At 57.2% G+C, this 57,671-nt stretch carries 33 protein-coding genes (2 of these 33 running past the window's edge); 14 read left to right on the top strand and 19 right to left on the bottom strand.

The window, feature by feature from the left end:
* On the top strand, nucleotides 1–14,726 hold the 3' portion of the coding sequence (locus UH5x_RS26965) for a LamG-like jellyroll fold domain-containing protein (protein ID WP_482634270.1). The gene continues 13,270 nt to the left of window position 1, outside the view; the window shows 14,726 of its 27,996 coding nt (coding positions 13,271–27,996); its start codon lies beyond the left edge, outside the window; its stop codon occupies nucleotides 14,724–14,726.
* A gap of 378 nt (nucleotides 14,727–15,104) precedes the next feature.
* The gene (locus tag UH5x_RS26960; RefSeq protein ID WP_482634269.1) at nucleotides 15,105–17,726 is read left to right on the top strand and encodes a diguanylate cyclase; all 2,622 of its coding nucleotides are present in this window, start codon (nucleotides 15,105–15,107) and stop codon (nucleotides 17,724–17,726) included.
* Here UH5x_RS26960 and UH5x_RS26955 read toward each other — a convergent pair.
* Nucleotides 17,723–19,270, bottom strand: a complete 1,548-nt coding sequence (locus UH5x_RS26955; RefSeq protein ID WP_482634268.1) for an NAD(P)/FAD-dependent oxidoreductase — start codon at nucleotides 19,268–19,270, stop codon at nucleotides 17,723–17,725. The genes UH5x_RS26960 and UH5x_RS26955 overlap by 4 nt on opposite strands.
* On the bottom strand, nucleotides 19,263–20,228 hold the full coding sequence (locus UH5x_RS26950; protein ID WP_482634267.1) for a Fe-S oxidoreductase: 966 nt from the start codon (nucleotides 20,226–20,228) through the stop codon (nucleotides 19,263–19,265). The genes UH5x_RS26955 and UH5x_RS26950 overlap by 8 nt, the downstream gene beginning before the upstream one ends.
* A gap of 90 nt (nucleotides 20,229–20,318) precedes the next feature.
* On the opposite strand from UH5x_RS26950, the gene UH5x_RS26945 reads away from it, so the two are divergent.
* From UH5x_RS26945 to UH5x_RS26925, 5 genes are all read left to right on the top strand, one after another.
* A complete protein-coding gene (locus UH5x_RS26945; RefSeq protein ID WP_047817248.1) occupies nucleotides 20,319–21,296 on the top strand; it encodes a hypothetical protein in 978 nt (325 codons plus the stop codon).
* A gap of 318 nt (nucleotides 21,297–21,614) precedes the next feature.
* Nucleotides 21,615–21,851, top strand: a complete 237-nt coding sequence (locus UH5x_RS26940; RefSeq protein ID WP_047817272.1) for a hypothetical protein — start codon at nucleotides 21,615–21,617, stop codon at nucleotides 21,849–21,851.
* A 278-nt stretch (nucleotides 21,852–22,129) separates the two neighbouring features.
* Nucleotides 22,130–22,510, top strand: a complete 381-nt coding sequence (locus tag UH5x_RS26935; protein WP_482634266.1) for a hypothetical protein — start codon at nucleotides 22,130–22,132, stop codon at nucleotides 22,508–22,510.
* Between the two features lie 118 nt (nucleotides 22,511–22,628).
* Complete coding sequence (locus tag UH5x_RS26930) at nucleotides 22,629–23,630, top strand: calcium/sodium antiporter (protein WP_482634265.1); 1,002 nt, start codon at nucleotides 22,629–22,631, stop codon at nucleotides 23,628–23,630.
* Entirely contained in the window at nucleotides 23,627–25,300 is a 1,674-nt protein-coding gene (locus UH5x_RS26925; protein ID WP_482634264.1) for an FAD-dependent oxidoreductase, read from the top strand. Before UH5x_RS26930 ends, UH5x_RS26925 begins: the two co-directional genes overlap by 4 nt.
* Nucleotides 25,301–25,443: 143 nt before the next feature.
* On the opposite strand, the gene UH5x_RS26920 is transcribed toward UH5x_RS26925, so the two are convergent.
* The 6 genes from UH5x_RS26920 to UH5x_RS26895 form a co-directional block, all read right to left on the bottom strand.
* Nucleotides 25,444–26,151 (bottom strand): polyprenol monophosphomannose synthase, encoded by a 708-nt coding sequence (locus tag UH5x_RS26920; protein WP_150122707.1) that lies wholly within the window; start codon nucleotides 26,149–26,151, stop codon nucleotides 25,444–25,446.
* Nucleotides 26,152–26,228: 77 nt separating this feature from the next.
* Nucleotides 26,229–27,350: a hypothetical protein gene (locus UH5x_RS26915; RefSeq protein ID WP_047817252.1), complete on the bottom strand. Its 1,122-nt coding sequence runs from the start codon at nucleotides 27,348–27,350 to the stop codon at nucleotides 26,229–26,231.
* Nucleotides 27,351–27,614: 264 nt separating this feature from the next.
* Nucleotides 27,615–28,274, bottom strand: coding sequence for a hypothetical protein (locus UH5x_RS26910; protein ID WP_047817253.1), 660 nt, complete (start codon nucleotides 28,272–28,274; stop codon nucleotides 27,615–27,617).
* Between the two features lie 182 nt (nucleotides 28,275–28,456).
* Nucleotides 28,457–30,271 (bottom strand): translation elongation factor 4, encoded by a 1,815-nt coding sequence (lepA, locus tag UH5x_RS26905; protein WP_482634263.1) that lies wholly within the window; start codon nucleotides 30,269–30,271, stop codon nucleotides 28,457–28,459.
* Nucleotides 30,272–30,463: 192 nt separating this feature from the next.
* The gene (locus tag UH5x_RS26900) at nucleotides 30,464–31,462 is read right to left on the bottom strand and encodes an ROK family protein (RefSeq protein ID WP_482634262.1); all 999 of its coding nucleotides are present in this window, start codon (nucleotides 31,460–31,462) and stop codon (nucleotides 30,464–30,466) included.
* 250 nt (nucleotides 31,463–31,712) lie between these two features.
* Nucleotides 31,713–32,375: a DUF502 domain-containing protein gene (locus tag UH5x_RS26895; RefSeq protein WP_047817256.1), complete on the bottom strand. Its 663-nt coding sequence runs from the start codon at nucleotides 32,373–32,375 to the stop codon at nucleotides 31,713–31,715.
* A 363-nt stretch (nucleotides 32,376–32,738) separates the two neighbouring features.
* Here UH5x_RS26895 and UH5x_RS26890 point away from each other — a divergent pair, with 363 nt between their 5' ends.
* A complete protein-coding gene (locus UH5x_RS26890) occupies nucleotides 32,739–33,797 on the top strand; it encodes a phosphatase PAP2 family protein (protein ID WP_482634261.1) in 1,059 nt (352 codons plus the stop codon).
* Between the two features lie 300 nt (nucleotides 33,798–34,097).
* Here the strand turns inward: UH5x_RS26890 and UH5x_RS26885 are convergent, their stop codons facing one another.
* Nucleotides 34,098–34,391 (bottom strand): transcription regulator, encoded by a 294-nt coding sequence (locus tag UH5x_RS26885; RefSeq protein WP_008653083.1) that lies wholly within the window; start codon nucleotides 34,389–34,391, stop codon nucleotides 34,098–34,100.
* 493 nt (nucleotides 34,392–34,884) lie between these two features.
* Here UH5x_RS26885 and UH5x_RS26880 point away from each other — a divergent pair, with 493 nt between their 5' ends.
* From UH5x_RS26880 to UH5x_RS26870, 3 genes are all read left to right on the top strand, one after another.
* Entirely contained in the window at nucleotides 34,885–37,713 is a 2,829-nt protein-coding gene (locus tag UH5x_RS26880; protein WP_482634260.1) for a hypothetical protein, read from the top strand.
* Nucleotides 37,714–37,902: 189 nt separating this feature from the next.
* Nucleotides 37,903–39,063 carry a transposase gene (locus UH5x_RS26875; RefSeq protein ID WP_482634259.1) on the top strand — a complete coding sequence of 387 codons (1,161 nt, stop codon included), beginning with the start codon at nucleotides 37,903–37,905 and terminating at the stop codon, nucleotides 39,061–39,063.
* 404 nt (nucleotides 39,064–39,467) lie between these two features.
* Nucleotides 39,468–41,966, top strand: coding sequence for a peroxidase family protein (locus UH5x_RS26870; protein ID WP_482634258.1), 2,499 nt, complete (start codon nucleotides 39,468–39,470; stop codon nucleotides 41,964–41,966).
* Between the two features lie 144 nt (nucleotides 41,967–42,110).
* On the opposite strand, the gene UH5x_RS26865 is transcribed toward UH5x_RS26870, so the two are convergent.
* Complete coding sequence (locus tag UH5x_RS26865) at nucleotides 42,111–43,736, bottom strand: arylsulfatase (protein ID WP_482634257.1); 1,626 nt, start codon at nucleotides 43,734–43,736, stop codon at nucleotides 42,111–42,113.
* A 290-nt stretch (nucleotides 43,737–44,026) separates the two neighbouring features.
* Between UH5x_RS26865 and UH5x_RS26860 the strand changes: the two genes are divergently transcribed.
* Genes UH5x_RS26860 through UH5x_RS26850 form a run of 3 tightly spaced genes read left to right on the top strand, consistent with a single transcriptional unit; the run spans nucleotide 44,027 to nucleotide 47,057 of the window.
* A complete protein-coding gene (locus UH5x_RS26860; protein WP_482634256.1) occupies nucleotides 44,027–45,262 on the top strand; it encodes a serine hydrolase domain-containing protein in 1,236 nt (411 codons plus the stop codon).
* Entirely contained in the window at nucleotides 45,259–45,912 is a 654-nt protein-coding gene (locus UH5x_RS26855; RefSeq protein ID WP_482634255.1) for a methylated-DNA--[protein]-cysteine S-methyltransferase, read from the top strand. The genes UH5x_RS26860 and UH5x_RS26855 overlap by 4 nt, the downstream gene beginning before the upstream one ends.
* Nucleotides 45,909–47,057, top strand: coding sequence for a hypothetical protein (locus tag UH5x_RS26850; RefSeq protein WP_482634254.1), 1,149 nt, complete (start codon nucleotides 45,909–45,911; stop codon nucleotides 47,055–47,057). The genes UH5x_RS26855 and UH5x_RS26850 overlap by 4 nt, the downstream gene beginning before the upstream one ends.
* Nucleotides 47,058–47,361: 304 nt before the next feature.
* On the opposite strand, the gene UH5x_RS26845 is transcribed toward UH5x_RS26850, so the two are convergent.
* From UH5x_RS26845 to UH5x_RS26805, 9 genes are all read right to left on the bottom strand, one after another.
* Nucleotides 47,362–47,592 carry a hypothetical protein gene (locus UH5x_RS26845; RefSeq protein WP_047816009.1) on the bottom strand — a complete coding sequence of 77 codons (231 nt, stop codon included), beginning with the start codon at nucleotides 47,590–47,592 and terminating at the stop codon, nucleotides 47,362–47,364.
* Between the two features lie 128 nt (nucleotides 47,593–47,720).
* Nucleotides 47,721–48,938, bottom strand: a complete 1,218-nt coding sequence (locus tag UH5x_RS26840) for a DUF1559 domain-containing protein (protein WP_047816008.1) — start codon at nucleotides 48,936–48,938, stop codon at nucleotides 47,721–47,723.
* An 873-nt stretch (nucleotides 48,939–49,811) separates the two neighbouring features.
* On the bottom strand, nucleotides 49,812–50,708 hold the full coding sequence (locus tag UH5x_RS26835; protein ID WP_482634253.1) for a cysteine hydrolase family protein: 897 nt from the start codon (nucleotides 50,706–50,708) through the stop codon (nucleotides 49,812–49,814).
* A 97-nt stretch (nucleotides 50,709–50,805) separates the two neighbouring features.
* Entirely contained in the window at nucleotides 50,806–51,180 is a 375-nt protein-coding gene (locus UH5x_RS26830; RefSeq protein ID WP_482634252.1) for a cupin domain-containing protein, read from the bottom strand.
* A gap of 114 nt (nucleotides 51,181–51,294) precedes the next feature.
* Nucleotides 51,295–52,782 carry a pectate lyase family protein gene (locus UH5x_RS26825; protein WP_482634251.1) on the bottom strand — a complete coding sequence of 496 codons (1,488 nt, stop codon included), beginning with the start codon at nucleotides 52,780–52,782 and terminating at the stop codon, nucleotides 51,295–51,297.
* 358 nt (nucleotides 52,783–53,140) lie between these two features.
* Nucleotides 53,141–53,635, bottom strand: a complete 495-nt coding sequence (locus UH5x_RS26820) for a hypothetical protein (protein ID WP_482634250.1) — start codon at nucleotides 53,633–53,635, stop codon at nucleotides 53,141–53,143.
* 143 nt (nucleotides 53,636–53,778) lie between these two features.
* Nucleotides 53,779–54,261 carry a hypothetical protein gene (locus tag UH5x_RS26815; RefSeq protein ID WP_482634249.1) on the bottom strand — a complete coding sequence of 161 codons (483 nt, stop codon included), beginning with the start codon at nucleotides 54,259–54,261 and terminating at the stop codon, nucleotides 53,779–53,781.
* Between the two features lie 310 nt (nucleotides 54,262–54,571).
* On the bottom strand, nucleotides 54,572–55,579 hold the full coding sequence (locus tag UH5x_RS26810) for a class I SAM-dependent methyltransferase (protein WP_482634248.1): 1,008 nt from the start codon (nucleotides 55,577–55,579) through the stop codon (nucleotides 54,572–54,574).
* Between the two features lie 147 nt (nucleotides 55,580–55,726).
* Nucleotides 55,727–57,671 carry the 3' portion of an NADP-dependent isocitrate dehydrogenase gene (locus tag UH5x_RS26805; protein WP_047816002.1) on the bottom strand. It continues 287 nt past the right edge of the window, so the window shows 1,945 of its 2,232 coding nt (coding positions 288–2,232); its start codon lies off the right edge, out of view; the stop codon is at nucleotides 55,727–55,729.

Here is a 57,671-nt window from a genome sequence, read left to right as displayed (position 1 = left end):
GCGACTTCACGACCGACCTAAGCGATTGGACCGTCACCGGAAATACGGACTGGGACAACAACCAAGTTCGATTTGGTCAGGTCGGAGGAGCGAACGGGACGATTTCGCAAACGATCACAACCGTGATCGGTGAAACTTACTACTTGGCCTTCGAGTATGGCGATGCCAGCGTCAGCCAATCCCAATCTTTGGATATCGAAGTTACCGGTGGCGGCAGTTTGCTATCCAAATCAATCGTTTCCGACATCGCCGACAGTTCGACACAGCGATACACCTACCGCTTCGTTGCAGATTCTACATCGACGACACTGACATTCACGGACACTTCCGTCGATCATTCCGGCGTGCGTGGCTACCTTGATGACATTGAAGTGCGGTCAAGCACACTTGTTGCCCAGCCTGCGGTCGACTACGCGGAAAATGATTCCCCTGTCCAAATCGATACCAGTCTCAACCTAGGTGATATCGACGACGACGAATTGGAATCGGCTGTGATTGCCATCACGGGTGCGCATGCCGACGGCGAAGACATATTAAGTTTTGTCGACACAGTGAACATCACTGGGGTTTGGGATTCCGGCTCTGGCACACTCACGCTTACCGGCACCGACACCCTTGACAACTACGAGGCAGCACTTCGCAGCGTCACGTACTTCAACACGAGCGACGCCCCATCGACGGCCACGCGGACCGTTAGCTTCACCGTGAACGACGGTGACGCAGACTCGATGGTCAGTACGCAAGAAATCGAGATCACGGCGGTCAACGATGCGCCCATCGCCGTCGATGACCCGAGTGGGTTTGAGGCAGGAGTGCAAGCGAACGATCCGGTCGGCTACTGGCGGTTGGGCGAATCCAGCGGGACCACAGCGATCGACGCTAGCGGAAACGGGAACGACGGAACCTACGACGGCGTCACGCTCGGTTCGACGGGTGCACCGACTAGCGGAACGGACACCGCTGTCGATTTCGATGGTTCCAATGACAGTGTTGACCTTGGCGCTTTCGATGTCGATGGAACCGGGATCACCTTGTCGGCATGGATCAATGTCGACGACTTCGACAACGACCAACAACGAATCATCTCGAAAGCAGAATCAACGGGCGGTTCCGGCGAAGACCAGCACTGGTGGATGCTCAGCACGGAAGCGAGCGGTGGCGATAACGTCCTGCGTTTCCGCGTGAAGGCAGGAGGCACGACCGACACGCTCGTCGCATCGTCCGGTGACATTGCCGTCGATCAATGGCACTTCGTTGCCGCGACGTACGACGAAGTAACCGGCTTGATGAAGCTGTACCTCAATGGCACCGAAGTCGGATCGCAAACACATTCGGTCGGCGGTGCGGTGTCCCAGGACGCGACGAAGACCGTGACGATCGGTGCGAACCCGAACAACACCAACTACTTCGATGGCAGCATCGACGAAGTTGCCGTGTTCGACAAAGCACTCACACAGTCGCAGCTCCTAGACATGCAAGCGAGCACAGGCGGCAACTATCAAGTCGACGAAGACAACACGCTCAGCGTCGACGCTGCCAATGGTGTCCTCGCCAACGACAGCGACCCTGAAAACGATGCAATCACAGCGGTACTCGTCACCGGTCCAACCAACGCCAGCAGCTTCACGCTGAACGCGGACGGTTCGTTCAGCTACATCGGCAACGCTGACTTCAACGGCACCGACACATTCACGTACCGAGCCGACGATGGCAGCGGGCAATCGGAAATCGCGACCGCAACGATCAATGTGACCGGCATCAACGACGCTCCAGAGATTGATTACGACTACGCCACCAGTTTTGACCCCATCACCGAAGACGATGTCGACAACAACGGACAAACCGTTGCGGATATTCTGGCCTCGTCCGGGCAGGACATCCTGACCGACGCCGACGACGACTCCGAGGGCATCGCGATCGTCATGTCCACCCCCGGCAATGGGACTTGGGAATACTCTACCAACGGCGGCACCGACTGGACCGACATTGGCAACGTCAGCAACTCAAACGCACTGCTGCTGCAATCCACGGACCTGGTTCGATTCAACCCCAATGGCGAGCAGGGAACAACGGCCAGTATCGGATTCCGCGGCTGGGACCAAACCGTGGGAACCGCAGGCACGCACCACAACATCGCCGCCACGGGTGGCGAAACCGCGTTCAGCAGCAACACCGAATCGGCGTCCATCGTCGTCAGCGATCTCAACGATGCGCCGGTGCTCGACAACAGCGGCAATGTGACATTGACCGCCCAAACTGAAGAGTCCGGCACACCCGTTGGCGAGGTCGGCACGGTCATCACCGACATCGTCTCGCTGGGTGGGAACGTCGCTGATGTGGATGCCAGTTCACAAATCGGCATCGCCGTCACCGATGCCGACACAACCAATGGAACGTGGTGGTACACCGTCAACAGCGGCTCGACTTGGAACTCGCTGGGCAGTGTCAGCGACGTTTCCGCTCGCGTATTGAACGCCAATAGTGCCACACGGATCTACTTCGAAGCGGACACTGACTTTGCTGGAACGGTCACTGACGCGATCACGTTCCGCGCTTGGGATCGGACGCTCGGCAGCAACGGTTCGATGCAAAACACCAGCACGAACGGCGGAACCACCGCGTTCTCAACCGCCACAGAGACCGCCGACATCACCGTCAACAACGTCAACGACGCCCCCGTGCTGGACGACACCTACCTGTACACGCTGACGTCCATCAACGAAGACGACACCACCAACGGCGGCCAAACCGTCGCCTCGATTCTGGCCAGCAACGCCGGTACCGGAATCACTGACGACGACATGGGTGCCGCCGAAGGCATCGCCATCCGAGCAATCAGTGCTAGCAACGGTCACTGGGAATTTTCGACCAACGCCGGTTCTTCCTGGAACAATGTGGGCACGGTCAGTGCATCCAATTCGCTGGTCCTCGGATCCGACGACCTGCTCCGCTTCATCCCCGACGAAGTCGCCGGTGAACAGAGCAACTTGACCTTTGTCGCCTGGGACCAAACCGACGGATCGACCGCCGGGACCAAGGTCAGCAGCACCACCACTGGCGACTCCACCGCATTCAGTGACGAAGTCGCCGTCGCTCGGATCACGGTCACCGATGTGAACGACGCTCCCAGCGGCAGCGACAACACCGTCACCACGCTTCGCGATCAAAATCTTGTTTTCGACGCGAGTGATTTCGGCTACAGCGATGTCGATGGCGATGGCTTCGAATCCGTCGTTGTTGACTCATTGGCAGCGGTTGGCACGTTGTACCTGGACGCTGACAGCGACGGCGTGATCGATGCAGGCGAAGCGATTTCGGTCAATCAAGTGATCACCAAGACGCAAATCGAAGCGGGTCAATTCAAGTTCCAGCCAGTCGCAGGTGAATCCCAAGACGCTTATGACGAATTCACCTTCAGCGTCCGTGACGATGGTGGAACCAGCGACGGCGGTGTGAACACGGACACCACGCCCAACACCATGACGATCGACGTCGATGACGCGTACCGCGTGGAAGGCAACATCCTGGAAGACGTCAACGGCGATTCCGTGCTGAGCGATGCCGTCGGTGTGTTCGGCGCCACGGTCTACCTGTACCAAGACGCGGACGACGACGGAGTGATTTCGGCGGGAGATACGTTTTACGCATCCACCACGACCGACGCAGGCGGGTTCTACTCGTTCACCAGCTTGATCGACGACACCTACTTCGTCATCGTCGACTCCAGCACCATCAATGCAGACGCCGGATACAACACTGGATATGACAGCAACGATGTGCACGCGGAGCAAACCTATGGCGTCGCGGGTGCCGCCCTCGGGACCGGGTTCCTAAGTTCGGACGGTTCGTTATTCGGTGGTCGAGACGCGGGAACCGATGACAACTCGGCTTCACTGCTGACCGCTCAACATGTGACTCGCGTGAACGTCAGCGGTGCGGACGTCGCGGACATTGATTCTGGTTTCAGTTTCAACACGGTTACGAATGTCAACGATTCTGGCCAAGGCAGCCTGCGCCAATTCATCGACAACGCCAACGCAATCAGCGGCGGCAATGAGATGCGATTCGTGCCAGGAGTGGCCACGAACACGACCGACGGCAGCGGAAACGACTGGTGGACCATCCAATTGACATCGGTCCTTTCCACGATCGAAGACATGCAAACGATCCTCGACGGAACCGCCTATTCGTCCGCGGACGGAACGACCGTGCTCGATTCCAACGCCGGACAAATCGGTACCGGCGGAACCGTGGGCTTGGGAGCAGACGGGATCTTGGGGACCGGCGATGACGTCACCCTCGCACAATTCGACCGAACCGAACTCGAAATCGTCGGAATTTCCACCGCCTCCCGCGTCCTAGTCTTCGAAGGCGATGATGCGGAACTGCGTGACGTTGCGATCCGCAAAACCTCCAACGGAACCACCACCAGTGCTCTGGTGTACTTCAGTGGCGACGACGGCGTCTTGGCGGACTCGTTGATCGGTACGTCGGCCGACGGAACCGCCTACGGAGTCACCGGCACCGCCGGCAACTTGGTCTCCTTCAGCGGTTCAGCGAATGCCATCGTCACGGACAATTACTTCGGCTATGCCGGCACTGGCATGATCACCGCTTTGGGAGTTTCCGATTCCACCAACGCCCTCGTCTCTGGCAATGAACTCGACGGTGAGTTTCAATTCGGGATCAGCGCGTATAGCGACAACATGCTGGTCACCGGAAACCTGATCGACGGCGTGACAGGCGGTTTCGGAATCGGCACGTTTTATGGCCCGCGAACCGGCATGATTGTGGAAAACAACACGATTCGAAACACAACCGGATACGGTGCCATCGTGGCTGGTTATGGATCCGTTGACGAAACCATTCGCTACAACATCGTTCACGACAACACCAACGCGATCGTCGTTCGAGGCGATGGATCCACCTTCGATGAAGCTGAGAATGCTGTCATCTCGATGAACTCGGTCTACAACAACACCGGCCCAGGAATCGCCAATGCTGACACGGATGTCAATGACGGCATCCTGGACACCGACCAAGCCAACGATGGCATCGATCATCCGATCATCACCGATGCCAACCTGGACGGAACGGATTTGTCGCTGTCCGGATACGTGGGTGCTGCTGCGAATGACACGGACTTTGCCGGCGCACGAGTCGAGTTCTTCTTGTCCGATGGTGACGGAGAAGGAGAAACCTACCTTGGTTTCCTGACCACCGATGCCAATGGGAACTACAACGGAACCCTCACCGTCAGCGGCGTCGTCGACACCAACTCGATTGTTGCGACCGCCACGCTCTCCGGCAGCGGCACGTCCGAGTTCGGCAACGAATTCGGTGTCAATGTGGCTCCGCTGCTGAGCCTCCCCGGACCACAATCCGGGACCGAAGACGTTTCCTTTTCTATCAGCGGGGTGTCAGTTGGCGATGCGGACACCAATGTGACTTCCGTCGTACTTTCGGTCAGCAACGGGACACTCAACATCACCTTGGACGGTTCCGCCACGATCTCTTCGGGAGCCAATGATTCAGCAACGCTGACCATTTCCGGCACACAGGATGAAATCAACAACACCCTGGCATCGCTCGCCTACCAAGGCAACGCGAACTACAACGGCAGCGATACCCTGACGGTTCTCGCAACCGACGACGGCGGATTGACCGACACCGACAACGTCGCCATCACCATCACCCCGGTGAACGACGCCCCAACCTTCAATACCGGCGGTTCCACCACGCTGACGACGATCACCGAAGACGATTTCAACAACGCGGGTGACACAGTCGCATCCATCATCGCCAGTGCGGGAGGGAACCGAATCACCGATCCCGACTCCGGTGCGGTCGAAGGCATCGCCATTCGAGCTCACAGCACTTCTTCGGGAACCTGGCAATACCAGCTCGATGGCACTGGCTCGTGGGTCGACTTTGGCACCATCAGTCCCAGCAGTGCATTGTTGTTGCGAGCCGAAGACCTCGTCCGATACGTCCCCAACGGAGAAACCGGAGAAGAAGTCTGGATCAGCGTCCGAGCGTGGGACCAAACGTCCGGTTCGGCCGGCGACAGAGTCAACTCCAATTCCACCGGCGGATCCACGTCCATCAGCGATGGAACCAAGTACGCGTACCTTACCGTCACAGATGTCAATGACGCCCCCGCGGTGACGAGCCCCACCACCGCAACCGTCGCCGAAGGCGGTTCGCTGACATTCGACATCGCTGGCGCCGGCATCCTCGACACCTCCGATGTGGACGGTGACAACTTAACTGTCACCGTGACCGCCGACCACGCCGCAATCGCTCTGTCGCAAACCACCGGGCTGACCGTGATTGACGGCGATGGCAGCGACGGAACGTTGCAATTCAGCGGCAGCACGGCCGATATCGACTCGGCGTTGTACGGTTTGGATTACGACTCCCAAGCCGGCTACAACGGCAGTGCGTCACTGGTCGTCTTGGTCGACGACGGGTCGCTGACCGATTCGACCACCGTTGCAATCACGGTCAATCCCGGCCAAACCGTCTTCGTCTGGGACGGCGGTGGGACGACCGACGACTGGACCGACGCAGCCAACTGGGACCATGACCTGGTTCCCGAAGCCGACGACATCGTGGTCTTCAACGCCACCAGCACAAAAGCATCGACCGTTGACGCGTCGTTTGCAGGTGCGATCTCTCAAATCAACGTGACCGCGGATTACACCAACACCATCACGCAGGCGGTTGACCTCAATGTGACCGGCGACATGAGCTTCCTGGGCACAACCTGGAACGCCAACGGAGCGACACTCGACGTCGACGGTGACTTTACCGTGACCGACCTTCGCAGTGGTGGCGGCGACCTGTTCTTTGGCGGCGACTACACCCAAACCGGTGGCGCGAACAACTTCAGCGGCACCTGGACGTTCGACTCGACGGACGCGCAAACGATCGAAACCTCGCGAACGATCGGGTCCGTCGATCTGGTCTCCGGTTCCACCATCACTTTTGCAAGCGACCTGAGCGTATCGGGTGACCTCGCTCACTCGTCAGGCGATGTCGACTTGAACGGATACGAAGTCAGCTTGGACGGAACGGGCAACCAACTCATTGACGCGGTTGGATTGACGTTCGACGACTTCGAATTCAACAACGCGACCGGAACCATCACGATCAGCGGCGGATTGGACATCGACGGCGACCTGACCTACACCAACGCCGCGACGATCAACGGAGCCGGCATCCTCGCATCGGGCAACGTCATCACAACGGATGATGCAATCTCCGGCACCAGCTTGCTGACTCTTGATGGAACGGGTGATCAGCAGATCTCGACCGGCGGCGGAACCGGTGAACTTGGTAACTTGGAAATCAACAAGGCATCCGGCACCGTTCAGTTGCTCGACGACATCGAACTGGGCGGCGACTTCACCCACACATCTGGTGGCTTCAACGCGAACGGCAACACGGTCGAGTTCCAAGGGCACAACACGACCATCACCGCGGGATCCGCTACGTTCGACAACGTGATTCTGAACAGCACCGTTTCGGGCACGCGAGGGATCGTCGGCACGCTGGATGTCGATGGTGACTTCACGTTCCTCAATGCAGGCACGCTCAACGGTGGCCAAATCACCGTCGCCGGCGACATGGTCTTCAGCGATGCGTCCTACAGCGGCACCACGATGATCATCGCGGACGGAACTGCTGATCAAATGATATCGGCTGAAGTGGCCGGCTCCAAAGTAGAACAACTGACGATCAACAAAGCGTCTGGCACGTTCACCTTCGGCACCGACCTGACCATTTCCGCCAGCCTCACTCACACTGCGGGAACGGTTGCTGACGTCGCCCACACAATCACGTTTGGCAACAACTCCGGCACGATCAGTGCCAGCTCGATCAACTTCGATGACGTGATCATTGATTCCAGTAACAACAAGAATATCTCTGGCGTCCTGAACGTCGGCGGTGACCTGACGATCGAACGAGTTGCCAACCTCAACGTGGGCGACATCCGGGTCTCGGGGAACGTCACCTCCAACGACACGGTTGTCGGTGGCGACGCGACGTTGACTCTTGTCGGCACCGGCGATCAAACGATCTCTGGCGACGACCTGGCCGGCGGCGATATCACGATCAACAAAGCATCCGGGTCGGTGATCCTGGCCGATGCCTTGGTGCTTGATGGAACCAACCAAGACATCCTCGTGAGCAGCGGCACGTTGGACCTGAACGGTCAATCGATCACGACGACCGGCAACGTGACCGTCGATGCTGCCACCCTGATCGGAAGTGGTTCGATCAACAACAATCTGACGGTCCAAAATGGAGCCATCGTTCGTCTCGCCGCTAGCTCCACCAGCGTCCACGATACGATCGCGGTCGGCGGCGACCTCACCATCAGCGACGACAGCGAACTGCAATTGGATCTCACCGGTTTGACCACCGGCGGCTACCTGAATGACTTGTTCACGTCCAGCACATTGGCTGGAACCTGGACCGACATCACGCTGCTCAACGATTCCGTCGGCTTCACCGCCTACGACGAATACAACTCGCCAACCGGCGCGGTTGATATTTTCTTGAACTCCAACCCCACCGGAGCAATCGCGGACGTCAACGTCAACGAAGACGCCCCCGACACGGTCATCGATCTGGACGCCGCCTTCAGCGATCTCGAACATGCCGACAACGAATTGACCTACAGCCTTGTTGGCTACACCAGCCCCACATTGCTCGACTCAGCCACCATCGACAACGGCACCGGCACGCTGACACTGGATTACGCTGCCGACCAAAACGGCACCTACCAAATCACCGTCCGAGCCACCGACGCGCGCGGTGAATACACCGATGTCGCGTTCGACGTGAATGTGTCCAACGTCAACGATGCTCCGGAAGTCACTGCTCCCGCCACAGCCACCGTTGCCGAAGGTGGATCGCTTACCTTCGACAACGCCGGAGCGGGACTGATCGACACCGACGACATCGACGGAGACAACCTGACCGTCACGTTGACGGCGGACCACGCGTCGATCGCTCTGGTTCAAACCACTGGCCTGACCGTGACCGACGGTGACGGCAGCGACGGCACGCTGCAGTTCAGCGGCAGCATCGCCGATATCGACGCGGCACTCGACGGCCTGACCTATGACTCGCAGGTGGGTTACAGCGGTTCGGCGACTTTGGCCGTGCTGGTCGACGATGGCAGTCTGACCGACTCGACCACTGTCGCGATCACCGTCACACCTGGCCAGACCACCTTTGTCTGGGACGGCGGTGGATCCACCAACGACTGGACGGATGCGGCCAACTGGGACCATGACTTGGTCCCCGGCCCCGAAGACATCGTGGTTTTCAACGCCACCAGCATCAAAGACGCGACGGTCGATGCGGCGTTTGCGGGATCCATCTCACAAATCATCGTGACAGCGGACTATTCCGGCGACCTGTTGCTTGCTCGCGCATTGAACGTGACAGAGGATGCGACCTTGAGCGGAACCGGCACTCTCAACACCGATGGCTTCACGCTGGACATCGATGGAGACTTTGTGTCAACGATCGGCTTGGATGTCTACGGTTCCACCTTGAACTTTGGCGGCAACGTCGATGTCTCAGCATCCACCAGCAACGTGGGCCTATCGGACTGGGTGCTCGATGGCACGGGCGACCAAAACGTTGACATCTCCTCGTTGGTCGGCTCGATCGAATTCGCTTCCGCCGGCACCGTCACAATCGCCGACTCGCTCGATGTGTATCAAAAGATCACCTACACCAGTGGCACAGTGGATTTCAATGGTCAAACACTCTACTTGACCGGCAATTCGTCACGGACGATCGACGCGGAGGGAATCACGTTTGCTTCGGTTGTGGTTGATACCGGCGGGTCGATCTCGATCGTTGGCGACTTCGATATCGACGGTGATCTAACCCTGACCCGTTTGTCATCCTTCACGAATGGTTTTTGGGACGATGGGCGTCTGTTGGTCAGCGGCGACATCCATGCCTCTGATTCCGGTTGGACCGGCGATGCAGTGTTCCTGATCGATGGCAGCGGAGATCAAACCGTGACCACCGACAGCGGTGCGAGCATGCTCCGCAATGTCGATATCAACAAGTCCGGCGGAACCCTGACGTTTGACGATGACATCACCTTCCAGGGTTCGCTGACGCACACGACAGGCTCGGTTGACTTGGCTTCGGTCAAGACGAGCTTCAGTGGATCGGGTCTTCATCTGGATACAGCCGGCATCACGCTGGGTGATGTGGAGTTCGTCTCCAATGCCGAGTTCACTCTGTCCAGCGACCTGGACATCGACGGTGACTTGCTGATTTCCAGCATGACGGGCATCAGTTCGGGCGGTGACCTGCACGTTGCCGGCAACGTCAACAGCACCGAAACCTCCGTCACGGGCGACTTCGGCATCATTCTCGATGGAACTGGCAATCAAACGATCGGCGGAGAGGACTTGACCGACGGGACCGTGACAATTGACAAGGCGTCCGGCATCGCTTCCCTCTTGGATGACTTCGGCAACGCTCAAACCATCCAATTGTTGCAGGTCAACTCGGGAACACTGGATCTTGCCGGGTTCAACGTCGACACGGTGGACGGATTGCTTGTCAACGGCGGAACCATCGTCGGTGGCGGCAGTGTGACTGATGATCTTGTCGTGCAGAATGGCGCAGTCGTTCATTTGACAGCTCCCTCAACAGGATCCTACCAACAACTCGACGTCGGCGGTGACATGCAACTGATCTCAGGCACCCTCGTCATCGATGTCACTGGCAACACAACCGGTGGCGACTTCACCGACTTGGTGACTTACGGCACTCGCACCGGATGGGGTGCCGCCGTCTCACTCGTTGGCGATTCCGTTGGCTTCACGGTTTACACTGAGTTCGACGACCTAGCCGGCGAAGCGGGCGTTTTCCTGAACACAGCTCCGACCGGAACACTGGCCGACGTCAATGTCGACGAAGATGCGGCCGATGAAGTCATCGACTTGGCCGCCGCTTTCTCTGATTTACAACACAGTGACGGCGAACTGACATACACGGTTCAAAGCGTCAGCAATGCAGGGTTGTTCTCTGACATTCATCTGGACAACAGTCTCGATTCATTGACGTTGGATTATGTCGAAAACCAATCGGGTGACGCTGAGATTGTGGTTCGCGCAACCGATCCTCGAGGCGAATTTGTCGACGTCACCCTCAGTGTCTCGGTCGCATCAGTCAATGATGCCCCGGTGGCCAACAACGCCACCAACAACGCAGTCGAAGACGGCATCGCAGTGGGCGGCACCCTGACGGTCACGGACAGCGACCCCGGCGATTCACACCAATTCTCGCTGATCACCGGCCCCAGCGAAGGCACCGCGGTTGTGAACATCGACGGGACCTACACGTTCAGCCCTGGAAGCGACTTCCAGGATCTGGCGGAAGGCGAAACCCGCGACATCACCTTCGTCTACGAAGCCACAGACAGCGATGGAGCCACCTCGCAGGCCACGGTCACAATCACTGTCACCGGAACCAACGATGATCCGATTCTCTCCGTGGAAATGGGGGACAGCGACTCCGATGAACAAACAGAAAACGGCAACACCTTGACCGCTTCGGGGACACTCTCTGTTTCCGACGTCGACTTGACCAATATCGTTTCGTCGTCGGTCACCGACGTCGTTGCAACCGGGGCCACGTCCGGCATGGTGTCAAACAATGCCGACCTTCTGACCATGCTCAATTCCACAGCGAACGTTTTGGACGGCACGTCCGACAGCGGCCCATTGACCTGGGACTTCGACTCAGGAATCGAAACCTTCAGCCATCTTGGCCAAGGCGAATCCGTCGTGTTGACCTACACCATCACGGTCGAAGACAACGACGGAGGAACGACCCAGCAAAACGTTGTGATCACCATCAACGGTGCCAACAATGCGCCCGTGATTTCAATCGAGGCGGGTGACAGTGCTTCTGACACGCTCTCGGAAACTGACACCACGCTCGTCTCTTCTGGCACACTCACCGTTTCCGATGTCAACCTGACCGACACGGTGGACGCTGCTGTCACCGGAGTTGTCCTGAGTGGCACCACGACCGGGCTGCAATCCGACAATACGGAGTTGCTGGCGATGCTGACATCAACCAGTTCCGTCGTCGAGAACACCGAGACCTCGAATCAACTGACATGGGACTTCGATTCCGCTGGAGAAGTGTTCGACTACCTCGCCGTTGGTGAATCGGTCACGCTGACCTACACGATCGAAGTCACCGACAGCGAAGGTGCGACGGACACACAAGAAGTCTCCATCACCATCAACGGCACCAACGACGCCCCGGTCATCACCGACGGTCCCGCGACAGCCAACCTGATAGAAACCGATTCGGCGCTCACAGCCAACGGGACGTTGACCGTCACCGATCTCGACATGTCCGACGTTGTGATGGCGACGGTGGATTCGGTGATCCCGTCAGGCAGCGGTGCCGCCAGCCTTCCGGCCACGCTTGACAACGCGACGTTGCAGAACTTCCTGACCGCAACCCCAACCACGGTCATCGACGGCGTCCACTCTTCTGCCACGATGAACTGGGATTTCGACAGCAGTGGTGAAGCGTTTGACTTCCTGAACACAGGCGATGTGCTGATTTTGACTTACACCGTCAGTGTCACTGACGACGATGGCATTCCGCTCAGCGATTCAGAAGCCATCACGATCACGATCACCGGCACCAACGACGGCCCCAACGCGGCGGCTGATTTCGCCACCGCGACCGAGGCCGGAGGAGACGCCAATGCGATCCTCGGATCGAATCCGACCGGCAACGTGCTCAACAACGACACCGACCCCGATGACAGCGATACCAAGAGCGTCACCGGCGTGATCGCCGGCGATGCAATCCCGGTCAACGGCACCACGAACACGGATCTCGCGGGCCAATTTGGCACCATCCGCATCCTCAGCGACGGCAGCTACACCTACACCGTCGACAATGGCAACTCCGACGTGGAAGCACTCCGCACCGCCGCCGACACGCTGCAAGACATTTTCAGTTACACGATGATCGATGCGGAGGGTTCTGAGTCGACGCAACAGATCACGATCACGATCGAAGGATCCAATGACAACCCCCTCGACCTGATCGAATCCGGGATGTCGGTCGATGAAAATGCCGCCAATGGCACGATCGTCGGCACCGTCACCCCCGTCGACAAAGACGCCGGTGACTCATTCACCTACACGCTGACCGATGACGCATCCACTCGTTTCGAAGTCGACGCCAGCGGAAACATTCGCGTCCGAGATGGCTCCAACTTGGATTACGAAAACGCCACGAGTCACTCCATCGAGGTGCAAGTCACCGACGTTTTCGGAGCCACCTACACCGAATCGTTTGCGATCGCGATCAACGACGTGAACGAATTCGACGTCATTGGGATGGGTGACCTCGATGGCAGTGTGAACCTAGTCGACGAAAACAGCGGAGCAGGCATCGCGGTCGGCATCACAGTGGGAGCCACTGACCCCGATTCCACTCTCAGTGACATTCATCACGTCATGTTCCAAGACGCCAACGGACGATTTGAGGTTGATTTCGATGCTGGTGTGGTCACGGTTGCGGCGGGAGCTTCGCTGGATTTTGAGAGCCAAGCTTCACACACCATTGTCGTTCGCAGCATCTCCGACGATGGATCGTTTGTCGACCAAGCGTTCACCATCCAAATCGTTGACGTCAACGAGGCACCGGTCGCACTCAATGACGGAACGTACAGCACCACACTGGGGCAGGCCAAACTGTTGAACAGCCCTTCGTTGCTCGCAAATGATGTCGATGTTGACTCGGATCCACTGCGAATCGTGATCGTCGTTCATCCGAACAACGGCTCACTGAGCGTCGACCTGAACGGAAACGTCACCTACACACCCCATTCTGGATTCTTCGGCACCGATTCGTTCCAGTACCAAGCCGACGACGGCTCCCTGACCAGCAACACAGCCACCGTCACGATTGATGTCATGGGTGGAAACACCGGCACCGGATCCAGTGGAAACAGCGGTGGCGATGGAGATTCCGGTGGATCCACCGGGACAGGAGATGGCAGCGGAGACAGCGGCGACAATGGAGACAGCAGTGCCGATGAATCCAACCCATCAGACGGTGACGGAAACTCAGATGGTTCTGCCAACACAGTCGGATCGATCGGCAACACCGGTTCGAATTCCAACGACGCGACGCAATCAGGACGCCAGACCCCGGACAACCAAGCCGGAGATGGAAACGGGTCCGATTCTGGCGACGAATCCACTGGCAATTCCAACGACAATCGCAGCCAAGGGGTTCTTGCTTCCGCCAATCAATCGAGTCGCTTGGCTCAACGATTCGGATTCGGCAATTCATCGTTTCATTACGACATCATGGCAGGCGGCGACGCACTGCTCGACGACCTGGTTGGCGAGACCAATCTCGACACGTTGCTGACGTGGCACCTGTCCGACAATGGTTCCGTTCGCATCAACGAAACCTACGACAACGAAGACATTCACGTCGGTGCCGTTGGAACCACTTTGGGGCTGGCCTCGATTGGCTATGTCCTGTGGGCTCTTCGCGGCGGGATGTTCATTGCGACCATGTACGCAGGCATCCCCAGTTGGCGAATGCTCGACCCAGCATCCTTGTTGTCCGCCTACCGCGGCGCCGACGGAGCCGCCCAGGACGAAGTGGAAGAAATGCTCGACTAAGCTGATACGCAGGTGTCATCGGGGATGTGAGCCGTTGGCGTGAGCCACGGTTTTCACGCGCAACCGGGGCGAACGCCCAAACGGCTCACATGGTTGTGCCCGATCATTCCATCCGACCTGCTTAGCACCTTCCGAGCAGTTGTTACCAAGCGATCAATCCGGTTACCCGGCCAAATCGTTAGCAACGTCAAAACTTTTTCACGCCAGTACAGTTGATCACCACTCATCACCGGTGTGACACGTTTCATGGCGAAGACTTATCCAAAGGGAATTCCCTCACTGTTTTTCCACGGTCGACGGACCGTGCTTCGTCGCCTGCATGCGGCGGTGCAGTTGGGAATTTGACGTCAACCATCCCTCCTTCGATCGATCTCCTTTTTGTTCCAGGCCGTTTTCGCATCGCTTCGACTCGCCTTCGCACTTGTGTGCGTCGGATTGGGTCTCATCCTCGGAGCTCAGTGGCTCGGGTTCATCCCCGATTCACGGCTGGCCGAGGAAACTGCGCGCCGAAAATTCTGCGAAACCGTTGCAATCGCCTCCATCGACGACATTCGGCAACACCGCTGGTCCAAACTGAACACGACCCTGGAAGCTCTGGTCCGTCAAAATGACGCCTTGCTTTCCGGAGGCCTGCGAACCGAGAGCGGAACCCTTCAAGCCGCCACCAGACATCACCGTCTTTGTTGGAAAAGAACAGCGACCGCCGCTGCCCCAAAAGACGTGAACGTGGCCAAGTCGCCGCCTGTCGACGCTACCGCACATGACTCTGTCCTGTTCCTATCAGATGCCCCCGAAACCACCGAAGTAGTTCCTTCGTGGGTCGAACCCAGTGAACCGGTTTCGCGCGATGCCACGGCCGAACTGGATGGCGAAATCATCCGGTTGGATATCCCAATCACGGTCCAAGACCGGACATGGGGCACCCTGGAATTCACTTTCAAAACCAATGCCACAGGTCTGTTCGGAAACCTGCTGGACCAAGGCATCCTGCGTCTGCTGATCTTCTTCGCTGTGATCGGCATGGGATCGTACTCGTTCCTGATGATGCGAATCCTGGGCGTGTTTTCAAAAACGCAAGTGGTTCCAGAACGCGTCCGTCAAGCACTCGACACCCTTGCCGAAGGTCTCCTGGTTCTCGACAAAGATGGCAAGATCATCTTGGCCAATGACAACTTCCTGAGTACCAACGGCTTTGAACCCGAAGAACTACAAAAACGTTTGGCCGCTGATTTGCCCTGGGTCTTCAACACCGACGACAAAGACGCCGACATTGAATTGCCCTGGACGGAAGCCATCAGCCAACGCAAATCCGTGGTCGGGGAAATTCTTCGCCTGACCGGTCGGGATGGGGTGCACCGTGTCTTCAGCGTCAACGCCGGACCGATCGGTGAAGACGAAACGCGAAAGGGAGCCCTGGTCACCTTCCAGGATGTCACCCACGTGGAGAAGCATCGTCTCGAACTCGAGAACATGCTTTCGATGTTGCGTTTGAGCAAAGACGAAATTCAAAAGAAGAATCAAGAACTCGAAATTCTCGCAACGCGAGACGCACTGACAGGCTGTCTCAATCGCCGTGCATTCTTTGAACGCATGGAAACCATGCTCGTTGACTATCGCAGCGCAGGACGTCCCCTGTCCTGCTTCATGGTCGACATTGACCACTTCAAAAGCGTCAATGACACCTACGGTCACCACACCGGCGACGATGTGCTGCGGAAAGTCTCCAAGGTTCTGCGCGACCTTCACGAAGAAAACCAAGTCGTCTGCCGTTACGGGGGCGAAGAGTTCTGCGTGATGTTGCCGGGGCACGATCTCGACGAAGCAATGGAACAATCCGAGCGGACTCGATTGGCGATCATGAACATTCGCCTGGACGATCCGGAATCACTCCGATTGACCGCTTCTCTGGGTGTCAGTGAGCTCCAATTTGGTGCCACCGATGTGCAATCGCTGATCAACCAAGCCGACAACTGCCTCTACGTCGCCAAACGCGGCGGCCGGAATCAATCCGTCCCGTTTGATCCTGATCGCGTGGACGTTCTCGGTGAAGAAGCGTCTCAGCCAGATGATGTTGCTGACCCCGATTTGGTCAGTCTCCCGTTCCATGCCGTGACGGCATTGGTTTCGGCGTTGGCCTATCGCGATCCATCGACGGCAGAACACAGTCGACGAGTGGCCAACCTCTGTGTTCAAGCCGCCGATGGTCTCGTTTGCCAACGGGACATTTACGTCCTGGAAATTGCCGCGTTGCTACACGACATTGGAAAAATCGGTGTTCCGGATGATGTCCTGCACAAACCCGGACCGCTGACGGACGACGAATGGAAGATCATGCGGCGTCACAACACCATCGGGCTCGACATGGTTGCTGGCACGTTCCATTGCCCGGAACTCGAACGTATCATCCGCGCTCATCATGCGATCAGCGACCGGGGGGTGGAAGTGGCGCATCACCTGAAACTGGACGAACTTCCAATCGAAGCTCGAATCCTCACCATTGCCGACACCTACGACTCCATCGTTTCCGATCATGCCTATCGCCGAGGCCGCCCACACTCGTTCGCCGCGATCGAACTTCGACGGTGCGCAGGCAAGCAATTCGATGCCCAATTGGTGAAGCATTTCCTCACCAAAATCGAAGCTGACGTCAAAGAGAGCTCGCTCGGTGTGCCAACCTCCACCGGAATTGCGTTTGCCGTTCCCAAGCAGACGGCACTCAAAATCGGTCAGCAAATCGAACGCATCGCGGAAGCCATGGACGCGCAAAACCTGACCGACCTGCGAGACCTAGCCAGGGATCTGTCCGTCATCGCGGATGCCAGCTACCTGACCCCCATCGTCGACTCCGCAAAACAAATCGAAGAAGCGGCCTCGAGAGGCGAAACCGTCGAGTGGATCACACTGCTTCGACAAACTCAAAAGCTTCTCGACCTTTGCCGGGCCACCCAAAACGCCCACCTCATCGAAATCGAACAAGAGGAAACACTGTTCTTCAACTAACGTTTCGCTTCGCCGGTGTACCGATACCGACCACGAACTCGAGGATCCAGCAACCCAGCGTTCTGGAACGGTTGCAGACGAGGTTGCAACCATCGCCACAATTCCGCGTCCAAGACATCGTTCGCTAGCTGACACTGTGTCGCCGCGATCAACCGACAAAACGGTTCGTCGTCGCACAGCCACAAAGTGGAATGAACGTTGCCACCGGATGCTAAAAACTCCTCCGAGGCAATCGCGGAGGCAAAGTACAGCATCGAAACGGCTTCAAAACGCGACATCGTTGACAGACTTTGATAGCACATCGAAACCAAAGCATCGATCTGCAGCACCTCGCGTTCGACCGTGGTCGCATAGCGATCGAGCAACTCACGTCGTCGCGATGACTCGCTCAGCAAGGCGTCCGCCAACCTGGCCACGCCGATCAATCCATGCGCAATCCCTGTGCTGTGCAGCGGATCAATCGTCGCCACCGCCGTGGGCATCGTGACGTAATTCCGATTCCTGACTGGCAACTGCATCCGCTGGACTCGGTCCACTGATATCCAATGGGGCGTCGCTTCGCAAAACGTCGCCCCTCGCATCAGTGTTTGCAGACTGGGATACCGTCGCCAACTCGTTGAGTCACGCGTCCCCGACACAACCTCGCCGGAACTCGCCCCCGTTGGCTGAGTCCAACCGACGCTGGTGACGCCGTGATCCATCCGCAACATCCACATCCACCCTTCCGCGGTCAAATGGTGCTGCGCCGCATCATCGGGATCAAACGGCTCGTCCTCACGCAACTGCCCGGTTTTGCGCAGTTCCTCCGTCCAAGATCCAACCTCGCGAAAGTGTGCAAAGACACTCCGCGTGCTCGTCTGCAATCGCTCATCAACGCGTCGCACCCCGATCGACTGGGACAATGAGTCTGGCAACACACCAAACCGCCCCGAAGCGTTGACCAACCATTGCGCCGAGAGGCTCTGCGTCTTCCCGCTGGTTCGGTCCCCCGATCGATCACACAGCGTCAGCTGAATGGGTTCGCCCAGCGTCGCGTCGACCACCTCGGTTCGCTCACGGCAATCAGCCCCCGCACGAACGGCTCGCTCGATGAAGAAGGAGTCCAAGTCACTTCTCAGCCACTGCGTGTCAGACCAAGTGTCGCTCGGACTTGCCGTGACCAACAAACTATTTCCGCAATCGTTTTCCAACGTTTCATTGCGATCATGAAACTCACGCCCCGCATCACTGGGCGACGACGCGTCACCGTGGTGGTAGTAGCTGAAACCTCGCTTCTTTCCACAACGCAAATTCGGAAACGCGTCCTTCCAAGTCGGATACGTCGACAACGCTCGCAGCTCGGGCATGCCGTATTGATCGGCAAGCTGGCGCAAGACCAAGTCGGCCATCGGGGTGCTGGATTCACCGATCGCAAAACGCCCGAAACGCTCCCGCTCGATCAGCAACACACGGACGCCACGCGAGGCCAAAACCCAAGCCAGCAGCCCACCAGAAAAGCCACCACCCAAAATCGCGACATCATAATTCGCGGGAGAGTCAGACATCTTGCGTTCCAGCAGTTGGCGATTCACCCGAATCTTGATTGGCAGACTCAGGCAACTCCGGAGCCATCCCCCAAGTGTCCAAAGTCAACACCGGACCATGATCGAAACGAGAATCGTTTTCGAGAGCATTCATGACCGTCTGCATCTCCTTTCGAGTCGGCGGATGAAAACGGCCCTCGCGAGCCAAGCGGTCCATGAAACCGTTGCCGGTTCGACAGGGCAACACACTGATGTGACGTGCTCCCGCTGCGGCCGCGAATCGCGCCGACAAGATGGTCCATGCGTACGCTTCCGCGGGAGCCAACCACGGCAGTCCATGGATCAGGAACACACGCAAATCAATGGAGGCGTCTTTCAAGTGTTGTGCAAATTGAAAAAATTGCCCCGGGCGAAGTCGTTTGTTCAATCGATCCAACATCCGCGGCGCGATGCATTCCAGCCCCACCGCGATTTCCAGTTTCCCGCGCAAACGTTTCGCGAATTCATACAGGCGTCGTGTGCCAATCAATGGATGGTTCTCCACCACCACTCGATCAAAGGGCTCGCAAAGCTTCGCAATCGTGTCATCGTCTGTCGACGGCGTGGTGCGAGGATCGAAGAAATTCCCGCTGTTGTACAGCTTGATTGTGCCTCCGGGTTCATGTCCGGTCTGCTCTCGCCACTCTCGCAAACCAAACCGAATTTGATTGGGCAGGGCTGTTGGCGGAGTCGGCTGATCCAGCGTGTTCCGCCATAAATCACACATGCTGCAGTGCAGCGAGCACTCCGACGACGCCAGCAACAAAGTCAGCACCCGCGTCATTTGGGGCAACCGGCCTGGGTGGCGTTCGACAGGTTCCAGTTCCACGAACACCGAATTGGGCCGATTGGCATCCCGGTTGCGACGCTCCAAGGACGTGGCGCTAACCTCGCCTCGCGACGCCAGCACTTCTTGTGGTGACGGTTTGACAAACAACATCGGTCCCCTGCGTGTCATGGAATTGATCTTGATCCAGTCCACCACAGATTGATACCCCCAACAAGATCACGCTTTTACAGACGGGATACCATGATCCGACTTCTCAACAACGTTTTTCAACCTCAGCACGCTCCTCCACTCTTTGGGACCTTGTTTGTGTTGGTCGGTGTATGGACGCTGGTTTCGTCCGAATCCGCTCGCGCCCAACAAGCGTTGCCTTTCCGGCCGATCGGGTCCCCCAGTGCCGTCGACCAAACCGAGACGGCTCGCCGGCAACGCGCCTCACAGAACACGGTGGTGAGACCAACCTCCTTCCGTTCGCCTCAGACGCCGGTCTACGATCCCAATGTGCGCCAAGTCGCCATGCAGTCGGGCGGTTTTGATCTTCCCGGCGACATCGGCGGCCCACAAACCTTCACGCCACCAGCCGGTTCCCAGCCCGTTCAATCGCAACCATCGTTTGGCGTGCCGCCCAGTGTTGGCAATTCACAACCAGGCTTTGGCAGTTCGGCACCCGTCCCTTCGCCTCCCTCGGGAATGTCTGCGCCAACTGGCGGTGTCCCAACGCAAGGTCGGTCTCTGCCAGCCCCCACTGCGGTTCCCAACGATGTCCTGGGTGGGAATCCCACCTTCGCTCCCAATCGAATCGGTCCACCACCCTCGGACTACGCTCCCGTGCCACCACCTCAACTGAGCAACGGTGGCTACGCAACGATGAGCAACTGCGCCTTGATCTCGGCTCCAAGTGAATACTCGGCGATGAGTCCCTATTCCGGCTACGGATACGGGCAAGGGTGTGCTGCTCCCGGTGGTGTTGCTCCGGTCGGCTACATCGCTCCCCCCGCTCAAATCGCTGCTCCCGCGGCCATCCCGGCCACCGCTTATCCTGTCGGATCCACCGTCCCTCCCGTCGCATCCACCACGCTGAATGCTGGCCCCGCGGGTGCATTGATTGACTTTGGACAAGGCGCCAATGCCGTTCAGGTGGGTCCTGGACTTTGGGGCCAACCAGTCGCCTACGTCCCCGGTCAAGGTTTCCGAAACTGGTTGCGTTACTTTTCTTTCTAAGACATCCACGCAGCAACATCCCATCCGCATCGAGCCGCCCGCATCGAGCCATTCGCATCAACGGTTCAACCCGAATCGACCGGAGCAACCCGACCCGCCACCCCGGCTTTTCGGTCGGGCCCACAGGAAGCCATCCAGGCGGGATCGCGATCGTTCGATGAATTGCTGTAGGGTCGCCTCATTCAATGATCCGACTCGCCGGCAGCTTGCTCTTCCACCCCCTCCCCAGCAACGCCGCCCTCCCAATCCGTGTCTCTCGTATTTGTCAGGACCGATCCGATGCGCACCTCCTCCCTGCGCGTATGCTCGTTCGCCGGCGTGTCCACGCTGATTCTGCTCACCAGCCTGTCCGCTGGCTGTCGCGGCCGTGGTTTCTTGCCCGCGCCAGGAACGATGAACGAACAGCAAGCCAACGCGATTGTGCATGACCCGTACCCCCTGACCGACATCGGCCCGAACGATCAGGGCAGCCGGCCGCCGAGCTACCAGCAACCCTTGCCAGGACCGGTTCGAAATCGCATGAGCGCTGACGCAATGCCTTGGCTCGGCCGCTAGCCCCCCACCAGGGAGAGACAGCGTCTCAAATTGCACGCTGACTGCAGTCATTTCGACGACACTCCAGTCGGGTCGTCTGCTGGCGACTGAGATCCCTCTCCTGATTTTCTTCGCGGAAAACACGCGTTTTCCGCCAAAAAACGCTTTCTGTGACGTTTTGGCATCGTTTGGCCCCAGGGTTGCTTTTGTTATCCGTTGAAATGAGTTTCACGCGACTTGTGAACCGATGTCGAGGAGGCATCACGCGGCGGAACAAGTTATCTACGGAGAAAAAAACAATGTCTCAATTGACCAAATGGATCGCCGTCCCTGTTCTCGCTGTCGCAGCCACCTTCATGGCAGACGCCCCAGAAGCGAGCGCCCAAGGCTTCTCGCTCAGCATTGGTACGGGCGGGTTCAGTTACGGCAACTACGGCGTGAACCGCTACGGAAGTCGTTATGGAAGCCATTACGGCAGCCACTACAATCGAGGACACCAAGCGTTCGGCCCCGTCGTTTATCCAAGCCGCTATTCGGCCGGATACCGTGGGTACACTCGTCCTCACTATGACTATCACGCCCCCGCGCTGGTTCCTCACCGCAACCACTACCACTACCAACCTGGCCACTATGATCTGCACCACGGTGGACACGGTCGTGGTCACCGCGGCCACCACTGATCTGCCCTCGGAACCGACCGCTCAATCGTCGTCTGATTGAGCCGCCTGGATCACCGAACCAACATTCAAGCGTGTCGTCTCCTTTTGCGAGACGGCACGCTTGTCTATTTTCAGCCGCATGAATGGCATCATCGCACTACAAATTCTCGGCGGCGTCCTCCTACTCTTGGTCGGAGGGGAATGGGTCGTCCGCGGCGCCTCCCGATTGGCCATCGCTGCCAAACTCAGCCCGCTGTTTGTGGGTCTGACCGTGGTTTCGCTCGGCACCAGCGCCCCTGAGATGGCCGTTTCCTTCGCCACGGCACTTCGAGGCCAAGCCGATATCACCATTGGCAACGTCGTCGGCAGCAATCTGTTCAACATGCTGATGATCGTCGGCTTCAGCGCGCTCTTTGCTCCCTTGCCGGTCGACAAACAAATCACACGCTTTGATGTGCCGGTGATGATCGCGGCAACCATCGCCATGATGCTTGCTTCGTGGAACGGAATCATCAGCCGTTGGGATGGAATCGGATTGATCCTGATCATGATCGCCTACTTCGCGATTTCATACCGGCTCGGCAAGCTGGCGGGGGAAGATGCAATCCCTGATGATCTCGAGTTGCCAGACCCATTGAAAGAAGCAACCGAATCACTGGGCCGACGTGTTGCAGTGATTCTCTGGCAATTGGTTTTGCTCAGTGCCGGCGTCGCTGCCTTGGTCTTTGGATGCGAGTTGTTTGTTGACGGGGCCGTTTCCATGGCACGTATTCTGGGTGTGTCTGAACTGGTGATCGGATTGACGATCGTTTCCGCTGGCACCTCGCTCCCCGAACTGGTCACATCCGTTGCTGCCACCATCAAAGGCGAACGCGGGATCGCCATCGGCAACGCCGTTGGCAGCACCACGCTCAACATCGTCGCGGTGCTTGGCATCACCTCCGTGATTGCTCCGAGCGGCCTGAATGTCGCTCCTGAAATCATGGGTCTCGATATGCCGCTGATGGTGATCGCAGCCATGCTCAGCTGGGTCCTGTATCGGACCGGACGAGCCATCGTTCGCTGGGAAGGCATGCTGATGATTGTGTTGTACTGCGGCTACGTCGGTTACCTCCTCCAGACCAGCGGAGCGTTCGGATGAATGCGCAGCCCCGAAGACTTCGCTACACCCGGCGGGATTTGCTGTCTTCGGTGCTCGGTGTCGGGTCCCTCGCCTGTGTGGGCTGCGATTCGCTTTCCTCCCGTTGGTCGGGTGCACTTCCATTTGCCGGTGCCTTCCTGTCGCCCAACCGAGAGATCGGGCATCGGTTGCGAGTCCCAACCTCGGAGCGATTCACGGACTCCGCGGATGCAACGCAGCGCCGCGTATCCTGTGTCATCGTCGGTGGCGGAGTCGCCGGTCTGGCTGCCGGCTACGAGCTTCTCAAGTCAGGTGTGGATGACTTCCTCGTTTTGGAATTGGAACCATCGCCCGGCGGCACTTCGCGAAGCACCCAGTACACATCCGAATCGTTCGGTTCGTTGCGTGCCCCTTGGGGAGCCCATTACTTACCACTGCCGGGCCCGGGCAACGAACCACTGCAGGCATTCTTGCGTGACTGTGGCGTGCTCGATGAACACGGTGCCGCCGCCGAACACATGCTCTGCCGCGATCCCGAAGAACGCGTCTGGGCAGACGGCCGCTGGCAATCTGGATTGCTTCCCATGCGAGACGCGACCCCCGAGGATGTCGCGCAGATCGAACGCTTTCAAACTGAGATCTCCGAGTTTGCATTGCGAACTGGCAATGACGGCAAACCTTGGTTCACTTTGCCGACCTCGCGTGGGACGGAAGATCCTGAACCGCTTTCACTCGATCAAATCTCGATGCAACAATGGATGCGAGATCGCGAATTTGATTCCCCCCGTTTACTCTGGCTGGTCGATCACTCTTGCCGCGACGACTACGGGCTCCGAGCCGATCAGACGAGTGCTTGGGCCGGGATTTTCTACTTCGCCGCGCGGTTGATCGATGCATCGCAATCGACTGATTCCGCGCCGGTGCTGACGTGGCCGGAAGGCAATGGGTTCTTGGTCGACCAGCTGGCACAACGTATCGGGGATCGCATCGAAACGAACCACGCAGTTCTTTCGATGAACGAAGACGAACCAGGCACCCAAACGCTACATGTCCTCGACACGCAAACGCAACAGTCGACCAGGATCACCGCCGAGTCCGTGATTCTTGCCGTCCCACAGTTCATTGCCTGTCGTTTGCTAGAGGACTCTTTAGGCGACACCAAGCAAGAACGAATCCATCAGGCTCGATCGTTTCAGTATGGCAGCTGGTTGGTCGCCAACATCGTGCTGAAGGATCGCCCCAAAGAAACCCATTCTTGGATGTGCTGGGACAACGTTCGCTATCAATCAACGTCTTTGGGTTATGTCAACGCCGGCCATCAAACTGGAAGCGATCATGGTGGCACCGTGATCACGTGGTACCAAGCCCTGACCGGTGACAACGCAGCGTTGACTCGAACCGAACTTCTGAACCTGACGTGGGACGAGGCCGCCGAGGTCGTGTGCAGCGATCTCGAAATCATGCACCCCGACATTCGCCAACGCATCGAGACGTTGGACATCATGGTTTGGGGGCACGCGATGATCCAGCCCACCGTTGGCAGCCGTTCCAACCCGCAACTCAAATCGGCCAGCCAACCGATTGGCAACATCCACTTCGCCGCCTCGGATCTCAGCGGCGTCGCCTTGTTCGAAGAAGCCTTTGACCACGGTCGCCGGGCGGCGCAAGCGGTCGTTGCAAGCGGGAGCTGAGCCGATGCATTCCGCTTCCGACCAAGTCGTCGCCGGATTCGCCAGAATTCGGACTGGGTTGGCTGCCGTTTGTTTCCGAATCGAATGCTTGGCGAATCCAGCGACGGCACTTGGAGACTCCGGCCCCAGCGTCCCAACCCGTCTTAGCGGACCGCCAACAACCGAAACACGGTCCAACTGCTTCGAACCGCTTCTCGCAAATTCAGTTTGCTGGTCCCGTGAACGCGTTCGGTGAACGTGATCGGAACTTCCACGCACTTGGCCCCGTCGCGATGCAGCCGCAACAAAACCTCTTGAATGAACGCGTACCCGTCGCTGGGATTGCGAGGCGGATCCAATCCGGCCAAACAACTCACCCGATAACAGCGGTACGAACCACTTGCATCGCGAACCGGCAATCGCAACAGCATTCGCGTGAACGCGTTGATCAGCCCGCTCATCACCTTGCGACGCCACGGCCAGCCGACGATCGCCCCGCCTTGGGCATAACGCGAGCCGACCACCACGTCCGCGTTCTCCTTCACGCAGGTCGCCACCAACCGAGGCAAATCCGCGGGATCGTGACTGAGATCCGCGTCCATGTTGCAGAACAAATCGAAATTGCCATCGATCGCGGCTTGCATCGCCGCGCGAATCGCACCGCCCAATCCGCGTTCGTCCTGGCGGACCTTCACCTGGATCCTGTCGCCGGCAGCGGTTTCCTCCGCGTACCGTCGTGCGATCTCTGCGGTGCCGTCGGGTGAATCATCGTCGACCACCAAACACACGGCGTGGGGCAGCGCCTCACGGATCTTGGCCAACATTGGTTTGACGTTGGCGGCTTCGTTGTAGGTGCAGATTCCAACTAAAATCCGCTGCCCCGACGCGAAGTCAGGGGCAACGGAATGAGCAGCTGTTTCGATGGCGGTTTGGGAAGTCGTTTCGATGGCTACGATTCAATCAAGAGTGCAACCGCTTCGAGATAGCGGCGAATCACGTCTGGCGACACGTCATTGAACCCAGCGGACTTGTGCCGCAGGATCGACAATTTCAGTTGTTCCACGACGTCGCTGAGGTCGTCCGGCAATTCTGGCAAACCTGCGAACGGTTGCAAAGGTGACGGAGGCGTTTCGGTCGCCAAACCAGCCTCCCCTTCTTCACGCCCCGAATCACCGAGTTTGTTCAGCTCTTCTTCCTCGCCGAAATCAGGCCCTTCGTAAGTCGGTCCCTGAACGCCGTCGGTGTCGCCGTCGTAATCTCGCGTCGTGTCGTCGCCTTGGGCGGGAGCGGTTCCCAAATCCGCATCGCTCATTTCCGGTTGGTCCTCGTCCAGATCGACGTCCATCACCTGGCTGGCGGTCGGGCGCTGCGATTCCAATTCTCCGTTGGCCTTCCAACGTTTGTCTCGCATGTTGGAAACCGACCACTTCTCCTCGACGGCTCCTTGCAACCAAAGGGCGGCGTCGTCCCAGTCCAGTGCGGCCAAGAAATGCGACCAGTACAGCCCTTCGTACTTGGGTTGATCCTCGGCAAAGCGATCGAAAACACGACGCAAACGGCCCACGTGGGGTGCAGTGACACCTCCCACCCGTGAGGCCCAAGCTTCGTCGGAATATTCCGTCGAGGGAGCTCCGGCTTCGATCAGGGCCGCTCGCCATTGGCTGATGATGCGTCCCTTTTCCCAGTTGGTCGTGCTGACCAAGCCGTTCCATCGTCCGACGAAGGGCTGTTGCAGCGCCAACAACTCCGGCGACAGATCCTGGTCGTCGGATTCCACGGGTGCGTCGGTTGCCGCAACCGCTGAAACCGCGAATTGGTTGACTTCGTCGGAGAGTTCTTCCACATCGTCGGCCAAGTCCGAAACGTCTTCGTTCAGCATCTCAGCTGTCATTGTCTCGGTGGTCGACTCCGCTGCGGCGGCAGCTTCGCCCGCAGTTTCGTCGTCCGGAACGTCTTCATAGACGTCTGACTGGGCGGTGAGATTCGATTCCACTGAATCGGGCGTGCCCAAATCATCGGCGTCGAATCGTGGCGAGTCGCTGGTCAAAGATGGGTTTTCGTCAGAATTCATGTGCAGGGATTCGCGAGGAGCGGGACGTGATTTCAGTCCGCATACGCTAACCCGCCGACCCCGTCTCGGGGAAGATTCCTGACGTCCTTTTCTGGTTTCTCAATGCCATCGCGAGTCAGACGCATCGCGTGGGGAAACCATGCGGTGTGGGAAAGATGTCGGGCTTGAACGAAGAAACGGCCCGACGAGCTCAAATGCCCGCCGTGCCGTTGTCGTTGTTCAGTGCGATTGCCAACCGGAATGTTACCTCCGGATTCCCGATCCCTACAAGTTCGGAGTCGTGTAAGGCTCGACGTCGCCCACCATGTGGAAGTGGTTGTGGTCAATGTAGACGACCTCAATCGCTTCCCGGTCACGCAGGGTGTGCGGCACGGGGTAACCGACAATGGTCGACTCGTCGAAGTAAATCGTGCACTTGTAGTGTGCATGGTGCAACTGAGCCGGTCCGATCAGCGGGTAGAACCGCGGTGGATCGATGTAGTCCGAGATCTTCTCTTTGATGATCCGCACATCGTTGCGTTGCTTTTCCCAGATCAATGGGATGCCGCCTTGAACAGGACGAGCCTGTTCGAGGGCCTGCATCACTTCATCATCGCTGGGTGGATCCAACGCGATCGGCGGACCACCTGACGTGGTCGGGCCGAGAATCGGCACGCGATCGTAGCGTTCCTTGTTGTGGAACTTCTCTTCTTGCTTGTGCTGGTAATACGGGCTCACAGGGATGGGGAACCCGAGGATCCCCAAATTGTAGTTGCTGCCGCCCAGGCCATAGCAACCTGTGCTCGTGATCACCACCATGGTGAGCAGGCACAACGTCCCGAATCGTGTGAATGTTGTGGTCATCTTGCTGGTCATCCGAGCAACCTTCCTTGGTTTCCGACTTGGCAAATCCGCACTTGAACCAATCCGCAGAGGATCATTCATTTGCGTAGTACCTGTATCGTGTCAAACTGTTCCGATCTTGCGGGTCATTCCGGAAATTCGATCGGAAAGTTTGCAAACAACAGTTTCACGCGTGGAACCCAAACCAGTTGATGGATGGCCTTTCCCTCACGATTCACCTTCCAATCGTGTGAGTCAAAGCAGCATTCAGCGGCCCTGGTTTCCTACTCGCCGTCGGTCAGAACCGCCATGAAGGCCTTCTGGCTGATCTCCACGTTGCCAACCGCCTTCATTCGCTTCTTGCCTTCCTTCTGCTTCTGCAGCAACTTGCGTTTTCGAGTGATGTCACCCCCATAACACTTGGCTGTCACGTTCTTTCGCATCGCAGGCACGGTCTCTCGAGCGATCACGCGGCTGCCGATCGCGGCTTGCACGGCCACCTCGAACATGTGCCGCTCTATCTCCGACTTCAGCTTCTTTGCCACCGCACGGCCGCGACGGTCAGCGTCGGCTCGGTGACAGACCACCGACAACGCATCGACGCGGTTGCCGTTGACCAGAATGTCCAAGCGGCACAGGTCGGCTTCTTCGTAGCCCACCATCTCGTAGTCCAGCGTTCCATAACCGCGTGTGCAGCTCTTGATGCGGTCGTGCAAATCGTAAATGACTTCCGCCAACGGGATGTCGTAAGTCAACATTGCTCGCGACGCTCCCAGAACCTCGTGAGCTTTTTGAATCCCACGTCGTTCCTGACACAGTTTCATGACTGGGCCAATGTACTCCTCCGGCACGATCACGTTGCAACGCACGATCGGTTGGCAGAACTTCTCAATGTCGCCCGGATCGGGCACATCCTGTGGCTTGTGGATGTTCTTCGTCACGCCGCGTTTATCGGTGATCTCATAGGTCACATTGGGAGCGGTCTGAACCAAATCGATGTCGGATTCCTGCTCCAATCGCTGCTGGACGATCTCCATGTGCAGCAACCCCAGAAATCCACACCGGAAACCAAACCCAAGTGCATCACTGGTTTCCGGTTCAAACTCGAAGCTCGGGTCGTTGACGGCCAATCGCTCGAGCGCATCCCGCAGTTCGCTGAAGTCCTGCCCGTCGCTGGGGAACAAACCGCAGTAAACCATGCGTTTGGGACGGTCATAGCCGGGCAGCGCTGGTGCTGGGTCGTTGCCGGCGATGCTGATCGTGTCCCCAATGTGCACATCCCCCAGACTCTTGATGTTGCAGATCAAGTAGCCCACTTGTCCGGCAACCAATTCATCACAGGGAACGCGTGCCGGCGCAAATTGGCCCAGTTCCACGACGTCATGCGTCGATCCAGCCCGCAAGAATTTGATCTTCTGACCTTTGCGGACCGTTCCTTCCATGACTCGGATGTAGGTGATGGCACCGCGGAAATCGTCGTAGTTCGAATCGAAGACCATCGCCTGCAGCACAGCGTTCGGATCGCCAGTTGGTGGCGGAACGGCTTCCACAATCGAATCGAGCAATGCCGCGACCCCTTCGCCCGTCTTGGCACTCACCCGCTTGCACTCATCCGGGTCGGTGCCCAGGGAATTCATCATTTCCTCGGCGACTTCATCTGGCCGAGCGTGAATCAAATCGATCTTGTTGATCACGGGGACGATCGTCAGGTCGTGCTCCATCGCCGCAAACGCATTTGCAACCGTTTGGGCTTCCACCCCTTGGAATGCATCGACCAACAACAGCGCTCCTTCGCAACAAGCCAACGAGCGTGAAACTTCGTACTGAAAGTCCACGTGGCCGGGAGTGTCGATCAAATTGAGTTCGTACTCCACGCCGTCTCGCTTGTACCGCATGGCGACGGCGCGAGCCTTGATGGTGATGCCGCGTTGTTGCTCCAACGCCAAGTCATCCAGCATTTGCGTTTTCTTGCCCCGGTTATCAACCGTGCCAGTGCTCTCCAACAAACGATCGGCCAACGTGCTTTTGCCGTGGTCGATGTGAGCGATGATGCAGAAGTTGCGAATGTGTTCTTGCGAACGAGAGGGTTTCGATGCCATCCGGTTTCAATTTCAATGATGGTGAATGTTCAAAACGGCAACCGGCTTTCATCCTTTGAAAACCGCGATGCAGTGTCTTGGGGCCTGACGCGACGCTGGCGTTTTGGCTCGAATCGCTGATCGGTGCGGGGTCGCAAAGGATTTCACGTCCACACAAAGACCGCTCGATCCCAGCACAACAGCATCTGCTGTTCAGGAGTCTTTCTTGCGAGCATACCCGGCGGCGCCCAAATAACCGGCTTCGTGCCCGAGCGTCGCGAATGAAATGGTCGTTCCCGCGAAGACATAGGGGAAGGTCCGTTGTCGAAATTCTTCGGTTACCCCCCCCAAAAAGCGACGCCCGATCTCACACTCGGACCCGCCAAAATTCATCGCGCCGCCCAGTGCTACATGCCCTGGGTCCAAGGTGTGAACCAAATTGGTGACTCCGATTCCCAGCCAACGAGCGGTTTCGTCAATCATCAAATTCGCGTAATCGTCACCGTTTGCCGCTGCTTCCCAGATCCGTTTGGCGGTCAACTGCGAGCTGTCCTCTCCGGTGAATTGCTGCAACGACGATTGCGGGTACTCCGGCAAACGATGCCGCGTTCGCAAAACCACCCCGCTGGCCGACGCATACGCTTCCAACTGCCCGCGGCCACCGCCCCACGCACAAAGCTGCGCATCCGGCGACGAGTCCACCACAATGTGACCGCATTCGCTGCCAAAGCTGTTGACGCCATTGACCAATTGATCCTCCACAATGATTCCACCGCCAACGCCCGTCCCCAGCGTCAACAGAACCATCGACGAGCCCTGGGAACCGCTTCCCAGCCAAAATTCACCGTACGCTGCCGCGTTGGCATCATTCAAAAACGAGATCGGCCGGCCTGTGGCTTCGGACAGTTTCTCGCACAACGGGAATTCCCACCAAGAAGGCAACTGCGGTGGTGCAACCAAAATCCCGCGGTGCAGGTCCATCGGTCCAGGGGCTCCCATGCCAATCCGCGGCACATTCCCAATCGTTTTGGTCCTCGTCTCCACTTCCCGGATCATCGTTGCCAAGCGATTCACCGCCGCTTGAGGGCCTTCGGATTCCAGCGTCGCCACCTGCTCAAAGGCGACGGTCTCACCAGCGGAATTGACCAGACCGCACTTGATGCTCGTGCCGCCAATGTCGATGCCCCAGTAGTGACGTGAATCAGTTGTCATGCAAACGTTTTGATAATGATGGGAAAGGGTCTTATTTGCTGGCCGGAAGTATAGCGAATCGCACCATTTTGGCATCAACGCTCACCATCCTTTCGCAATGGGAAGGACGCCCCCGCTAAACCTTTCCGGATGTGCCCCCAAAGAACGCTCGCAAAAATGTCGGAAGTTCCCGCTCCGGATGGGATAGGTTTTCAGCCCGGTTGGCTTCGATCTCGTCCCCCACAGGCATGCGTTGCATGCGACGGCAGGCTCAGCTTTCTTCCTCCTGCACCGCGACGGCCCCCGCTCGAGCCCACTTCTGCGTGTCGGTGCCCAACTGTTCAAATGTGCCCACCACGTCACCAAAGGGTGCATCAATCCGCTGAATTCGCGATGGTTCCACCATCACCACCTTGCCATTCCAGGGATCCGGCGATCCCGGCAAGTACAAAGTCACTCCCAAGGGATCGTTGGCAACATCCGTTCCCCGGTACCGCTCCACCTCAAACGCCAACTGCGAGTACCCCTCCAATTGCACCACGACCGGACGCAATCGGTTTTTCGCAACGTCGCCGCCAATGTTCCCACTGAGCTGCTCCTTGAAAATCGCGTAGCGAGGAAACAGCATCAACAAATATTTCTCGATGAACCGCGTGAACTGCCTCGCGATCGATCGTCTCGCCATGATTCCCGAGACGAAACAGGCCATGATCAACAACAAAGTCGCGATTCCGAAGATCAACAGGTACCCCGTCGTGTCATGAAATGGCGTGTAATCCTGCAAGATCGGCAGAAGCGCCACCGCCACGGCGTAGATGACCTGGACCAACTGCCCGATCAGCACCAAGACGACCAACAACGGCAGCAGAAAAAAAATGCCACCAATCGCGGTCGTGCGTAAAAAGGAAAAGTGTCGCTGGACGTGCTGTTTCATGACGGCAATGTTTCACGGAACGAATCGAAAGATCGCATGTTATCACGTGGGCTGCGAACTCCATACGCAGCAAACACAACGGGTTTCGCAGCCTGCCTCCCTGGGCCAAATGCGTCGTCTGGAGAGGCGCGGACAACTGGGAAATCAAACGGTTTCGCTTTCCATTCCTTCTCCGCTCTCGAATCTTCACCCCGACTGGGGTTCCGTCGGTGAGCCAGCGTTTCGTACCGTCTAGATCGTCCAGGATTCACATCAAACGACGCGGGCCGCACGACCGATCGATTCGACCTTGCCCCGTTTCTCCGATCGAGAATCCGTCCTCCAGGCCGCCGATCTGAACCAGTCGCGATACAGGACGCCATCGTGAATCGACTCGAATCGCCTCGCGAAGGTCAACTTCGCGAAAACCAAACCCGTGAACGTCAGTTTCGCGAACATCAATCGTTCACGAAGACCAGCACCACGAACGATGCGGTGACCCTGTATCGTCCCGTCACGCTGCTCTACATGGCAGCGATGACAATGATGCTGGTGCCGATGATGACGCTGGTCGATGTGAACATCGCGTCGTACTTCCGCACCGCACCGCTGCCGGCGGAACTGGATTCCGCCTTGGAATTGTCCTTGGTGCTCTCGCACGGTTACGGGGTCTTTGTGATCTTGCTTGCCATTTTGTTGATGGCCCCCAAACGGCGTTGGCATTTGCCTCGTCTAGTCACGTTGGCACTGGGCGGTGGAGCCATTGCGACGATTGCAAAGATGTTTGTGATCCGGCCTCGTCCCAGCAACCTCAATCTCAACCATGCCGGTCACGATTCCGCTTGGCTTTGGGCATTCGATTGGGATCTCAGCGAAGTCGCTTCGTTTGACTCGGCCATGCGAGCCTTTCCCAGCGGTCACGTTGTCACCGCGACCGCCATGCTGATCGGATTGTGGGTGGTTGTCCCGAGAGGTCGCTTGCTATTCGTCATGGTTTGGATGGGTGTGCTGGCCAACCGGGTCAACACCAGCGCTCACTTCACCAGCGATGTGTGTGGCGGTGTGGCGTTTGGACTGTTTTGGTCCTATGTCTGCTTTCATCCGCGTTTGCTAGGCAACCTCTTTGACAAGATGGTTCCCGAACATGGGCGACGCACTCGCGCTGAAACCAGCGATTCGTCGGAAGCCAGTCAGCAATTGGCCCCCCAAATCAACGTGGGTTCGCCGACGGGAACACCATCGTTCCCCATGCATGCCTCACCAATTCATGCTTCGCAAATGAGTGCGACGGAACAATACGAAGCGATGGCATCCAAGATGTCGCCCAATGCGACACCACCTCGTTCGAACACGTCCGGTGAGATCGAAAAGAACGATCAGCAGGGTGATGACCACCACAACAGGCAGCAAGATTTCGGCGATGCGGGCGAGCGAGCGGCTTAGCAACCCAGCTCGGAGAACCTCCGAGCGCGCGGCCGGTTGATTGAATCCTACCACGAAGCGTGAGCGAGGGATCGCGTGCCAACGCGCCGCGAGGTCTAGCAGGCTGTTGATTCAATACGTTTCGCAGCTTGAACGATCAGTCGATGGACGATTGCCACGGCTACCGGAGACAAACCGGACACGAGCGTGTTCCGGCTGACTCAATCGACAGGCTGCTGGCTGACGACACACCCAGTGTCAGGAACCCAATTCAGCAGGGTTCCATTTGAATTCAGGATCGTCGCCCTGAATCACAGCGGCTTAGAGTGAGCCGTCTTGTTCCAACATTTCTTTGTATTGATCGCGTTCGCGACGAGTCGCTTCCAAATCGAAGATCAGATACTTCATGTCCAAACGAAGTTGCGACAGGGCTTCTTGAACCAAGTTCAAGATCCGACGACGGCGAGTGCTGCATTCCACCACGCGAGCCAAAGCGGGTGCAACCGCGTCCCGATACCGAGCGGGCAAGGCATCAATCGCGGCAGCCATTTCTTGCAGTTCAACTGGGGTTTCGTCGTTGATTTTGGCGGTGTTGTTGGCAGCAATTTTGGTCATAGAAGTGACTTTCCTTCGAGGGCGTCAGGGTGTGGGACCAAACCAGCGAGTCGTTGCTTGTTTGGTGAGAGCCATCCATTGCACTTGCGGTGCCGGCTGCCTGCCGACACGACGTTGTGGTCCCGAAGTCATTACGGGAAAAGCACTTACGGTTTTCATTGATGTGTGTTGCGTTTTCGCAACGTGGCGTTCTAGCAACACACTTTCGATCTGGCTTTCCTGCCCAAGACTTGGTATCCCAAGCACTTAGGTGCGTTTCGGGGGATCAACCCGTAGTTGGGGAAGTTTCGCAACGTGATGTTGCGTTTTCGCCTCCCGGTCACTTGCAAGGGATTGTTCCCTTGGCTCCCAAGGTGGTCAACGTTCAATCTGGCTTGCCGACACGTTTGCAGAACTTCCCGCGATGGCTGAAACGGCTAGGAAAAGTATTCCGATGCAGTCCCGATCGAATCGGGCGTTGGTCAACGTTGCGCGTTCCACTCGAACCGAGATCGTGACAAAATTGAGTTCCATCGGAACGGCCACTTGCGCGAACCTTCCATCCACCTTCGTTGCGTTCGTGTGTTTGCTAGCCACGATCAACGTGGCATCCGCGCAGCTGATTGATTCGCTCGATGCGTATCCGCCGCGTTGGTCACTTCACGAAAGTGATTGCGATGCCAAGGTGGCTGACCAAGGCCATGAGCATGACCCGTCGGCCGAAGGCGGAGTCTGCGAAGCGATCTCGTTGGTGACCGGACATGGCACGCAGGCCATCTTGGTTTATCCGATCGAACCCGTCCGCCCCATCGATGAATTGTCTGCGATGGTCTCGGTCAAAGGTCTCAACACCGGCATTCAAATTGGCTTTCGAGTCCGGTTCCCCTATCTCATCGATCCTGAAACACGGCGTCCCGCTTCCGTTTTGATTTTGGGTTCGCAGTATCGCCGGGTGGGAGAATTTCAACGGCTGGGAATCAGTCACATCACCGCTCCGCTGCGTCTGAAAATCATCGCCCTTCGAAACGAGTACGGAATCCAAGCCGACGTGTCCTCGCCTTATGTCGATGCAGTCGTCGTCAATGCGTATGGCAAACCCGGCAACGCAACGTTGCGATTGGACGACCTTCGGGTCAACGCCATGGTTCCCGTGACCGAACTGGACAGTTCCCCACATTCGTCCAGCAACAACAGTCGAACACCGCTGCAATCCTCCTCACGGATGGACATCGACCTTTCCATCTTGCAAGGAGGGCGACGACCGAATCTGACCGAGTCCGTCGCCAACGCTCGTTCATTGATCTCACCGGCTGATCAACCCGCGTTTCCCATTGGGCGCGTCACACGAATCATTCAGTACAACAACGAACCACTCAGTTGGATTCGTTCCTTGGGCTTCGATGCGATTTGGTTGGCGGAGACGCCGACCGCTGCGATCTTGTCCGACGCGATTGCTCATCGCATGCGCATTTACGCGCCGTGCCCAACCGTTCCGGATCCCAAACTCGAGCCCTTGCTTGAACCGGTCGCGGGCTGGATTGCGGCACCGAACCTGGTGATGGACAGCCACCACCGTGAGCAAGTCACTCAACAGGTTGCTCGCCTGCGCGCGTTGCCACGACGTTGGCAGCGACCGATTGTTGGTTCGCCCGTCGAGGACTTTCGGCATTATGGCGCCATGTTGGATGCCGCCGTGTTGACTGCCCCGCCGCGCATTCGCGCTCTTTCCAGTGAAGCGGTTCGCACTGAACGTTCCCAGCAACGTTTTCGGTTGGGCGGCAAACCCATCGCAATCAGTGTCTTGGGAATGCCCAACGCCTCCTCCATTGCTCAGTCCAATGCAATTGCGAATCGGATCGGCACGCCTGCCACTGAGACCTTTGCTTGGCAACCGATGTGGCGAGAGGTCGCCGATGCGATGGCCGATGCTCCGTCGGCAATCCTCGTTCGGTCCACCCGTTCATTGGCTTCCGGTGAAACGCTGGACCAAAACCGTGGGATGGCGATCAGTTTCCTCAACCGCTTTGTCGCCTCGCTCGAAAAATGGATTTCCACCGGCACGCCGGATGTCACGCCCGTTCCGGTCGGGCCTTACTACACCGCCCATCGTCTGACCAGCGGTTCCACCACATTTCTGATTTGCACGTCTGCGATGGTCCGTGGGACACGCATCATGAGCGGCGATGGCAAGACCCTTCGCATTGACTTGCCCGCGTTTGAGCAAGGCAAGCTGATGTGGCGTTTGACTCACTTCGCCGCCGAACGCATCGAGCCTGAGACAACCCCACAAGGCACCTCAATCGAAATCGTTTCGCCTGATGTGGTCGAAGTCATCGCGATCAGCGACCAAATTTCCGAGGGCGGTCAGCTGGCCTCATCCCTGGACAAGTTTTCACAACAAGCCTCTTTGGACCGTTGGCAGTTGGCTCGCGATTCCATTGAACAGTCGGGCACCGCTTGGGCCCGAGCCATTGCCGCCCGAGCCGTTTCTCGCGACGCACCGAACGACTTGCTCGAGGTCGCACGCAGCACCATCAACAATTCGGAACGCATGGTCCGCAGCAACGATGCCCAATCCGCATTGCGGTTGGCCGCGCGGGCGGACGCCTGGAGCATGAAAGCCAACTGGATGCTTTGCGATGCCTTCCGGGAAGACCCGTACGGCATTGTCAGCAGTCCACCGCTCGACGCAGGCAACTTCGAAACCCAAATTGCCTGGTCGCCGTTGTTGAATTCCGGCTTGGCCACGTCTTCCGTGCTGAAGTTACCACCGATTGGCGACATCCACGGTCGCTCCCGTTGGGGAGTGAACCTACTTAGCGGCGGCGGCATGGACCGTCCCGACAGTCTGCAAACCGAGGGTTGGACCTTTGGCCGTCGCCATTCTGAATGGGCAGAAACCACGGCGGAGTGCGTGGACCGCGGCGTCTTTCACGGCACTGGGGCCCTGGCTGTACGCGTGATCCCGAAACGGGACGATGCGTTGCCAGGCGGATACGAGGGCACCGCGTTGCTGGTCCGCAGCCCACCGATCTTTGTCGAACCCAATCAAGCCGTCCGGATCGACGCGGTCGTCCGCACGCTGGGATTTGGCGGCCCTCATCAAGGGCTGTTGATGTATGACTCCCTTGGCACGCAAGAACTCGGCGTCCTCATTCGCGATCGCCCCGATTGGACCCCCGTCACGCTGTACCGACAAACCGTCAACGACGAACCGATCCACGTGATGTTTGAGGTCCTCGGCGGCGGGGAGGCGATCATCGACGAGATTCAAGTCCGAGCCTGGGAAACAGACGCCAACCCACTGCCCGCGATGCGTCCCATCTCTCACAAACAAGATTGAGCCCCAAGCCCCCACCTCCCACAAGCTGCCCTCCCATATGGTGCCAGCCACCTAATCTCATATGGTGCCAGCCACCTTCATTTGACTTTGCTGCGGTAATCTCATATGGTGCCAGCCACCTTCATTTGACTTTGCTGCGGCGATGCATACGATGCTTTTGTCTTGCCAATCCCTTTGGAGAGCAGAGCGATGCCGCGGCCTCAGCGATGTGAACAGTTTGATCCAAACGAAGTGGGAATCGTGCACGTGGTCCAGCGATGTGTGCGGCGGGCCTTCCTCGCAGGGGTCGACCAAGCGACTGGCAAGGACTACTCGTTCCGCAAAGAATGGATCCGCAGGCGGATGGAAGCCCTGGCTTCGGTGTTCGCGGTCGACGTTCTTTCGTACGCGGTGCTGAGCAATCACATGCATCAGATTCTCCGCAATCGCCCCGATGTCTGTGCTCAGTGGAGCGACGAGGAAGTCGCGATTCGCTGGCTGCGGGTCTTCCCCGGCAGACGCCTCGAAGAACACCTGGCCGAGCCGACTGAAAACGATGTTCAGATGCTGGTTCGCAACAAGGAACGTCTGGCCGACGTCCGCCACCGCCTGTCAGACATCTCCTGGTTCATGCGAGCCCTGGCTGAACCGATTGCTCGAATGGCGAACAAACAAGACGAATGCACCGGTAGGTTTTGGGAGGGACGCTTCAAAGCACAAAAAATCGTCGATGAGGCAGGGTTGCTCGCGTGCAGCATGTACGTCGATCTGAACCCGGTCCGGGCAGCGATAACGGCGACTCCCGAGACCAGCCCGCACACCAGTGCCTACGACCGAATCGAAGCTCGCAAGGGCGAACGAATCGCGTCGGCGGCCTTTGATCTGAAACCGATCTCGACAGAAGAAGCCGGACGAGAAATTCGAGAGACGCCGGTCGAGGCTCTTCAGCAAAAACGAAAAGCCAAACGACGCAATCCAACCGGGAAACGCATCCGACGAGACGAATGGTTGAGTCCACTGACGCTGAACGAAACCAAACTGTCCAACGAACCGCAAGTCCACACGAAGGGGCTCCGTAGCAGCGATCGCGGATTCTTGAACATCCGCTGGAGCGACTACAGACGATTGCTGGACTGGACAGCGGCGCAGTCCGTCGCCGTTCGAGTCGCTGAGCTGCCAGCGCGTCTCGCTCAAACGCTCTCGGAGGTTGGAATCGACGCTTCGATGTGGCGAGACTTGGTGTGGGACTGGCAGAAGTACTTTGGCAGAACCAGCTGCATCGGTCGTCCTGAATCGATGAAAGCGGATGCCGAACGAACCGGCCGCCACCACCACCGAGGCCAGGTCCAAGCCGCAGCCTGCTTCGATTGAGCAGGCCCGAAGCGATCGCCGGCCTTCACCGTGGTGAATGAGACGACGGAACGGTTGGGGACAACGGTTCTACTCTGATGCGCTCATCCGGTCGCAAACGCGAGTGTGGAGCCTCGAGGAAGGCGGACCAGCGAAGATCGCCCCACTGACGTAACCAACTTCCACTCTCGCACGGATCGTCAAGGTGGCTGGCACCATTCGATAATTCGATAAGGTTGCTCACTCGATCTGGTGGCTGGCACCATACGGGAAGAGTGTTTGCTGGGTGCTGAACTGGTCGTTCCTCCGCCCCAGAGCGTGACACTCGTGAGAGCGATTCACCCTCTTAAAGTGAGCCCCTACGCGATTGGCCGGATTTGTAGCTGGGGCCCTTCTCCACACACTTCTCTGACGCAGGTGCACACATGGAAAATCTCTTCGGACGATGGGCCGAGGGCCGTCAAGCCTCTAGTCGCAAAGCATCCACCTCCAAGAAGAAGACACACAAACGCAAGCCAACTCGTCGTCGCTTAAAACCTGAGTCGCTAGAGGCTCGGCAATTGCTGGCCGCCAACATCTTTCAAAACGACGTGCTGCCTCAACACCTGAATGATGACGGACTTGTCTCCCAAGTCGACGCATCGAGCATCATCCATCGTATGAACCGCCAATCCCAAAGTGGCACGACAGACAGCGTTCGACGGCGAGATCATGCTCACGATGAGATGATGGAGACCAGTGATGAAGTCGATTTGCCCGGCGACGACACCTCCGACTTGCCCAGCGATGTTCCAAGCGAAACCCTCGAAGGCTTGCCGACCGAATATCGGTCCATCGACGGTTCGGACAACAATCTCGAGAACACTGAACTCGGTACCGCGGGGACTCAACTGACCCGCGTTGCCGACAGCGACTATGCCGATGGAATTTCAGAACCCGCCGGCGAAGATCGTCCGAGCGCACGTGAGATCAGCAATCTTCTTGCGACTGACGAAGAACTCATCAGCGATCGCGACCTGTCGGCTTTTGTTTATGTTTGGGGTCAGTTCATCGACCACGACATCTCTCGCACTCCTTCGGGCGAAGAGTCATTTGACATCGAGGTTCCCATCGGCGACGAATACTTCGATCCGTTCGGAACGGGAACCGAAACCATCTCCTTGACTCGCTCGACCTACGATTCGGAAACCGGAGTCGACTCCGCTCGCGAACAAATCAACGTCATCACGACTTGGATTGATGGATCGGTGATCTACGGATCAGACGACGCCACCGCGACCGCACTGCGAACGCTTTCGGGCGGTCTCTTGAAAACCAGCGAAGGTGACTTGCTGCCATTCAACAATGCAGAAACCTTCCCGGACGGAACGCTGACGATGGACAATGACGCCGGGATCGTTCCCGACGATGAACTGTTTGCCGCAGGAGACGTTCGAGCCAACGAAAACATTGAACTGACGGCAATCCAAACGCTGTTTGTTCGGGAGCACAATCGACTCGCGGAAGAAATCGCCGCCGCCGATGCGACCCTTTCCGACGAAGAAATCTACCAGCAGGCTCGGGCGATCGTGGTCGCTGAACTGCAAGCGATCACCTACAACGAATGGCTGCCAGCAGTCCTCGGCGAAGATGTACTCAGTGACTATCAAGGGTATGACTCGTCCGTGGATCCAACGATCGCCAACGAGTTCTCCACCGCTGCGTTCCGATTTGGACATAGCTTGCTGGGCGATGATGTCGAATTCCTCGACAACGAAGGGAACGAGATCGCCGAAGAGCTTCCACTCAGCCAAGCGTTCTCCAATCCAGAGGCTGTGTCCGAGAACGGGATCGATTCCATCATCAAGTACCTGGCGGCAGATCCTTCGTCGGAACTGGACATTCAAGTCGTCGACAGCGTCCGCAATTTCTTGTTTGGCCCTCCCGGTTCCGGTGGATTCGACCTGGTCAGCCTAAACATTCAGCGGGGCAGAGATCACGGGCTGTCTGACTACAACACAACCCGAGTCGCGTACGGTCTGGATCCGGTTGAAAGCTTCGCTGACATCACCTCCGATCCAGATGTCCAGGAAAAACTGGAGCAACTTTATGGCTCCGTTGACGATATCGATCTCTGGGTAGGTGGCTTGGTCGAAGACCACGTCGAAGGTGGCAGTGTGGGGGAAACATTTCAAACGATCATCACGGACCAATTCGAACGACTTCGCGACGCAGATCGATTTTGGTACGAGAATACGTTTTCGGGATCCGCCTTGGCTGAAATTCAAGGCACCACACTGACTGACATCGTCGAGCGAAACACGGAGCTCACCGATCTCCAAGACGACGTGTTCTTCTTCAGCTCGTCGATCTCAGGCACGGTCACAACGGAAGCCAGCGATCGAAGCGTCTCCAACGCTAAGAGCAGGTCCAACAACAGCGGAACTCCCGAAGGAGTCCCTGGTCAAATCGTTCAGCTGGTCAGCGACGGCGAAATCGTCGCGGAAACGACAACCGATGCCGACGGGCAATACAGCTTCGATGTCCAAGATGGGCTGAGGACGGGCGAATACGAAGTTCACGTGATTTCACAAACAGATGACGTTGCCACCACGATCGCTGTCGAAGCCGTCGCAATCACAACCGGAGATGTCCATCTGCAGAACATCGACTTCTCAATCAGCGTCGACGACAACGACCCAACAATGGATCAAGACAACTCCCCCAAAGGCTCTGACCATGGTTCCGATTCCGGCCCACGATCAGAACCCGGACCACAATCGAAATCGGACCAAAGATCAGGCTTGGGTCAACGTCCCGGAATCGGCTCTGGAAACGAGCAACTCGGCCGTGGCAACCAGAGCCTGGGACATTCGCTGCGTCCTGACCTAGTCGATCCATTCTTCAGCGGTCGAGACGACACCTTCAGGAACCGCTCCAGATAGCTTTGGGAAGAACTCGACGAGCACGACACGCAACCGGCGGATCATTGGAATCGGTTCGCGTTGCGTGTCAGCAAGTCGACATCCAGCAAAGGCATAGCCGGTTGACTTTCACCGGTGGATTGGCCGAAGCGGTGAGGCCTGATTCTACTCGTGCTTCTTCAACTCTTGATACATGTTGTACCGCTCAGGGAACAGGACGTTCGTCTCCGTCGCCCAAGCTTCCCAAGCCGAAATCATTCGATCACGCCGATCGGACTCCGCTGTCGACCGATCATCCAGTTCCGTCCGATCTCGCGCAATGTTGTAGAGCTCCCAAGGCTTCTGGTATTCGCGGACCAGTTTCCAATCCCCATCTCGCATCGCCGCGTTTCCTTCGTGCTCGAAGAAAATCGGCGTGTCATGAATGGGCCCCTTCGCTCGTTCAGAATCTCCTGTGAGCGAGTGCGCGAACGAACTGCCTTGGCACGGCGGAACATCACCAGGCATCTCTGCGTCAGCAAGATCCACACACGTCGCCATGATGTCTGGCAAATAGGCCGGTTGTCGCACAAAGGAATTGCGGCGTGCTTCCGGAATTCCTGCAGGCCAATGAGCAATCAACGGCGTGTTGGCTCCGCCTTCGTGCAAAAAGTGCTTGTACAAACGAAACGGGGTGTTGCTCGCGTTTGCCCATGCCAAACCTTGACGCACCCCGTTGGTCGTTTCCAAAGGAGGATTGCGGACCATCTTCTCATCGCCAAATCCCAATCGCCCGCCTTCCTGACAAGCACCATTGTCAGACAAGAACAGAATCAACGTGTTCTCGTATTGGTCGACCGATTTCAAATGAGCGACCAACTTGCCGATGTTCTGATCGATGTTGTCCACGCATCCGGCATACGCCGCCATGATCGCATCCAAATCGTCTCGTTTCTTTTCCTTCAGTGAATCCCAAGCTGGCCCCACATGCGGTGCTGGTTGCACGGATTCATCGAACAAACCAATCTCGCGCTGTTTCGCAAAGCGTTTCTTCATCAACGCTTCCCAACCATCTTTGTAGCGACCGCGATACTTCTCAAAATCCTTGACCTTCGCATTCAACGGCCAGTGCGGTGCGTTGTAAGCCAAGTACAGAAAGAACGGTTTGTCGTCCGCCCGCGCCGCATCGCTGATGTACTGGCAAGCAATGTCTGTGAACGCATCCGTCGCGTAAAAGCCATCTTCCGTTTGCACAGATTGGTTGCCATCAGTCATCCCACGATCACCGCCTGGTTTGAAATAGTTGAACGCGCCGCTGATGCCCCCATAAAAGCGATCGAAACCTCGTTGCATCGGCCAATCATTCTGATTGACATGCCCCAGGTGCCACTTCCCCGTCATGAATGTGTGATAGTCCTTCGACTTCAACACTTGTGGAATCGTCACACACGTTTCATTCAAATGCCCTTGGTAGGCGGGCGGAGCATTCAACACTTTGCCAGGAGGAGCGGTCATGTGACCGATCCCAACTTGATGAGGATGCAAGCCCGTCATCAAACTCGCTCGCGTCGGGCAACAACGCCCCGAATTGTAAAACTGCGTGAACCGCAATCCATCCGCTGCCAAGGCATCAATGTTCGGCGTTTCAATCTCACCTCCATAGCACCCCAGATCCGAAAACCCCATGTCATCCACCAAAACCACGACGATGTTGGGCGGTGAGTTCCCCGCGGCACTTCGTTGAGACAATGCAGTGACGACGAACAAACAAGCGACAAACGCGAGGCAAGGTGCCATGACAACACGATTCATGCGGACTCGATCTAGAGTGTGAGAGGTTTAGGAGGGGCGTCAGGCGACGCATTGGGTGGGCAAAATCAGGAACGCTTCGGCGTCATACCGCAGAAGAACATTGCTGACCGAGGCAATCGCAACGAAAAAATGCGGCACGTTCCAACACCTGCTGCGATGCAATTTCCGCCGAACGGATGAACCGAACCGATCGACTCGATTTCATCGGACGCGTCATTGTAAACTATCACCGAATCAGATTCTTTGTCACGCAGCCGATTCTTCCTCTCCCCCCATTCACTCTCCACACCATGAACCAACTCTTTGCCCGCCTCGCGGTCGCGATGCCCCTGGCCATCGCAACCTTGGCAACCGTTTCTGCAGAAGACTCTTCCGCCAGCAAGGACTTCCCAGCCAGCACGGTTGCACAGCTCGTCCAGGACGGCATCCAAGCCCAGAAATGCCCCGGTGCCGTCGTGTCAGTCAATTTTCGAGGCCAAACCATCTACCAAGCGGCCTTCGGAAACCGCGAGCTCGAACCGCAACGAAAGCCGATGACCGTCGACACGGTCTTCGATTTGGCGTCGCTGACCAAACCCATCGCAACCGCCACCAGCGTGATGATCCTCGCCGACGAAGGCAAACTGTCGCTCACCGCCCCCGTCAGCGAATACCTGCCAGAATTCGCCGTCCATGACAAACAGTCGGTCACCATCGAACACCTTTTGCTTCATACCTCCGGATTGATCCCCGACAATGGCATGTCGGACTACCAAGGCACGGACGCGGAATCGATCGCCAACCTGATGTCGCAAAAACTTCGCAGTCCACCTGGAACACGTTTTCGTTACTCCGACGTCGGCTTCTTGGTGCTGGGTGAACTCGTCCATCAAGTCTCAGGCATGCCGCTGGACCAATTCACCCAGAAAAGAATCTTTGCCCCCCTCCAAATGAACGACACTGGCTATCGATCAACTGGTGAGAACGATGATCGATGCGCCACCACTCAACAACGCGAGGGACACTGGATGCGAGGCGAGGTTCACGACCCGCGCGCCTACGCCCTCGGCGGAGTCGCTGGTCACGCAGGATTGTTCAGCACCGCAGACGACCTTTCCCGGTTCGCGAACGCGATGGTCAACGCCGGGCAAACGAACGACGCCATTCAAACCAACCAGGTGCGTTTGTTCTCAAAGGCAACCTTCGAGGCCATGACTTCGCCGATCGAAGTTCCTGGCAAATCAGCCGACCAAATTCAATTCCGAAGCCGAGGCTGGGACAAACGCTCTGCGTACTCTTCCAACCGAGGCAAATCGATGACCGACGCTGCGTTCGGACATGGTGGATTCACCGGCACCGCCCTGTGGATCGATCCTGAGCTGAAACTGTCGGTCATCTTTCTCAGCAATCGCGTTCACCCCAATGGGAAAGGTTCCGTCAATTCGCTCGCGGGTGAAATCGGAACCATCGCCGCCGACTGGGCCGCCCAACAACTTTCAATCTCCGAGGATTCCTCCACGCCCCACCCAGTCGCCGGCAATCAATGACGCACTCATCCGCCCAACAGCGAGCAAGCGATTCGCATCTGATCTTCGCAACAGGTGCCTGCTCGCTCGGGCAAGTCTTGATCGCCGGTAGCAACATTGCTGACGCTGGCGTCCGCGTGAGCTTCCTTTCTCTCGGTGACAACCGAGCTTCGATGCTCGCTGAACTGGCGACTGCACATCCAAAACAAAAACCGGTTGAAACCGATGCAGCGTTTCAAGCCGAACTGGCCGCGGTCATACGATTCATCGAACAGCCGGCAGACCCTCTTCGCCTTCCCATGGAACTCCATGGCACCGAATTTCAGAAGCAAGTCTGGACCGCTCTCGCGCAAACCAAGCCCGGCGAAACGATCACCTACCGCGAACTGGCCGACCGAATCGGCTCCCCCGGATCCAGCCGCGCGGTGGGTTCTGCGTGCGGTCAAAATCAAATCGCCCTGGCCATCCCCTGTCACCGCGCCGTGCGTTCGGACGGCAAGGACTCCGGCTTTCGCTGGGGGCTGTCACGAAAACGAGAACTTTTGCGACGAGAAAGGCTCGCAAGCATTGGAACCACCGCGTCAACCACACACCAGCTTGATCTCGCGGGTTTCGACGTTCTCCCGACCGAACAGTCTTCCGCAACCAACACGACCAAAGCAATGCCATGAGCCAATCGACTACCGGCAGCGGGTTCAGCCTCAAGGACCAACTCTTCAATCGTGACCGCATCGACTTTTTGAGCGGGCTCTTCCAAGCCTCCGACTGCAACTTCGATGGCAAAGCGTTCACTCGTCAATGCATGCATGGCCTCAAAGACCTCGAACTGAAACAACGCATTGCGCACATTGCGGTCGTGCTCGAGAAACACCTCGCCGTTGATTTCCCCACCGCAGCCAAACAGATTCGCGAGGCGTTGCCGCCGCCACTGGATCCCCAACTCGCAGACAACGACTTTGGTGACTTCATCCTGGCTCCGCTTGGCGAATACGTTGTTCGCAACGGCCTGGAACGAAAGCATCTTCGGAACTCGCTGAAAACACTCAAAGCCATCACGATGCGGTTTTCGATGGAAGACAGCATTCGTGCCTTCCTCGACGCTCATCCTGAGTCAACGCTGACCGAACTGTCCCAATGGTCCACTGACTCGAACTACCACGTCCGGCGTTTGGTCAGCGAAGGCACCCGGCCGAAATTGCCCTGGTCGCGTCGCTTGAGCATCGATGTCACCACGCCACTGCCATTCCTTGACACACTGCACGCGGATGCGACGCGTTACGTCACACGGTCAGTCGCCAACCATCTCAACGACATCTCGAAATCACACCCAGAACTCGTCCTTCAAACCCTTCGCAATTGGAAATCCGCGGAGAAGCAATCTCCCCCAGAGCTGGATTGGATCAATCGCCACGCCTTGCGAACACTGATCAAACAGGGACACTCGCCCGCGTTGAAGTTTCTGGGGTATCGACACGACCCGAAAATCGAAGTCTCGGACTTTGAATTGAAGAAAGCCGAACTCCAACCGGGCGACACGATCGAATTCTCGTTTTCCATCACCGCCAAAAGATCCGAAGCACTGATGATCGATTACGTCATCGACTTCGTCAAAGCCAACGGCACCACGGCTCCCAAAGTCCACAAACTCAAGAGTCTTTCAGTCAACAAGGCAGAAGTGATCGCACTGACCAAACGCCATCGGCTTCACGCCAACGCGACCACCTACAAACTTTACCCCGGACGCCACGCGATCACCTTGCAAATCAATGGCAAACCCTATGGCAGACGTTCTTTTGAACTTCTTGAGGACACTTAAGCAGGCCGGCAGGAATGATCGGGCATAAACATGTGAGCCGCTTGGGCGTTGGCCCCGGTTGTACGTGGAAGCAACCACGCTTGCCAAGACATTTCAAATGCCGAAAGACTCCTGCCGACCTGCTTAGGAATCGCTCATCATTGGCTTCGTCTTAGCGGAGTGGCGCAAGCGGGCTCTGTTCCTTCCGCGATCATTTGGAAAGGACCGAAGTCGTTTCTGAACGTTCCCTCATCGATCAAGCCTTCCCACAAGGAAGGAAAACCCCCAGCCTCCTCAAAGACGAAACTGGCGGCAACCAATGAAATCACTCCGATTTTTTGGAGGCTTCCGCTTTCAATTCTGCACCACGAGCTTTGCCGCTTTTGCCGGCCCCAGCCATCGCTTCCGCCATTCTCCTTTGGACTTCCTCTGGAGACGCCGTCGTCTTCGCGTGTTCGCCCGCGTCAAAGATGACCTCCGCTTTGTTCTCGGAACCGCAGCCTGCCAATGAGAGGCAAGCGAGAGTCATGATCAAGCCGATGAATGTACGTGTCATATTAGGATGCCAAAAAATGAGATAACAGCAAAGCACAAATCCGCCAGCGAACCAACAGCAACGCCGGACGGATTGATTCAGATACATGTTCCTGGAAACGCGATCAGGAACGAACAGACCAAACGTTCTCAGTCAAGTGAGACGATCTCGCCGTTGGCCTTGGTTCCCAGTGCTCCCCATAGCCCAAACGGGCTGCCGACCCCTTGGGTCTGCCAGGGATCGACAGGTTTTGCGTCGGAGTTCCCTGCCTCGATGGACTCCGTGATGAACTTGACCGCCCCGTCCCCCATGACAACATGGACACCACCTTGGTGACGACTGGATGCAGTGAAGTTTCCGGACTGGTCGTACGTGCTCATCCAATTTCCAACCGGTGCCTCCTGACAGATCTCACTGTTGGGCGGCAAGATCGTCTGAAAGCCCGTGTGGATTTGAAATCCGTTGGACCACTGGAAACCACGTACAAAACGAGGCCCATTCGTCGAGTCCGCATCCGCTGGAGTCTGCACAGCAGCACTCCAAAACGATGGCCGTTCGGGATCAAGCGATGAACGACAGGCGAGCGCCGTGTTGGGAACTCGCAACCCGTTGGCTTCCTGAGTGGTCGATGTTCGAGCATCACGATCGCCTAAGTCCGTCGCGATTTCACCGAGCATGATCGTGTTCGACAAACCATCCAAGATGTCTCGGAACTTGGTTGAGGAACGCGCATTGAAGAAACCACGCAACGTCCCCTTGAGACTGGGCCAACCTGCCGGAGTTTGAAAGTTATTCCAAGCAGCGTAGATCCCGTTGCTGTTGTAAATCGTGTCGCCTTGGTTCGCTGCATAGTTTGTCCGGCCGTACGCTGGTGCTCCCCTGCCGGGATCGCTCGGACATCGCAACGCCGACAATTCGGTGACCCATGGGGGATACAGCGGTCGGTTATCAACCACAGGTCCCATGGCTGGCCACGAAGGTGACCTGACCGTTCCGTCAGAATTGACCGCCAACGGATTGCTGATCTGCTCCCACAAAGCTTGCTGTTCAATGAAGGGCAAAACACCCACCAAAAAACTGAGCTGCAAATTATTGTGCCCCTCGTAAGTCCCTGGAGGCCACGTGTCGTTGACGTTGCTCGTCCCGCCACGCTGCTGTGGAAGACGATTGTAAGCAGAGTGGTAGTTGTGCAACGCCAGCCCCAACTGCTTCATATTGTTGCTGCAACTCATTCGCCTTGCAGCCTCTCGAGCCGCTTGAACCGCTGGCAACAACAGACCGACGAGCACCCCAATGATGGCAATTACCACCAACAGCTCGACTAAGGTAAAACCATCCTCACTTCGGTGTCTTGAACGAAGATTCATCAATACTCTCGGAAGCATAAGAAATGAACAACAGGGGAAAAAGCAACCACCTGACAGAATCAGTGCGGCTCGTTCCCATTGAATTCTTTTGCCTTCCGCCAAAGACAAAACTCTCATGAAATCCTAGGTGCATCCTGCAATCCGTCAAGCATTTACCCATCGTTGGAAATCAAGAACCTCATGAATCGACAGTCTAATCGTTGGGGGAAGAAGCCCCACCTGTCGTCAATAAGAGAGGTCGAGAAGGAACGATCAATTACCTATGCAGAAGCATCCCTTGCGGTGCTTCGCGCAAAGCGTTCCTAACGCAAGTGGGTAGGACAGATGACCGCCGGTCCACGGCACCCGACGGCCAGGGAGCGTTGATCTGCTGAGCCGTTTGGGCGTTGGACTGGGTTCCACCACCACAGAACCGTCCAAACGTCCAAACGTCCAAACGTCCAAACGTCCAAACGTCCAAACGTCCAAACGTCCAAACGTCCAAACGTCCAAACGGCTCACGGCTCACGGCTCACGGCTCACGGCTCACGGCTCACGGCTCACGGCTCACGGCTCACGGCTCACGGCTCACGGCTCACGGCTCACATAAAGAATCGAAGGCCGGCTGAATCGACTGCTCGCTTGCATTGTTCGGCAAAACATGTCCCAACTCCCGGACGACTCCTTCGCCCGCACTGGCCAACATGGCAACGGGGAAAACCTCGACGTTCACGGCAGGCCTGAATGGCCGAAACCGATTCCCGCTCAATTCACTGAGTCGCCAGGATCATGACGCAACGCCAAAGACATCGAGTGGGTCACCGGACAGGAATTGAACAATTGCACCTAACAACAAACCGGCTGACAAATTCCATTCGGATCCGTGACTGGCTTTCACTCGTCACCCTTGAAACGAAACGGCTCACCACCGATAAGCTGATCGCTTGTCATCGTTGGACAAACGTATCGCTCGATGTGAGAGATCACTCGCCGGGTCCCTTCGAAGTGACTGACGTAGGGCCACATCTTTGGGTTGTACATCGAGTCCGTCATGTCTCGCATCAACACAACCTTTTTTCCGTTGCGAGCCATTTGTCGCAGTCCAAACGGTCGACCAAGCACGCACATGTTGGTGTGAACACCTAGCAGGATCACGTTGTCAATGTTCTTGGATTCCAAGACATTCCAAACCTCGTCACCTTGGTCCGTGATGAAGTCCACGGATTCGTCGATTTCGATCGTGTCCAGCTGCCGTTGCCAAGGCCGTTTCGGATCACGGCCGATCGACTCGAGCTTCGCTGCCCATTCGGCGTGCTCTTTGGGATCATCGTCTTCGCCGCCATCCGACTGATCGACCGGGTATTCGGCATCTTCCTCCGCGGGAATCGTGTAGCACCACGACTCGATCTCCTTGGGCAGGTTTGTCGCGGCGGGCGCAACGACCGCACGCTTTCGAGCCGGACTGTCTTTGTAAAAATCGACGCAATCGCTGGGTGAATGAATGATCGTCACACCGCGCCGCCGTGCTTCCGCGATCACCCTGTTCATTGTCGGCGCCATTTCATTCAGACGACCGACCGCATTGAAGCAATGATGATAGTCCCAGGCATCGCAAACGATGATGGCGGTTTCGGCTGCCTTCCATGACTCCTTCTGATGTTGAATGACAAACTCGCCGGCAGCTGACTTGGATTGCGACTGAAGCCTCAACTCCAAACTCGATTGCCCGCTCGCCACTTGGCATGTGAGCACTCCGGCGAACGCAACAACCAACGCAACAGTCTTTGTCATTTGATCTCTCCAAGTCGTGATGTGGGCCCCGTATCCTACTCCTATTCAGTTCCCCTGGCTCAGACTTCACCAAACGATCCGGCCAGATTCAAAAAGATCACGCTGGCCGACCGCCTCGCTCATCTTCCCAATGACCGACCACCCCGCCTGGTGCGTACATCCACATCACCACCAAATCTTCATCGCTGTCATTGATCAAGCTGTGCGGGACATTGGATGGGATGTAGATGGCGGTGGTCGCAGCAACCTGTCTCACGTCATTTCCCACTCGCATCTCGCCGCGTCGCGCAAGAACGACGTAGACCTCCTCGTTCGAGTGAGCGTGTTCTGGAATCGCGCCTTGGGGAAAAAGAGTCGAATGGCCCACCGCAAATTGCTCCACGGGCAACCCTCGTGGCCCCCCCAAAATGCAACTGCGACGACCCGCCGGAAATACTTCTCCCTCGGTTTCCTCCACTCGGATGGTCTGCATCGACTTCCCCCTCAACATGCTTGCGACTCTGGGTACAGAAAAGGTCGGAACATTGACCACAACACTGAGAAGCATACGCCCCCAAACCACGCCTTAACAGAGACACACTCATCGTCATTGCGTTGGTCGAGTGAACTTGCGTCGCGAGATCTCCTCGAACACCAGGCACTCAAGGTATTGCTCCAGGTTCACATAGCCGTCGCCATTCATGTCCTGCATCGCGTCGGAAGAATCGTCGGGATCCAGACCATGCTGGAGTTCCCAGGCATCGGGCATCCCATCACGATCACGATCTTGCACCGTGCCTGGCTCCAGTGTCGGCCATCCGCCCACTTCAGCAGGGTCGTTGATCATCACCCCCGTCCCGTTTTGAACATCGCCGACAACTCGAGCATCCACGGCATCACGCCTCGGTAAGGTTGCTCCCACAATCGGCAACAATCGCTCAACCAACGTCTCGGCTGGTTCCAGAGTGACCGGCACCGCGCTCATCTCAAAGGGCGTCCCCGCACGAACCGACTCATCGAGCAAGGTTCCGTTGTACGCCCCGTCACCCATGACACCATTGAAACCAACATTCAGCCACTCATCCTCGGTTCCCGTGGACCGCCGTGGACTCAAATTGTCCCTCACAAATATTGCTTTCTCCACCAATTGACCACCAACCACGATGGGATAACGGTGTTCGCGATGCTGCTTGCCTGGGAGAAAGACATTGCCAATCAGGTTGGCCTGGAATCCGACACCAATCGAAAAATTGGTTCCCACCTGATAGTAGTTGTAGATGACATTGTTGACGACTTCGTTCTTCCCCAGCCCCGTCAGACGCGGGTTGCGATCGTCGTTGTGGGCAAACAGGTTGTGGTGCACTGAAACACGCACGTTTTCCAAACCGCTCAACAAACCTTTGCTGTGCAAGCCACGCTGAGTGTGATTCCCGTCCCAAATGCCTTCTGAGATGATGTTGTGCTGGACGGTCACATCCGTGGCGTCGAACCAAAGGTTGACGTTTTCATCGACCGCCCAACTGAACGAGTTGTTCGCGATGACAATGTTCTTGCCACCCAGAATCGAGATGGCGTCGACCGATGTACTCGGTGCCGCCAGCCCTGGTCGAACGCGAAGATACCGAATGACCACCTCACTGGCATTCACCACAATCGACGGCCCAGTGTTGGAATCACTGTTCTTGAGTGCGATGCCACCACCCGGCGCCGAATGGCCCGCGATCGTGATGTTCGGCGACGTGATCTTCAGCGGAGTCTCCAATTCAATCGTGCCGGAAACGGAGAAAACGACGAACCGTGCACCTTTTGTTTCCACCGCTTCGCGAAGAGACCCTCGCCCCGAATCATTCAGGTTTTCAACGACCAAAACAGCACCACCTCGCCCGCCAGCAGTGGTAGCACCGAATCCCTGGGCCCCTGGGAACGCCTTCAATTCACTGAAGACGCCACACGGTGAAACATCATCCTGATCCGAGACCCAACTCACACCCTCCAACTCACTCTGGTGGCGATCCTCCTCGAAAGGTTCCCAAAGGAGGCATCCCAGCGACACCACCACAATCAATGCCAACTGCCACTTCATCCAAACGCTCAATTGAAATTCGAAACCAACGAGGAATTCCCCAGGGCCGGCCAAGCTGGAACGGTCCCCCACGAAGCAGCGATTGTATCCGAGCATTCCAATGCGCGCAGAAATCAAGCACGACCGAACCTGGGTCCACAACAAGAGACTTCCTACGCGCCAGCGAACTCGGCACTCGAATCATCGCCCGAACAACACGGCGGCACAGTTCCGCAACCAAGGCACACGAGAAGCAACGTCTCAGGGGAACACTCGTCCGCACGAAGGGCACACGCATGAAACCGGCAGAATGCCAGAACAGTCGATCTCAGTCGGTCGCCAAACGACTTGATTTAGGCTCGCACATTGATGCCCCGAAAATCGCAAATCGTTATTCGCCGCTACGCGCTGCCATCCACGCATCCACTAACGGTCGAAACGCATCGGTCGGTTCGACGGTCGCTGCGGGAATGAAGATGGATCCACCCGATTCGGGAATCAAAAACACACAGTCAGGCGCAGGGATGATGTCGGAGAATGCGTCAACCGAGATCGTTCCATGCGCGACCGAAGAGGTCGTTGTCAGTTCAGTCTCCGAGAGCTGAATTTCAACGGTTTTGTTCTCACGGGTTGCCTTGACTCGAGCGTTGATCCAGCGTGATTTGTGAGTCAGCGCCTCGACGAGTTCGTAGGTGCCAGCGCAGGCGAACAACACGCCAACAAGCCATTGCCGTGAAAACGCGAAAGCCATGATAACGCCGAAAGCCAGCAGGGTCAGCGAAAGGTACACCGCGTACGGGCGCAATTTGGCTCGATGCCGGAGCCAAGCATCGTAGTTGGATTCGTAATACGCGCGGTCAAACACCAAGTGAGCGGTTGCATTCATCGAAAACCTGGGACGTACAACGGAAGGTCTGGACGACACCGCCCCAATCAAAGCAGTGGAGTTGAATCGCGAGTGATTGTACCGACGCAAACGCCCGTTGCGAAAGAGCGAAGGTACTAGCGCTAGAACCATGTTGCACGACTTTAGGAATGCCAGTCAGCGCCGCAATGCATACATTGTTGCGCAAGCACTGCACGCAGATTCTTGCCACATTCGGGACAAGGCTTCGTCTTCTTTTTGCCTTCGATCCAAGCTTCAGGTATCAAGTCGAGAGTGGCCGAGATGAAGCCGAGAACCTTCATGGTGATGAATGCTGAAATTAGGCTGAAGCCAATGCGGGCACCGAGATTCCAGTTGGTGAAAGCAGTCAGCCCGAAGAAAATCAACGCTGCAATTACGAGTAACGCAACAAACCACAGCAGGAGAACCAAAAGCCCAAAGCCAGCGAGCCATGCCACACCTGTGAAGAAGTCTTTTGCCGGTGTTTTTGGATTGCGCGGCATTTCGGCTGAGTCACGCAACGGAGTTCTGGACGACAGGGTGTCGTCCGTGCTTGGAGACGGGGTTTGGTGGGCTGATTTTAGCGGAGGAGCGGGCTGAGCAGGTCGGCAGGAGTCTTTCGGCATTTGGACTGTTTCGGTAAGCGTTGTTGCTCCCACGTACAACCGGGGCTAACGCCCAAACGGCTCACATGTTTCTACCCGATCATTCCTGCTGACCGATTGCAGCAACAACCAGCGTTTGGAGAATGCGTGTTCTTCGCTCTGTCGGCGGTGGTGCCAAGTCTCGACGCCCCAAGCGATTGCAATGAATGGTGGGTGACGCCCAACGCCTTCTGTGTCCAATCAAATCCTGCCCATGTGCTTGGAACCGATGTTCCGGCACAAGCATTTTCCGTATCCAGATTCGTCAGAATTTGGATGCGATTGATGCAGGTCACTTGATGGCCAGCACCGCATCGACGGGCGCGCCGGTGACTTGCCCGGTGACCTCGCGGAAACCAGCGCGGCGCATGATGGCTTCGTATTCGGCCAGTGTTCGCTCGCGACCCTCGGTGCAGACCAGCATGTTGAGGTCTTGCATTTGTCCCCAATCCGGCCCGCCACGATCCTCTTGGATCAAAATTTCTGCGAGCAGCAAACCACCGCCATCAGGCAAACGATCATAAATTTTTGCGAGCAAAAGATCGATCTTCTCATCGGACCAATCGTGCAAGATGCGACCCAAAGACATCAAATCTGCTTCGGGCAAATCGTCGCCGAAGAAGTCCCCTCCCACCACGTCAATGCGATCCGCCACCGATGACTGCGCGACGATTTCCTTGGTCAACGGAATCACATCCGGCAAATCAAACACCGTGGCGGTCAACGACTCGTAAGCTCCACAAGCGGCGATCGAGAGGTGCCCGGTCGCGCCGCCAAGATCCACCAAGTGCCTGAACGGGGAAAGATCCACAGCGCGGACGACCTTGGGTGAACTGATCACGCCATAGCCGTGCATGCCCATCAAGAACTCTCGCATGGCAGCTTCATCCGCGAAGAAACTGCTGAAGATGGGTTGGTCCCAACCGTAAGCATCCTTCCAACGATGCGAACCTTCGCGAATCGCGTTTTCGAAGTGTGACCACAACTTCCAGCTCACATCGTTGCTGAATTGGATGTAGCCGGTCATCCGGTTGGGGCTGGCCGTTGTCAACAATTCCGAAGCAAGTTCCGTGTTGCGATACACCTGCGAATCACGCGAGAGCAATTGCATGCCGACCAAGCCATCGAGCAAGCGGTTCATCGCGGCGGGTTCGCACTTGAGCTCCGTCGCCAAATCAGCTGCCGATCGCGGTTGCTCCTCCAGGCGATCGAAAACGCCCAATTCAACTGCGGCAAACATGACCTTCGAAAAGCGAAAGCCATTGATGTACTGGAGGACGGGAGCGGGATCGACGGGCATGGTGGGAGTTGGACGTGCGAAAAGAGGGATGACGAACGAAGGGGCTTCGACGGTCTTGGAAGACCATCGTACGAGGCAGACGCGGTTCGGCGACGGACCTGGAAGGCTGTCGTCCGTGCGGAGGGGCCCACCAGAGAACGCCAGCCCTTAACCAGCCAGACCGTCAATGATGGCGTTGAGCGTTGGGCTGGGTCGCATCGCGGCACTGGCCTTTGCTTCATCGGGATGGTAGTAGCCTCCCAGATCGATCTCCACGCCCTGAGCATCATTCAGCTCGCCAACGATCTTGGCTTCGTTTTCGGACAAGGCCTTGGCAATCGGTGCAAAACGGTTTTTCAAACCTTCATGCTCGGATTGGGCCAAGGCTTCCGCCCAGTACAACGCCAAGTAGAAATGACTGCCGCGGTTGTCGAGCTCGCCGACCTTTCGCGATGGTGATTTGTCGTTGTCCAAGAACCGCCCTGTGGCGACGTCGAGCGTTTTGGCCAAGACCGCGTACTCTTCGTTGCCCGTTTTTTCAGCCAGATCTTCCAGCGAAACCGCCAAGGCAAGGAACTCACCGAGCGAGTCCCAACGCAAGTGATTCTCACTGACGAATTGTTCGACGTGCTTGGGAGCCGATCCACCGGCCCCGGTTTCAAACATGCCGCCACCGGCCAACAACGGAACGATTGACAGCATCTTGGCACTGGTCCCGAGTTCCAAAATGGGGAACAGGTCGGTCAGGTAATCACGCAGCACATTGCCGGTGACACTGATCGTGTCCTGGCCTTCACGGGCGCGACCACAAGCGTGGCGGGTCGCGTCGGCAGGTTCCAAGATTTGAATGTCCAATCCAGCGGTGTCGTGATCCTTCAGGTACTCGTTGACCTTGCTGATCAGGTTGCGATCGTGAGCCCGTTTTTCGTCCAGCCAAAAGATGGCGGGAGCTCCGGTGGCACGTGAACGCGAAACCGCCAAACGAACCCAGTCCTTCACCGCGACGTCCTTGGTTTGACAGGCACGCCAGATGTCACCCTTTTCGACGTCGTGACTCATCAACTCTTTGCCGGCCGATGTGACCACGCGAACCTTGCCGTCGGCGGGAACGCGGAATGTCTTGTCGTGAGAACCGTATTCCTCGGCCTTTTTCGCCATCAACCCGACGTTGGCGACGCTGCCCATCTTGGTGACGTCGAACTTCCCGTTGGCTTTGCAGTCCTCGATCGTGGCTTGATAAATGCCCGCGTAGCAACGATCGGGAATGACCGCTTTCATGTCGTGCAGTTTGCCATCCACTCCCCACATCTTGCCACCGGCACGAATCGCGGCGGGCATCGATGCGTCGATGATCACGTCGCTGGGCACATGCAAGTTGGTGATGCCTTTGTCCGAATCGACCATGGCGATTTCAGGCAACCCGGCTTGGATTTCGACCAAGGTTCCCTCGACCAATGCCCGCTGATCCGCTGGCAGGTCCTGAACTTTGGCAAACACCGAAGCGAGACCTTGATCCGTGTCAACGCCCGCGGCAGTCAACACGTCGCCGTGTTCTTGGAACAAGCGGTCGTACATGACACTGACGCAGTGCCCAAACAGAATCGGGTCACTGACCTTCATCATTGTCGCTTTGAGGTGCAAAGAGAACAGCACGCCGCTGGACTTCGCGTCCGCGATTTGTTCGGCGTAGAAGGCTCGCAATTGACGAACGCTCAGGCGAGCTGAGTCGATGATCTCGTCCGCTTCGACTTTCAGTCCGTCGCGAAGCACGGTGACGCTGCCCGCCGAATCGACATGTTCGATCCGCAGAGTGTCATCGGAATCCAAGATCACCGATTTCTCACTTCCGTAGAAATCGCCTTCGCTCATGTGAGCCACGTGCGTCTTCGAATCGGCTGACCAATCGCCCATCGAGTGCGGGTTCTTCTGAGCGTAGGCTTTGACCGGGGCGGCAACGCGGCGGTCGGAGTTGCCTTCGCGAAGAACCGGATTGACGGCACTCCCAAGGACTTTGGCGTAGATCGCACGAACCGACTTTTCTTCGTCGGTTTGAGGGTCCTGAGGGAAATCAGGGATGGCGACCCCTTGAGCCTGCAGTTCCGTGATCGCTTCG

This window comes from Rhodopirellula sp. UH5, assembly GCF_056839225.1.
This window is presented reverse-complemented; position numbering and strand designations above follow the sequence as displayed.

Excerpts from the sequence above, each read along its gene's own strand:
- UH5x_RS26955 (WP_482634268.1), bottom strand. The coding sequence starts at position 19,270 with ATGTCTGACTCTCCCGCGAATTATGATGTCGCGATTTTGGGTGGTGGC.
- UH5x_RS26950 (WP_482634267.1), bottom strand. The coding sequence starts at position 20,228 with ATGTTGTTTGTCAAACCGTCACCACAAGAAGTGCTGGCGTCGCGAGGC.
- UH5x_RS26945 (WP_047817248.1), top strand. The coding sequence starts at position 20,319 with ATGATCCGACTTCTCAACAACGTTTTTCAACCTCAGCACGCTCCTCCA.
- UH5x_RS26935 (WP_482634266.1), top strand. The coding sequence starts at position 22,130 with ATGTCTCAATTGACCAAATGGATCGCCGTCCCTGTTCTCGCTGTCGCA.
- UH5x_RS26930 (WP_482634265.1), top strand. The coding sequence starts at position 22,629 with ATGAATGGCATCATCGCACTACAAATTCTCGGCGGCGTCCTCCTACTC.
- UH5x_RS26925 (WP_482634264.1), top strand. The coding sequence starts at position 23,627 with ATGAATGCGCAGCCCCGAAGACTTCGCTACACCCGGCGGGATTTGCTG.
- UH5x_RS26915 (WP_047817252.1), bottom strand. The coding sequence starts at position 27,350 with ATGAATTCTGACGAAAACCCATCTTTGACCAGCGACTCGCCACGATTC.
- UH5x_RS26910 (WP_047817253.1), bottom strand. The coding sequence starts at position 28,274 with ATGAATGATCCTCTGCGGATTGGTTCAAGTGCGGATTTGCCAAGTCGG.
- lepA (WP_482634263.1), bottom strand. The coding sequence starts at position 30,271 with ATGGCATCGAAACCCTCTCGTTCGCAAGAACACATTCGCAACTTCTGC.
- UH5x_RS26900 (WP_482634262.1), bottom strand. The coding sequence starts at position 31,462 with ATGACAACTGATTCACGTCACTACTGGGGCATCGACATTGGCGGCACG.
- UH5x_RS26895 (WP_047817256.1), bottom strand. The coding sequence starts at position 32,375 with ATGAAACAGCACGTCCAGCGACACTTTTCCTTTTTACGCACGACCGCG.
- UH5x_RS26885 (WP_008653083.1), bottom strand. The coding sequence starts at position 34,391 with ATGACCAAAATTGCTGCCAACAACACCGCCAAAATCAACGACGAAACC.
- UH5x_RS26875 (WP_482634259.1), top strand. The coding sequence starts at position 37,903 with ATGCCGCGGCCTCAGCGATGTGAACAGTTTGATCCAAACGAAGTGGGA.
- UH5x_RS26870 (WP_482634258.1), top strand. The coding sequence starts at position 39,468 with ATGGAAAATCTCTTCGGACGATGGGCCGAGGGCCGTCAAGCCTCTAGT.
- UH5x_RS26865 (WP_482634257.1), bottom strand. The coding sequence starts at position 43,736 with ATGAATCGTGTTGTCATGGCACCTTGCCTCGCGTTTGTCGCTTGTTTG.
- UH5x_RS26860 (WP_482634256.1), top strand. The coding sequence starts at position 44,027 with ATGAACCAACTCTTTGCCCGCCTCGCGGTCGCGATGCCCCTGGCCATC.
- UH5x_RS26855 (WP_482634255.1), top strand. The coding sequence starts at position 45,259 with ATGACGCACTCATCCGCCCAACAGCGAGCAAGCGATTCGCATCTGATC.
- UH5x_RS26850 (WP_482634254.1), top strand. The coding sequence starts at position 45,909 with ATGAGCCAATCGACTACCGGCAGCGGGTTCAGCCTCAAGGACCAACTC.
- UH5x_RS26845 (WP_047816009.1), bottom strand. The coding sequence starts at position 47,592 with ATGACACGTACATTCATCGGCTTGATCATGACTCTCGCTTGCCTCTCA.
- UH5x_RS26840 (WP_047816008.1), bottom strand. The coding sequence starts at position 48,938 with ATGAATCTTCGTTCAAGACACCGAAGTGAGGATGGTTTTACCTTAGTC.
- UH5x_RS26835 (WP_482634253.1), bottom strand. The coding sequence starts at position 50,708 with ATGACAAAGACTGTTGCGTTGGTTGTTGCGTTCGCCGGAGTGCTCACA.
- UH5x_RS26830 (WP_482634252.1), bottom strand. The coding sequence starts at position 51,180 with ATGCAGACCATCCGAGTGGAGGAAACCGAGGGAGAAGTATTTCCGGCG.
- UH5x_RS26820 (WP_482634250.1), bottom strand. The coding sequence starts at position 53,635 with ATGAATGCAACCGCTCACTTGGTGTTTGACCGCGCGTATTACGAATCC.
- UH5x_RS26815 (WP_482634249.1), bottom strand. The coding sequence starts at position 54,261 with ATGCCGAAAGACTCCTGCCGACCTGCTCAGCCCGCTCCTCCGCTAAAA.
- UH5x_RS26810 (WP_482634248.1), bottom strand. The coding sequence starts at position 55,579 with ATGCCCGTCGATCCCGCTCCCGTCCTCCAGTACATCAATGGCTTTCGC.